Genomic DNA, 57,671 nt, shown 5'->3' with positions numbered 1-57,671 from the left:
TTCACCAATTACAATACGGTGAGGTATACCCGTAATTTCAAGGTCAGAGAATTTTACCCCTGGACGCTCGTCACGGTCATCCAAAATTACGTCATAACCTGCCGCTTGCAGTTCTGCATACAGTGCTTCTGCGGCTTCCAGAGTGCGTGGTGATTTATGAGCATTCATAGGCACAATTGCCACTTCAAACGGTGCAATTGCAGAAGGCCAGATAATCCCTTTGTCATCGAAGTTTTGTTCAATGGCAGAAGCCACCACACGCGTTACACCAATACCGTAACAACCCATAGTTACGACCATCGGTTTGCCGTCTTTACCCAAAACTTTGCAGCCTAAAGCTTCAGAGTATTTTTTGCCCAGCTGGAAGATGTGACCGACTTCAATACCCCGCTTGATTTGCAGCGTACCTTTACCATCTGGAGATGGATCACCTTCAACTACATTACGCAAGTCATAAACTTCCGTAAAGGTTGCATCACGTTCCCAGTTCACACCTGTTGCATGTTTGTCAGCTTCATTGGCACCCGCAACAAAATCAGAAAGCACAGATGCTGCACGGTCAACAATCACGGTGATGCCTTTTTCAACCAGACCCTGCGGACCGATGAAGCCAGTGATTAAACCAAGTGCCTGAATTTGAGCTTCAGATGCAAATGTTAAAGGTGCCGCGATTAATGGATGCTTTTCAGCTTTAATTTCATTCAGTTCATGATCGCCACGAAGGAATAAAGCAACAACTGGGGCTTCTTTGCCTTCTTCAGTTGCCACACCTTGCACCAATAGTGCTTTTACAGATTGTGCAGCATCAGTACCCAGGAAGTTTGATACATCCGCAATGGTTTTTTGAGCTGGTGTATCCACCAGTTTTAATTCTTGAGTTGCAGCTGCGCGTTCACCCACCAGTACAGCTTCTGCCATTTCTACATTGGCAGCATAATCAGATTTTGTAGAGAAGGCGATATCATCTTCACCACTTGATGCCAGAACGTGGAATTCATGCGAACCTGAACCGCCAATTGAGCCAGTGTCTGCCTGTACTGGACGGAAGTCTAAGCCCAAACGGCTAAAGATACGGCAGTACGTGTCATACATCACGTCATAAGTTTCTTGCAGTGAGGCTTGATCGATATGGAAAGAGTAAGCATCTTTCATGATGAATTCACGTGAACGCATTACGCCAAAACGTGGACGTACTTCATCACGGAATTTGGTTTGAATCTGGTAGAAATTGATTGGAAGCTGCTTGTAACTTTTCAGTTCGTTGCGCGCAAGATCAGTGATGACTTCTTCATGGGTTGGGCCAAGTACAAAATCGTTGTTATGACGGTCTTTAAAACGTAAAAGCTCTGGACCATATTGCACAAAGCGGCCTGATTCTTCCCAAAGGCTCGAAGGCTGGGTTACTGGCATGAAGACTTCAAGCGATCCGGCACGGTTCATTTCTTCACGTACAATCGCTTCAACTTTATTTAGCACACGTACGCCCATCGGCAACCAAGTGTATAAACCCGAAGCCAATTTACGAATCATCCCCGCACGTAACATGAGCTGATGTGAAATCACTTCAGCATCATTTGGGGTTTCTCTTAACGTAGCAAATAAAAAGCGACTCGCGCGCATGGAAACTGTCCTGATAATTAAGCGTTAAAGCATAAGATTATATGATAAAAAATGAGGTGAACATTTCAGAATGTCACCTCAAAGTCATGGCTTTTATTATGCCATGATTTTTCGGATTTGGCGCGTCATAAAATTCTTCAAGTCATCCAGATAGGTAAAGATAACGGGGACAACCACTAGTGTTAACAATGTGGAGGTAATGACGCCGCCAATCACGGCATGCGCCATAGGGGCACTTTGTTCGCCACCTTCACCCAGACCCAGTGCCAGAGGAATCATCCCCATCACCATGGCGCTGGTGGTCATTAAAATAGGGCGTAGACGGGTTTTACCCGCTTCAATAATGGCGTCATAACGATCAACCCCACGATCCATGGCTTTTTTAATAAAGTCAATCAACAGGATGGCATTCTTGGTCACTAACCCCATCAGCATAATAATGCCAATAATGGAAAACAGGTTCATGGTGGAATTAAACAGGAATAACGCCAGAAACACCCCAATCAGCGAGAGGGGAAGGGAAGCCATAATCGCAGCAGGGTGAATGAAGCTGTTAAATTGTGAACCCAATACAATATAGATAAACACAATGGAAAGGGTAATGGCAGTTAAGGCATAACCTGCCGATTCTGCCATGTCTTTATTAGCCCCTTGTGTCGCAAAGCTATAGCCGGGTGGTAAATCAAAGTTATCTTGAATTTTTTTGATATCCGCGCCGATATCGCCTGCCGGGCGGCCAGCGGTATTGGCTTCTACCAGTACTTCACGGGCCAGGTCACGCCGGGTAATCTGCGAAGCGCCCAAGGTTTCGTTAAACGAAGCCACACTTGCCAGCGGTATTAATATCGGCTGACCAGAGGCATCGGTTTTTTGTGAGTTCAGATAAAGGTTTTGTATATCGCTCGGCAAGGTACGTCTGTTTTCAGTCAGGCGAAGATTGACTTCATAGATTTCGCCTTTTTCATCTTGCCAGGTGGTGACATCATCACCTGCAATTAAAGGACGGATAACATTGGCAATCTGATTGACAGAAAGACCCAAATCACTCGCCAGGACACGATTGATATGAACCGCCAAGGTGGGTTTAGGTTCTTTAAGCGAGCTTTCAAGATCGACGATCCCTTCAATTTTGGAAATTTCTGCCAGAAAGCGATCGGAGATTTTTTGCAGTTCGTTCAGGTCGGTGCCTTTAATGGAAATCAGGATCGGCTTTTGACCGCCAGAAACAGTTTCATCTGCCGAAGCCACCGAGGTAATGGTAATGCCCGCTACGCTTTGCAAGCGCTGGCGAAACTCGTTATTTAGTTGGGTCAGGGTTTTCTCACGTTCCAGGCGAGGGGTAACCTTGATCCGTATACTGACATGGTTTTTACCTCGATCCGTTACCCCGTTGATAATGCTGTAAGTATTACGTACATCTGGATGCTGGCGTAGAATATTCTCCACTTGCAACAACTTGGCTTGTGAATATTCGAGTGAGGCATCTACAGGCGTTTCAAATTTAATTCGAATTTCATTTTTATCTGGAACAGGAACAAATTCCGTGCCAATCAATTTGGATAAACCCAATGCACCAAAAAGTGAAGCGACCGCAACCATCAAGGTTAAAATACGGAAGCGGAGTGCCAGCTTTAACAGCTTTTCATAATAATGGCTTAAATGATCAAGCTTGTTGGAGATCCAGTTGAAGAAGCGCTTGATTCTGCCGGGTCGTTTATTGGGATCATGTTTTTCAGCCCAGTGCGCAGAAAGCATAGGATCGAGTGTAAAACTGACAAACATCGAAATCAGCACGGCAGCGCTGACCGTAACCCCAAACTGATAGAAGAATTTACCGATAATCCCGCCCATAAATGCAACCGGTAAAAATACCGCGACAATGGTCAGGGTAGTAGCTAAAACCGCCAGCCCGATTTCTTTGGTGCCATCTAGTGCTGCTGTAACCGCATCTTTGCCCATATCGGCATGACGGACAATATTTTCCCGCACCACAATGGCATCATCAATCAGCAGGCCAATACTGAGGGATAAGGCCAGTAAGGTCATCATGTTGATGGTGAAGCCAAAAGCCCAAATAAAGGTCAAGGTACCGAGCAGGGAAATCGGTAAGGTCAGTCCGGTAATGGCGGTGGAACGAAAGGAACCCAGGAACAGCAAAACGATCAGAACAGCAAGCACTGCACCTTCAATAATGGTGCGTGCCACATCCTGAATACTGCCACGAATACCCCGGGAGCTATCGACGGCAACTTTCGCCACAGTACCCTCGGGTAGCTGTTTCTCGATTTTCGCCATGGCTTTATAGGTGGCATTGACCACATCAATCACATTGGAGTCGGAACTGCGCAAAATATCAATCGCGACCGCAGCTTTACCATTTAAGTAAGCACTGGATTCGAAGTCGGCTTGACCGTCTTCAATATTCGCCACCTGTTTCAGGTAAATGGGTGCACCATTTTTATTGGCAATAATCAGGTCACCAAACGATTGCGGGTGAATCACTTTGGACTTGATCTCAACCACCAGTTCAGAGGTAGGCTGTTTTAAGGTTCCTCCGGGAACTTCAATATTTTCACCTTTCAGGGTGTTAATAACCTTGTCTACACCAATGCCAAAGCTTTGTAGTTTTTGCGGATCGACCTCAATACGAATCTGGCGTTGGGCATCTCCCAGCAAGTTCACTGTACCCACGCCCGGCACGGTGCGAAGTTGCGGAACAATGCGCTGACTTAAATAGGAACTCAAGTCTCGTAAAGGCATGGTCTCCGATTCAAACACGATCGACATCACCGCATTGGCGGATGGGTCATAACGTTCAACGATAGGGTCTTGAATTTCATCGCGGAACTGGGCTGTTACAGGGGAAATTTTATCGCGAATATCCTGTGCGGCTACCGCAGAAGACACGTCCAGATTGAATTCGACAATAATGGTCGAGAGTCCTTCACTGGACTGGGAAATAATCTGTTTTAAACCCGAAATGGTATTGATCTGGTCTTCCATTTTTTTGGTAATTTCAGATTCAATGGTTTCAGGGGAGGCACCCGGATAGGAGGTATAGACCACAACAAAAGGGAAGTCGACATCGGGAAATTCTTCTACGCCCATCCGTTGCCAAGATGCCAGCCCCAGTACCAGTAAACACAACATCATCATGATGGTGAAAACAGGATATTTAACACTAATTCGGGTAAACCACATAAGAACAATCCTGTACTTATTTTTTATTATTTATTGATGATGACTGCTTGATGAATGTCCTGGTCATTAAATTTGATACGGCTAATCTGGTCAGCGTCTTGTAGTCCTTGTACGACAGCCAAATTGTCCCGATAGCGCTGTTCCAAGATCACCACAGGGACTTTTTCAATTTTGTTCTGGCGGATCACCCATACATAAGGCTTATCTTTGATATTCTGGATCACATCGAGCGGAATGAGCTGACCTGAAACCTGGGCTGAAGCCAGAATGTTGCCTTCCACAAATGCACCGATACTGAGTGAGTTAATGGTTTCATTCGGTCTGGCAAAAAATTCAATCTGGCGGCTGACAGGATCAGCAATAGGAGAGACTCGAGATAAAATCGCCGTTAGTTGAGCTGGATTACCTTGAATGGTGTATTCAATACGTTGTCCAACTTTTAATGCGGACTGCATGTCACTTGGTAATTTGGCCTGAATTTCCAGTTGACTTGGATCCACGATTTCAAACAGGGTCTGACCGGCAGCAACCGTTTGGCCTGCATCGACCTGGCGCTGTGTAATCACTCCGGAAATAGGGCTATAAATGGTGCCTTCACGCTCGGCCTTCTGGGCAATATTCACATTTGCCTGCTGTGCGTGCACATTTTCCAGTTGCGCCTGATAGTCAACATGAGCCTGTTCATATTCAACTTTGGAGATGAAGCCTTGATCCAATAAGCGCTTTTTGCGCTGCATCATATTTTTAGCCAGACTGGCCTGAGCTTGTGTCGCTGCCAAATTGGCCTGAGCTTGCGCTAAGCGTGCCGCATTGTCCTGATTATTCAGGCGAACCAGTACTTGACCTTTAGAAACCGACTGTCCGACCTGTACATAGACTTGGGTTACGGTAGCAGTGACCTGAGCCTGTATGCTGCTTTGATTAACTGCACGAAGTGTACCGGTAAAAGCACTTTTAGCGATAGAAGTGCCATTCTTCACAGAAACTAAATCTTTTTCAATTAACTCGATTTTTTTTGTGGTTTCTACAGGTTTTTCTATTTCATTTTTTTGGCAAGCGGTCAGAAGTAGACTCAAACAGAGGAAACTGGTACTTAAATATTGCGTATGGTCCCTTAATTTAGATTTATTTGTATGCTGTCCAGGTAGCATGTAGGTTCATCCTTTTTTTATTTATTGTGGCTTAAATTAAGCACTTCACATAATAAATGCAATTATTCCAGCGCTTTTAAGCGAGCGATAATATTGTCGTATTCTGCTTGTGTTTTTCGATAGTTTATTTGTAATGATTGAATCATTGTTCTTTTTGCTTCAATATTCTTTTGATTATTGTCGATGGTAGTTTTCAAGCTGACAGGAATGTTTTCAGCCTTACGTAAATGTTCAATCTGCTGACGCTTAAAGTAGATACGGTCAGTCTGTAATTGTTTTAACTGGTCTTGCTGGAAGGCAATCTGCTTTTTAATGTTGCCCAATGCGTCATTACGTTTTGCCAGTGCAACCTGGCAATTACCATAAGCTTTTTTTAGTTTTAAGTCAGTTGCCTGCTGCTTGGCGTGGGCTGCACGCTGGGGGGCCTGTTTGATGTCGGCTTCAGTATTATAGGCACGATTACGCCGGATGACCTGCATATTCTGATCTAGGGCTTCGTAGCCATGGCGAATATGGTTGGGGGTGACATTGGTACTAATATTGGCTACCCCTTTACTGTCGTAGTAGCGATACCAGGTGGCTTTGGGTAGTGGATTTTCAGCATATGCCACTGCTGCCTGCAAAACGAGAAAAGAAAGAAAAATGAATCTAAAGTTCATTTTTTTTTGTGCAATGAAAGCAAGTTTGTATTTAAACTGACTTTGCATTGTTACCCCCGAATAAAAGTTGACTAAATTACTTATTTTAAAAGCAATAAATAGGCTATATTAGACTTAAAATAAGCAATAAAAAACCTCTGTCTGTCAAAAAAAAATCATTGGTCGATAGAAAGTGTGAAGCTGTTATTGAAAATAAAAAAAAGTGAGTCTTTCTGCGGAAAATGTTCATTGAAAAGGCAAGTAAAGATATGTTAAAAATGTTCGTAACTTGTAATAAAATTTTTGACTAAAATTGTTTGTACATTCTAAAAATGGGAAGGATCATTAAATGGACGAAAAATTCCAAAATCTAAAAGTGATGGTGATTGATGATTCAAAAACCATTCGTCGTACAGCAGAAACATTATTACAACGTGAAGGTTGTGAAGTTGTGACCGCAGTAGATGGTTTTGAGGCTTTGGCAAAAATTGCTGAAGCAAATCCGGATATCGTTTTTGTAGATATCATGATGCCACGTTTAGACGGTTATCAAACTTGTGCATTGATTAAAAATTCGCAGAATTATCAGAATATTCCAGTCATTATGCTGTCAAGTAAAGATGGTTTATTTGACCAGGCAAAAGGTCGTGTTGTAGGTTCGGATGAGTATTTAACTAAACCTTTTAGTAAAGATGAATTGTTAAACGCAATCCGTAATCACGTAACAGCATAAGTTTATTTTTATTGGGGAAAAGCATGTCACGTATTCTTATCGTTGATGATTCACCTACAGAAACATTTCGTTTTAGAGAGATTTTAACCAAGCATGGCTTTGAGGTGATTGAAGCGGCAAATGGGGCGGATGGTGTCACAATGGCACAAGCAGAATTGCCAGATCTGGTGCTTATGGATGTGGTCATGCCTGGAGTAAACGGCTTTCAGGCGACACGTCAGATTGCCCGTGGTGCTACGACCAAACACATTCCGATTGTGATTGTCAGTACTAAGGATCAGGCAACTGACCGCGTTTGGGGAAAACGTCAGGGGGCAAGTGATTATTTAACCAAGCCTGTAGACGAAAACCAATTAATTGATGTGATTAAACACCACCTCAATGCAGGATAAGCTCTATGGCAGCAAATGGATTTATCGAATTACTTCGGCTGGCTAAACGTGGCAATAAAAACTACGTTACCACTGAAAATGAAGTAAACCGATGGTCAGGCATTGCTTTTGAGATGATGGGACAATATTTTGTTGCCCCTTTGGGTGAAGTATCTGAAGTGATCTATCCACCAAAATATACACCAGTTCCCAATACCCAATCATGGGTGATGGGGCTGGCCAATATTCGGGGACGTTTACTTTCAGTCGCTGATTTGGCGCATTATATTTCCGGACATCGAAGTCAGTTTTCACCGACTCAAAAAGTATTGTGTATTAGTCATAATGACCATTATGTCGGTTTGGTGGTAGATCAGGTTTTGGGGATTCAACACTTTAATAAGAAAAGCTTCTTTTCTAAAAACAGTGAATTAGATAGCAATTTACAAGAATATTGTCAGGGATATTTTTATCAACATAATCAGCACTGGCATGTTTTCTTATTTAGTCGTTTATTGCAAAACCCAAAATACATGAATGCCTCTGTAAAATTTATAAATTAATAGTCGCAAGCTAAAGAATGATAGCGCAACTCGGGGAGAAGCTGGATGGGCTTTAAACTTAAAAAGAAGAATACAGGTGAAGGCACCGGCCGTAAGGACGGGAATGCTTTATTAGCAAAGATTCAATCACAAACAGAGCAATTATCACGTGTATTTGGTGACAGTGAAAAGTCCAAACCATTGATTTTGGGCGCAGCATTTTCTCTGACCGTAGCACTATTCTTATTATTATACCTATTCTATAGTGTGCCACGTAATAACGAATTGACACGTAGTGTGGGTGATTTGCGTCTATTGTCACAAACCATTTCACGTCAGGCGACTGATGCAACGGCTTCGGGAACCAAAGAGTCGATTGATAAATTAATTCAATCGCAAAAAGAATTTGCTGAAAATCTGGAAACGGTTAAAGACATTCATCCACATACGGGTGCATTGGTGGACGTGGAAAAGCAGTGGAAATCATTATCTGAAGGGATTGATTTAATTTCGTCTCAACAAAAAATGATTAACAAGCTGTACGATACCAACATTGCAATTGGCGAATCAATTCCAGGAATTCAGGCAGAATATAACCTGATGGTCGACCAGATGGCACGTCAAAACATGCCGTCTAACCAGGTTGTTATTGCGAAAAACCAGGTATTCATTGCAGAACGTATTTTACGTTCGATCAGTTCGGTGCTTACGGGTAATGATAACTCGCGTGAATCTGCGGATGACTTCAGTGCTGATACTGAAACCTTCGGTTCTTACCTGAATGCACAGCTCAATGGTAGTACAGAACTGGGTGTAGAACGTATTAGCGATCCGGCATTACGTGAATCACTGGAAGGGATTAAAAGCGAATATGATGATGTACTAAAATCAGCTTCTGCAACGATTCTTTCAAACTCGGCTCAAATTGTAAAAGTACGTCAAGCTTCTGCTTCAATTTTTGCCCAGTCAGATGAATTGTTAACTAACCTGAATAAACTATCTAGCGGTTCAAGCCTAGCTATTGCGCTTCCTGCCTTGCTTTTAATCTTGTGTTTGGTCGCTTTCCTGTTTGCCGTATTCAAATTACTTGCATTACGTGGCCAGTCAGATAAACAGCGTGTGGCAAGCCTGCAAGAAGAATATGACCGTAACCAGAACGCGATTTTACGTTTACTGGATGAAATTGCCGACTTGGCGGATGGTGACTTGCGTTCATATGCAACGGTATCGGAAGATTTTACCGGTGCAATTGCCGACTCCATTAACTTCGCGATTGACCAGTTACGTGACCTGGTATCACGTATTACTGAAACGTCTCAAGAGGTTGCGCAGTATACGGCGAATACCCAGGGCATTACCCACCAGCTTGCTGAAGCATCTGAACACCAGGCACAAGAGATTGCCGGTGCATCTGCCGCGATTAACGAAATGGCGATGTCTATTGACCAGGTATCGGCAAACGCGGAAGAATCTGCAGTGGTTGCGGAGCGTTCGGTACAAATTGCTGCCAATGGTGCAGAGGTTGTAAACCGTTCGATTGAAGGTATGGACACCATTCGTGAGCAGATCCAGGAAACGTCTAAACGTATTAAACGTCTGGGTGAATCTTCTCAGGAAATTGGTAACATCGTTGCCTTGATTAACGATATTGCTGACCAGACCAACATTCTGGCCTTGAACGCTGCAATTCAGGCGTCGATGGCAGGGGAAGCTGGTCGTGGTTTCGCCGTGGTAGCCGATGAGGTACAGCGTCTTGCGGAACGTTCAGCCTCTGCAACCAAACAGATTGAAGGCCTGGTAAAAACCATTCAGACAGATACCAACGAAGCCGTAATTTCGATGGAACAAACCACATCAGAGGTTGTTCGTGGTGCAAGCTTGACTAAAGATGCCGGCGTGGCACTGGATGAAATTCAAACGGTATCCAGCAACCTGGCGAAATTGATTGCCAGCATTTCGGATGCTGCAAAACTTCAGTCCGCTTCAGCTGGTCACATTGCGACAACGATGAATGTTGTACAAGAAATTACTTCGCAAACAACAACAGCAACATTCGATACAGCACGTTCGGTATCGGAATTGGCAAATATGGCCGAATCATTACGTGAATCTGTAACTGACTTTAAATTACCTGACTAAGTTAATTCAACAGCGTTGCAGTGATATACCCTGCTTTCGGGCAGGGGGTATCCACAAGATACAGATAAAGCATCGACAAGATGAACTTAACTTCAAAGTTAGGTCTCGCGTGATGGTGACAATTAAGTTTGAGCAACCTTCTTGGTGGCAGATAAACGTAAGAAGCCTAAGCTATGAAAGAAATATTAAAAAATTTAGTTGAAACGACTACGCTTCCTGAAGATAGTTATCTTGATCAAGATGCAGAAATTTTAGAAATTTTTGTTGAAGAAATAGAAGAAATCTTCGTTGAATTGGGTACTTTATTTCCAGCTTGGTTGGAAAATCCTCATGACCAAGAAACTTTAACGACCATTCGCCGTCATTTCCATACGCTCAAAGGGTCGGGTCGTATGGTGGGGGCAAAATCTGCGGGTGAGTTGGCCTGGTCGGTGGAAGATACTTTAAATCGTGTTATTTCCGGTACAGTACCTTTAGACAGCACAGTTCAACGATTTGCTCAGTCTGTGTTTAATATTTATCAATATAAGTTATACCCAATTTTTAAAACGGTACAAAATGCTGATATCGACTTAAGACCTTTAGTCCTATTGGGGCAGCAAATACAGCAGCAGGTCAGTTTGGAACCTGCACTGGAAGAATTGCTTGAGCTGTCTACCACAATGACCAGTGTCGACAGTCTCACTGGCCTGGAATTGCAGGATCAGGCATCAAGTGAAGCAGAATCTGAAACGGCAATCGAAACAACTGCTACAGCAGCGCCAGTTGCATCAGACAACAACAATGATATTGAAGAAACGGTCGCGATCTTTATTGAAGAAGCGGAAGAACATCTGCTCACGATTGACCAGTTCCTGAAAACTGAACAGGAACAACATCAAGATTATAATGGCCTGATCCGTGCCTTGCATACTTTGCGTGGCAGCTCTTCCATGGCGCATATTGAGCAGATTTTTGCAGCCAGTACCAAGGTTGAAAATTTATTTAAAACGCTTTTACAAGAAGAAATCGTTTCTACTTCCAGTCAGACTGCCTTACTGATTCAGTATGCTGAGTTTGTCCGTGATTATTTGCATATCTTAAGACAGGGTCAAACCCAGAAACTAGATGCAATCTATGCCACCTTCAATGCAGCATGGGACGATTATGGTTTCAATTCGGTAGAAGTCGATGAGGATGTCAATCCGCAAGGTCTGGTGTCCAAGCTGGTCGAATTAAATATTGATTTGCTTCTGGATGCGGAATTTGAATTTGAAAAACGTGCCAAAGTAGAATATCCCGAATACATTCAGACTTTAAGCCAGCAGGCACAGCAATTATTGGACCATACCGATAATCGTGCTGCGATGGGCATTCATCAATTTACCAATGAATTGAAGTCTGGCTATGAAGCCCTGATATTAAAACCGGAATTGCTCAATATCGATTATGCCTATGATCTGTTTGGACAGGCACATCAAGAATTCATTCATCTGTTCGATACCTTGGCAGCAGGTCAGCGCGTTATTTTAACCGATGATGTCCAGAAAGTTTTGAATGATCTTACCGCCTTTGTACAGCAAGATCTTGAACAGTTTGCAGCACATAAACCGAGTGCTGCAATGCCAGCTGAAGTCTTGGCAACTCCTGCTTCAGGCAGTCTAGACCTGGCCCAGATTTCACAAAAAATTCGTTCAGACCGCGAACAAATGCATGCTGCTGATGCAAATCGTGATTTTGATGAAGATTTGTTGGGTATCTTCCTGGAAGAAGCGGAAGAATTGTTGGGCGGGATAGATCAGGATTTGAATACCTGGTCGAAAGATCCATCCGATACTGCAGCACTGAATAATTTAATGCGTTATTTGCATACCCTCAAAGGGGGAGCAAATATGATTCAGGCGACGCATATTGGTTTGATTTCGCATGAATTGGAAAGCATTTATGAACGCGTGATCCGTCAGCAAATTGAAGTCAATCCACAGCTCATCAGCATTATTCGTCTAGTACAAGATGACGTCTCTGACCGCATTCAAATCATCCGTGACGATCAGATTGACTACGCTGCTGCTGAATCAATTGAAATTTTACGCAATATTCAAGCAATCGCTCAAGGTAGTGTGGCTGTAAGCATTGCCGTTGCAGAAGCCATGCCTGAAGTTCAAATTGAAGCTGCAACTGAAATTGAGGAGCTTGCACCTGCAGTCGAAACTCAAATTGAGGCGGAAAGCGAAGCTGAAATAGCTGCTGAGGAATCAGCGGAACCTGTTGCAATTTCAGCAGCAGAAGTTGATATAGCTACTGACATTGCTTTGGCAAGTCCAGCCCATGTTGAAGAGCCAGACGACAGTATCCGTTTAATTGCAGAAGAAACCTTCCTGGAAGAAGCAGAAGAAATTCTGGAGTCTACAGATAGCCTGCTGCAACAATGGTTTGAGCAGCGCAGTGACCGTAGTTTGCTGCTTCAATTACAACGTGCAGCCCACAGTTTGAAAGGTGGTGCGCGCATGGTGGAAAATGAACCGGTAGGGGCGATTGCTTACCAGCTGGAAACTACCTTCGAACGCTTCGCTGTGCATCAGTTCAATTCCAATGTTTATGACCTGTTATTGCAAACCACTTTGGCATGGTTAAAGCAGGCCATTTTTGAGCATGATTACAGTAATTTTGATAGCGTTAAATTAAGTTTAGAGTCAATTGAATTTGTTGATGTCATTGCGCAGTTGCCTAATCGCGTGACTCAGTCCGATATGCTGTCTACAGCTAAAGTCTTTGAATTTGTTCAGGGCGATGGTACTGAACCTCCAGCGATGATGGGTGAGTGGGATACAAGCAATCAACAGGACAACAGCAATGAAATGATCCGTATTTCTGCCGATCTGGTGGAAAAAATGATCGATTTGTCTGGTGAAAATGCGATTAACCGTTCGCGTATTGAAATGGACTTGGGTCAGTTTGGTAATACCCTCAACGAGATGGAATTGGCGATCAAGCGTCTGGCGGACCAGTTACGTCGAATGGAAGGCGAGCTAGAGTCGCAAATTATTGCCAAACATGGTGATAACTCACGTTATGCCGATTTTGACCCGCTGGAAATGGACCAATATTCATCATTGAACCAGTTGTCAAAATCACTGGCGGAATCTGCATCCGACTTGGTCGACTTCAAAACCACTTTGTCTGAAAAGATTCGTGATACGGAAGGCTTACTGTTACAACAATCACGCATTCAAGCCGAGATTCAGGAAAGCCTGATGCGTACCCGTCTGGTACCGTTTGACCGACTATTGCCACGTTTACAGCGGATTGTGCGTCAGACATCATCAACCTTGAACCGTCCGGCAGAACTGGTGGTGCAAAACACCGAAGGTGAATTGGACCGTAACATTCTAGAGCGTCTGGTCACGCCTTTTGAGCACATGCTGCGTAATGCGATTGACCACGGTCTGGAAGACACTCACGTACGTCATGAACTTCAGAAGCCTGAAGTCGGAAAAATTGTCCTCAATATCAGCCGTCAAGGTACCGACGTCCTGGTGTCGTTCAGTGATGATGGTAAAGGGATTGATGAAGCAAAAATTAAAGAAAAAGCGCTCAGCCTGGGTTTAATTAAAGCCGATCAATCCATTGACAAGCAGGAAATCCTACAATTAATTTTCCATCCTGGATTTAGTACCGCCAAAGAAGTGACCCAAATTTCCGGGCGTGGTGTAGGTCTGGACGTGGTGCAGAGCGAAATTAAGGCACTGGGCGGTCATATTTCCATCGAGTCTGAACTGGGTAAAGGCACAACCTTTACTATCCGGGTACCGACCACAGTAGCGGTGAGCGATGCCCTGATGGTGAAATCAGGTGATCAGCAGTTTGCGATTTCCTTGGCACAAATTGACCGTATTGTACGAATTGCACCATCTGCGCTGGAGCAATATTTCAACAGTAAAGAAGACTTCTTTAAAATTGATAACACCAGTTACAAACTGCGTTATTTATCAGAATTCGTTTCCAATCAGCCTTTACCTCGCTTAAGTAATGTGGCGCATTCTTTGCCTGTGCTGCTCATTAAGGGCAATAATGGGCAAACCATTGCATTGCTTGTCGATCAGTTGATTGGTTCGCGTGCACAAATTGTGGTAAAACCGATTGGTCAGCAATTCTCAAGTGTCGGTGTCATTGCCGGAGCAACCATTTTAGGTGATGGTCAAGTCTGTCTGATTTTGGATGGTCAGAATATTGCCCGACAAATTCAGAACACCCAGCGTCTTAAACATGTGTCTGATCAGCGTGAGCATTCCCGTTACAGCAATGCACGCCGCCTGATCATGATTGTGGATGACTCGGTAACTGTACGTAAGGTGACTTCACGTTTACTTGAGCGTCAAGGCTTTGATGTGGTGACGGCCAAAGATGGTATTGATGCCATGGAGCAGCTGGAAAATGTTAAACCGGACTTGATGTTGCTGGATATTGAAATGCCACGTATGGACGGTTTTGAAGTTACCAACCTGGTTCGTCACCATGATGTGCATCAAAACTTGCCTATTATCATGATTACGTCGAGAACAGGCGAGAAGCACCGTGAACGTGCATTCAGCCTGGGCGTAACGCACTATATGGGCAAACCGTTCCAGGAAGCGGAATTGCTGGAAAATGTGGAAAGTTTGTTAGAAATCAGTCAGGGATAATTCAATGAGCCAAAATAGTGTTTCAAACTCTGCTGTTGATCGAATTTCACAACAAGAGTTACACCACCTTATTACGGTATCTACCGGATTTATCGATACCTATATTATCGATTGCCATGGTAAGGAAGCGATGATTCTTCCGCAAAATATTGTCCTGTCTGCACTGGATAGCGCTACACAGGTGCCTTTTGTGGAATGGCATGAGTTGAAATTGCCGGTGTATGCGGTGAATGATCCGGAACGTAAAATGGGTGTAGCATTGGTCATTGAAGGCGATGATGTCAGTCAGCGTTTTGCCCTGATGTGTAATGAGATGCCAAAAACGATTCGTCTGCGTATTTCCGAAGTGGTAGATGAAGAGCGCACGGCAACAGATTCTGATGTATTCCAGTATGTACGCATGGGAGATCAGGTGTTTTATGTGCCTAATCTTGAACAGATTCAGTCTTCTTTAGGATTGTAATGTTGTCGCGTGTATAAAGCCGGGTAATAAAAAAGGAACTGTTAGGTCACTGCTGTCCCACAAATATCACAAGAAGAACCTCAATTGAGGTTCTTCTTGTTTTCGCCATTTTTTATCAGGCACAAAGAGTGACCTTAAAAGTTTCCTTTCAAATAAATTGACCTGAATAATTCGCAATAAACGCTGAATACTCCATTCTTCTTGTGCCATGTGTTTAGCGAAGTTCACCAGCAAATAGGCGATTAATGCAATCCATATTTGCGTTTGTATCGCATTGCGGCTTCGACCTAGAAATGACTTCAGTTTTAAATTCTGCTTGATGGCTTTAAAGAATAACTCAATCTTCCAGCGGTCTTTATAAATTGCAGCAATGGTGGATGCTGCCAGATGAAAGTTGTTGCTCAGAAATTCGAATGTTCTTTTCTTATCTGTATCATAAAACTCTATACGCCTTAATAATTTAGGGGAACCTCTTTTCTTGGCATGCGCACTGCTCAATTCAATACATTCATCCGCAATAATGCCTTTAGTCGCTAATACGTTGCGGCTTGATTTAACTTGATAAACTGTCTTTGGGCGTAGCCGAGTTACGAAGCTGACTTTCTGATGTGTCAACTGAGCAAACCATTGATAATCAACATATCCTTTATCAAAGACGATAATGCTGCCAGCAGGAAATTTAAATGCTCTGCCTTGCACCATATCATTTTCAATACCATCCCCAAGCGCTACAAATTCAGGAATGGTATTGCTGTGATTTAAGCCAACACTTAGTTTAATACTGGCTTTGGATTCATGCACTTTTGCCCATTCGCACAATGACAGTGAAAGATCAATATGACTGGCATCTAGTGAATACAGCGGATTCTTGAATCTAAATTTATGTGCAGTTTTAGAGTTTTCACAGCGCTGAAGCAGCTGTGTGAACAATTGCTGATACAGGCTGGCGGGCTGTTCTTCATTGAGTCTTGCTAAGGTGCTTCGCGCAATTCTTTTCGCGCCCAGATGATAGAGCTTTTCCTGCTGGGATTCGAGATTGGATTGAATGTCTCTTAAGCTTTGCCGACAAGAAAGTTGGGACATTAATATGGCAACAAACTGATCCCAGCGGGTGGCTGATCTTAATTTTTGCCCAGAGTGGTGCAGTTTAGCCAGACGTTCAAAATCTTGTCTTAAAATGGGTTTGAGTAATTGATGAAATACGGTATTCTGATGTGACAAAACCTGAGTCCTTTATAGTTAAAGTGTTTGTTTGCACTNAGCTTTGCCGACAAGAAAGTTGGGACATTAATATGGCAACAAACTGATCCCAGCGGGTGGCTGATCTTAATTTTTGCCCAGAGTGGTGCAGTTTAGCCAGACGTTCAAAATCTTGTCTTAAAATGGGTTTGAGTAATTGATGAAATACGGTATTCTGATGTGACAAAACCTGAGTCCTTTATAGTTAAAGTGTTTGTTTGCACTTATATTTTAACTATTTAGACTCAGGTTTTTTTATTTAAAGCAAACTATGGGACAGTAGTGACTGTTAAGTTCCTTTTTTATTTTATGTGGTTACTGTTTTAGCGAGCCAATAAGCCTTCCAGAATTTGTTCATAAATTTCTGCAAGGGGTTCCAGGTCGGCAACATTTACATGTTCGTTAATTTGGTGAATGCTGGCATTCAATACACCGAGTTCCAGTACCTGTGCACCTGTAGGCGCAATGAAACGGCCATCTGATGTACCGCCACTGGTAGAAAGTTCAGTTTCAATACCGGTGACATTACGAATGGCATTTTTAGCCGCATTGACCAGTTCACCGACTGGAGTCAGGAAGGGCAGGCCGGATAATGTCCATTCAATATCGTAATCCACATGATGACGGTCAAGGATCTCTAAAGTACGGGCTTTTAACTGTTCAGCAGTAACTTCGGTTGAATAGCGGAAGTTAAATAAAAGATTCATGCTGCCTGGAACCACGTTGGTTGCACCGGTACCGGCATTGATATTGGAAATTTGGAAAGACGTTGCAGGGAAATATTCATTGCCATTGTCCCACACCGTGTCGCACAGTTCAGCCAGGGCTTTAGACGCAGTATGAATCGGGTTGATGGCAAGGTGAGGATAAGCCACATGTCCCTGTTTGCCTTTTACGGTCAATTTGGCATTCAATGAACCACGACGACCATTTTTAACTACATCACCCAACTGATTGGTACTGGATGGCTCACCCACCAGACACCAGGTCATTTTTTCATTGCGTGCTTCCAAAGCTTCAACAACTTTCACGGTGCCGTTAATGGATGGACCTTCTTCATCGGAAGTAATGAGAAATGCAATAGAACCTTTATGGTCTGGATGTTTTGCCACGAAACGCTCAGAAGCCACCACCATGGCTGCCAGTGCTGTTTTCATGTCGGCACTGCCACGGCCATACAGTTTGCCATCACGAATTTCCGGTACGAAAGGATTCGAGTTCCAGGCGTCTAAATTGCCCGTAGGGACCACATCGGTATGACCTGCAAAACAAAGTACCGGTTCTTCAGTCCCTTTACGTGCCCACAAATTATCCACATCTTCAAAACGCATCGGTTCAATAGTGAAGCCAATTTTTTCCAGACGTTCCGCCATGATATTTTGGCAGCTATGATCGATTGGGGTCACGGAAGGCTGACGTAACAGTTGCAGGCTTAAATCAAGGGTAGCGGAAGATGTCATGCGATTTTCATCAGTCGATAAATTTGTCCGCCATATAATAGGCGAATATGCCCTTGAATGTGAATGTTTGCCATAAAATTGGCATAAAAAAACCCTATCCTGGATAGGGTTCTGTGTGAACTGAAGATAAACTAGTTTTTGCGGATTTCCTCAGACGTTTTTTCTGCTGTATCGGTTACGGCCTCTCCAGCTTTAGATACATCTTTACCCACACCTTTAAACGTATTACAGCCAGTTAAAGCAAAAGCAATAATGAGGGAAGCTGCAAGAATTTTTTTCATCATCATCTCCAAGTCATTCATTATTTTGATGTGAATTCAGGTTAATTAATGCCCAGCGTAAACAATAGGGTTTTTTGATGGTAGAAAAGTAAGCATTTGTTATAAAAATAGACAATTCTCATAAAATTGGCGGTGTATTCCCTGAGAAAGTAAGGGGGCATTTCGGTACATATAGAAATTGTTTTGATCTTTTTGTCGATATAAACCATTACTCCACCACTGTGCCGTATCGCTACTGACATGCTGCTTCGGGCAAATCCATTCCAGTCGCTCTAAACGGTAAAAGTGAGCATTTTGTGGAGGAATATGACTTCCCCAATAGCCCAAACGACGTTGTCGATTGACCCAATGGGGAAGGGCGCTGAATGTGCTTTCAACAGGGAGATAGAGTTGTCCTTTAAGTACTGCAAAACGCTGTTCAATTTTGTGTTCCAAGGCATCCTCAAACTGAAATTGCTTTTGGCTAAAGTGATTCAATTTGCGCAATAAAGTATCACTGCGGTTCAAGCCGTACCAGAAGGGCAGAGAACAATCCCGTTCTGCCAGATAGTATTTTAAAGCCACTTCCCAGTGTTCAACCGCTCTGGTTTCGGTATTCAATAACAGAAAATCCAGTTCACCCAGGGTTCGGGGTCCCGCTATTTTTTGAATACTGTGCCCGAGCAATTGATAGGGATGATAATTCTGGTCCAGCAGCCAAAACCAGATAAACATTTCAAAACGCAGACCCAGGCGCGTGCTTTTAAGCTTGTGTAAAAAGCTTTCTAATTCCTGCGGATGCTGGTCTAAATAAAGCAGTCTGGAATAATAATTTTGAAAATGGCCATGCCATACAGCATCAGGATGAAACTGAAAAGCATGTTTCAACACCAGCTCGGCTGGAGTATCCGATAAAATATTTGGACTGCATATGCAAAAGGCCAATTGCCGAACCAGTAGATTTTTAAATTGCAGCCAGGGTTCATCAAGATGAGAGACCTGATTTAAAGCAAACATAGCAACCCCGGGCGTTAAATTAAAAAGTGCAGAATGACAACGGATAATATGCAAAAACACTTTATACTACCGCAATTAGTTGTATAGGGCAGTGCTATGAAAATGTTGTTTTGGCGAAGTTTGGTGATGATTTTTGTCATCCTGGGCTTTATCGGGGCACTTTTACCGGGTATGCCAACAACAGTATTTCTGATTTTAGCTGCCTGGGCAGCCTCTAAAGGCTGGCCGCAAGTGGATGCCTGGTTACTGAATCATCCTAAATATGGGGCGACTTTAAGGGCCTGGCGTGAGAATGGCACTGTACCGCGCAAGGCAAAATGGTTCGCCAGTATCATGATGCTGATCAGTGGAATGATCATGTTATTTACCAATGCGCCGCTATTGGTGAAAATCTTCACTGACCTGACCATGCTCAGCGTTGCCATCTGGCTATGGCTACGCCCTGAACCCGCAGCTGAACCGATTAAAGACATCGAGTAATTTTCTTATGACATATTCTTTAGAACAGGCAGATGTCTGGATTGATTTGGCCGAACAAAGCTTGATCTTGCCGAAACATGACAAGTCTTATGTCATCTCTACAGGAAAAAACGGGATCGGTGAGCAGGAAAATTCCGGCAAGACGCCTCGGGGCTGGCATAAAGTAGCACTCAAATTCGGACATGCTGCTCCCCTAAATGCAGTGTTTAAAGCACGGCAGCAAACCGGTGAGGTCTACGATGCTGCATTGGCTGCACAATATCCTGAACGCGACTGGATTTTATCGCGTATTCTCTGGTTAAGCGGCCTGGAAGAAAATTTTAATCAGGGTGAGGGCTGTGACACCTTTCAGCGTTATATCTATATTCATGGCACACCCGATACAGAACCTATGGGCATTCCGATGTCACATGGCTGCATCCGGATGCGTAATGAAGATGTGGTTGAATTATTCGAACTGATCGCCGAAGATGCGTTAGTCTTTATTTCAGAACAGCGTTTGAATTTGAGAGAGTGTAAAAGAGGCATTCGCTTGTAAATACATTTATAAATAAAATGACAAAGCAGTGCAAAGCTTAAAATCCGGATGTATTGAGGGTTTTAAAAAGAACAGAATTCGCTATCAGTTCCAAAACTATGGAAAATCTTGTCTAAAAATGATGCTGTGATTTTTCAGTTTTCTACAAAAAATAGTAAATAAGTTGTCGAAATTGTTTGTTTTTATAGCGAATAACCTATTTTTTAATCACTCAAACGTAAAAAACCAAAAACAGTCAGAAAAGCGTTTGACAGTCTGTCAGGATTCTCTATAATGCACCTCATCAAACGATGAAGACGTTTTAAAGGGCGCTTAGCTCAGTTGGTAGAGCGTCTGCCTTACAAGCAGAATGTCGGCGGTTCGATCCCGTCAGCGCCCACCAAGCTCTTTAACGTTAAGACACTTTCGTGCAGCGGTAGTTCAGTTGGTTAGAATACCGGCCTGTCACGCCGGGAGTCGCGGGTTCGAGTCCCGTCCGCTGCGCCATAAACATGATCACATTTTGAGGGCGCTTAGCTCAGTTGGTCGAGCGTCTGCCTTACAAGCAGAATGTCGGCGGTTCGATCCCGTCAGCGCCCACCAAGCTCTTTAACGTTATGACACTTTCGTGCAGCGGTAGTTCAGTGGGTTAGAATACCGGCCTGTCACGCCGGGGGTCGCGGGTTCGAGCCCCGTCCGCTGCGCCACTTAAGTTCTTAATATTCGTTTGCCACAATAGCGACATTGTGTAAGTGCAGCGGTAGTTCAGTTGGTTAGAATACCGGCCTGTCACGCCGGGGGTCGCGAGTTCGAGTCCCGTCCGCTGCGCCATTTACATGATGACCTTTTGAGGGCGCTTAGCTCAGTTGGTCGAGCGTCTGCCTTACTAGCAGAATGTCGGCGGTTCGATCCCGTCAGCGCCCACCAAGCTCTTTAACGTTAAGACACTTTCGTGCAGCGGTAGTTCAGTTGGTTAGAATACCGGCCTGTCACGCCGGGGGTCGCGGGTTCGAGTCCCGTCCGCTGCGCCATTTACATGATGACCTTTTGAGGGCGCTTAGCTCAGTTGGTAGAGCGTCTGCCTTACAAGCAGAATGTCGGCGGTTCGATCCCGTCAGCGCCCACCAGATTTTTTGCGAAGCAGCGGTAGTTCAGTTGGTTAGAATACCGGCCTGTCACGCCGGGGGTCGCGGGTTCGAGTCCCGTCCGCTGCGCCATTTTTAGAATCAAAATTGTAAGACCCTTTAAGGGCGCTTAGCTCAGTTGGTAGAGCGTCTGCCTTACAAGCAGAATGTCGGCGGTTCGATCCCGTCAGCGCCCACCATATCTTTTGCGAAGCAGCGGTAGTTCAGTTGGTTAGAATACCGGCCTGTCACGCCGGGGGTCGCGGGTTCGAGTCCCGTCCGCTGCGCCATTTTCTAGATTCCTTGACTGGGAAATGTAATTCAAGCAAGATTTCTTCTTGCGTCATAAAAATAGCAGTGCTATTTTTATTCCTCAAGGGCGCTTAGCTCAGTTGGTAGAGCGTCTGCCTTACAAGCAGAATGTCGGCGGTTCGATCCCGTCAGCGCCCACCATATATTCTCCTTGATCAAATTCTATTTTTCTCCTAAAATCTTTAGTTAATAATAATTTTAACTATTGAAAAATCATGAGAAATCCATATCAACGCAAGGCTGCGTCCAAAAACCAAAATAATAGCTATAACGCGCAAGAGATTTACAAACAATTTGTTGAAACGATTGTAGGCCAAGGTTATGTTCATGCCCTGTATGAAGATGGCTGGGCATTATGTGCAACGCCTACCGGTCAGCGTGCATTTGCCATCTGGCAAAGCAAAGGCTTGGCAAAATTGCTGGTGAAAGACAATTGGGCAAATTATCACGTTGAGGATATTTCACTTAAAGATTTTGTTGAAAAAGTCATTCCTTTTTTACGTCAGGAAAGTACCTGTGTATCGATGGATTTAACGCCAGAAGGGCAAAATGTGCTGGTGGCGCCAGAAAAATTATTATTGGATATTAAAAATTATTTGTATCAGATTTACCTGCAAAAACCTGAATTGTTTAAAGATGAAAAACTGCCTTTACCCCGTAGCATTCGTTTGAACTGATTTTAGTATTCCTGTAAAAACCAGCCACTGATAAAGGCAAAATATTCGCGTAACCAGGAGTTATAGCGAATATAGAGCGGTGTTGGGGCATTGAGGGTAATAATCTGTTGGTAATCTTGATGTTTTGCAATGGCTTTGGCACGTAAAATATGAAAGTCACTGGTGACAATGACAACAGGCTGCTTTAGAGAAATATGCTGCTGTGCCAGCAAAGGCTGCACATTACGCAGATTTTCTGCAGTACTGGTACTTTTAGCTTCTAATAGAATACGTGATGGGTCAATATGATGCTGTTGCTGCAGATATTCAGACATCACGGTTGCTTCAGAAATCTGTTCTTTAAATCCCAGACCTCCGGTCACGACCAGCAGGGCTTCCGGGTAACGTTTGGCATAAGCAGCTCCAACGTCCAAACGCTGCTTTAAGGTGGGAGAGGGTCGGCCATTTTCAATGCCGCTGCCCAGTATAATCACGGCAGAAGCGGGCTGAACAGCATTGGACTGCTGAATGCTATATTGCAGGTAACTGAAAAATATCACTAATGTGCTGATCCAGAGAAAAAATCCCGCCCATGCGTAGCGCCATAAGGTCTGTCTTAACGGGGTGAGCTGAATAAAGTTGTGGATCCGGTTAAAAAACAGGGCATAGAGCATCAGTCCTGTACCGATGATCAATGGAAGAATAATGCCGAGATGAATTTTATCCAAAGCGAGTAACCATAAGCTATCGAGAGTCAATAGACTGCCAATGATAAAACTCAGGCGACGTTTGATACTGCTGGACATAGAATGACTCTGGGCGAATGTTGTTGCTAGTTTAAACAAATTGGATACTTTACGTATAAAAAAACCGGGTTCTGAGATCCGGTTTTTTTTATTGACTTCAAGAATTAGTAGACATCACGGCGATAACGTCCATCCTGGCGTAGCTGATCAACTACAGCTTCACCCAGAATGTCGCTTAATGCCTGATCGACATCGCTGGCCATACCGTTGATGCTACCGCAAACGTAAATCACTGCACCCTTGTCAAGCCATGCTTTTAGCTCTTGTGCCTGTTCACGCAATTTATGATGCACATAGACTTTTTCCGCCTGATCACGCGAGAAGGCCAAATCCAGGCGTTGCAGCATGCCGGTCGTTTGCCAGGCTTCAATCGTGCTTTGATAGAAGAAGTCATGTTCACGCTGGCGTTCACCAAAGATCAGCCAGTTTTGCGTATAGTCCTGACGGGTACGTGCATGTAGCAGACTCATCAATCCGGCAAGACCGGTACCGTTACCAATACAAATGATAGGGCGGTTGTCATCAATCAGGTGGAAAGCTTCATTGTTACGGATACGCAGCGCAATCTCGCTATTTAATGGGGCATGCAGAGTCAGCCAGCCTGAACCCAGACCCAATTGACCCTGAGCATTGGACTGTTGGCGCACCACTAAACGCAAAACTTGCTGTGAAGGAATGCTGGCAATGGAATATTCACGTGAAGGCAGCGTTGGAAGTTGCTCCAGTAAATGATCCATATTGGCAAAAGGTTCAACTTCAACGCTTAAATCTTTATTCCATAAGGCCTGTTCAATATTGATCTTTAACGAATCTACACGGGTATTCGGCTGAATTTGATGCTGCTGCATAAACAGGGCAATACGTTCAGCACTGTTACCGGGTTGAATCTCGGCGATATCACCGGCTTGCCAGCTTACTTCATGATCCGGTTTTAACTCGATATTAAAGGCCGGTGCACCGAGGCTGTTCGGGTTGAGCAGATCACGTTGGGTTAAGGTCCAGCGATCAAAGGTTTTTTCGATATTCATGGCTTGTAACTCAAGTTGAGTCACATTGGCTAAAGCGCTATTCCATGCCTGAATCTGCTCTTGATTGGCATTATCCACTTCAATGATATTAAACAGCTGCTGGGCACCATTCTGTTTTAACCAGTCATCAATTGCATGACCGAAATGACAGAAAGTGTCGGCATATTCACGGGAACCCAAGGCCAATACTGCATAGTGCAGATGGCTTAAATCCGTTTGCTTGCTCAGTATTTTTTTGACAAAGCCCGAGGCTAAGTCAGGTGCTTCACCGGTACCGTAAGTACTGGCTACAAATAAAACCTGTTCGGTATTTTTTAAATCATCCAGACTTAAATGTTGTACAGATTTCACGCTGGCAGGCTGATGCGCCTGTTGCAGGCTGGTGGCTGTACGCCATGCCAGCTGTTCTGCCATGCCGGTTTGTGAGGCATAGACAATCAGCCAGGGTTTTGCATTGGCATCAATATTAACTGCAGTTAAGCCCTGACGTGCAGCTTGAGTCTGTTTCTTTTGTTTGCGACGTTTCAGATAAAGCATCCAGCCAGTGACAAAGAACAATGGCATGCTAAGAGCAGCCAGCATGGCCAGAAACTGGTAAACCGGACCAAAGAAGCTACCCCGGTGCACCGGCAGCATGCTGCTCATGATTTTTTCGTTGAGTTTTTTATCTTCGTAAAGTTCCATTTCTTTGATGGTGGATGCTTGATAGTCAAATGTGGCTTTGTTGCGTGCGCGTTCATGCTGGGGAATGGCATCGACAAAGCTAATTTCAAGTTCACCATTGGCTTTTTTCGGGATATTCAGGGTAATGCTTGAATACTCACGGCCTACTTGAGCATTAAAGCCGTTCCAGCTTTGACTCAGAGCCAGATTGATCTGTTCCGGGCTTAAACCTTTTTTCTCGCGGTTTTCACCGCGCTGAGGTTCACCGGCTTTTTCAGGGTTGCCTGTAGCTGCATTACGCATTGCTTCATTTGGACCCTCACGGTTGCCGCGCGCTTCACCACCTTTTGGCGCTTCAGCTTCACCCTTGGCTTGCGGCTGTTCAACACCCATCACGGTATACAAGCCGCTACGCCACCAGCCATAAGACCAGGTTAGGCCGGTACATGCGATAATCAGGAAGAAAATCACCACCCAGGTACCCACTACAGCATGTAAGTCCCAAAGGAAATTACGACCTTTCAGTTGTGGCTTGAGCATGAACCACTGTTTAAAAGAATGTTTTTTCGGCCAACGTAGATATAAACCACTGAGTACAAAAAAGATCAGCATCAGGGTACAGGCCCCGGTGATCTGCTTGCCGACCGGCCCGATGGTTAAATTACGATGCAACTGCTCGATAAACTTGAAAAATTCTCGTCCTTTAATCTCCGGTAACACTTCGGCTGTATAAGGATTAATCATCATGGTATAGCCCTTGCGTGCACCTTCCTTGACAATATTAATGCTTGAAGATGCGGTCGGGTCTTTGGCCACGGTGATGCTGTTAATTTTCATGTCCGGATCAGTTTTTTGAAAATGCTGATACAGTTCGGCAGGGGTTAATTTATCTTGTTTTTCAACCTGGACGGTATAGCTAGCCGGATTGAGCCATTTCTGGATGGGCTGTTCATATGAATAAATGGCACCGGTCACCCCCATAAGAGAGAGGATTAACCCGGCAGTAATACCAAGAAACCAGTGAATCTGGAAAAAGATTTTTTTTAACATAGCCGAAAAAAGAGGGTGAGAAACTGAATTAAACTGAATTATAACTGAACTTTTCCAAAATGATATCGATTTTGTAGGTAATATTTATTCTCATTATCATTTAATTTTGTCGGAATTAAAAACCCCCAGTCTGGAGGTTTTTATTTAAGGGTCTAGCTAGAGTTCGCGTTAAATCTGTTTTGCTTCGCCCACAGTTTCAGTCAAGTGCTTGCGAATGGTATTGAAAGAAAAATTCTTGGAATCCATACGCTTTGGCAAGATATAGGCACCTTGCTGACCTTTGACCTTGAAGTTAATCAACATGAAGTCAGGGGTATTGTACCACTCATAAATATCTTTCCAGCCAATTGCACCGACACCTTCCTGTGCACCCATTTGCTGGCGCATCACGATACCGTGAGGCTGTACGCCCAAACGGATGCCTTTAATTTCCTGCACCGGAAATTCATTCATCTTGCGTTTTACATACCATTCCAGACCGAATTTACGGATGAGGAAATATGCAAGCACACAGACCAAAGCCACCCAGCAGAAAATAGTGGAATAGTTTTTCAGCAAGATGATCCCGACAATGGAAAGTAGGGTCACAGCTGCCATGATGATCCAGGCTTTGGTGCCGATTTTATTGGTGCTACGCCAGATGGCAAGTTGAGCTTGACGTTGTTCAGCCTCGGAAATTTCATAGTTCACAGGCTGCAGGGTATAAGCGTATAAATTTTTCGCGGTCATAATAAAAATAACAAATTTAGAACTGTAAAAAGTTTAGCATTATTTATACCAATTCAGTGAGTATATTGTTCCAAAATCATCCTATTTATAATGAGGCGAGTTCGGTGGCTTTTTCATCACGGTCATGGCTCAAGCTTTGCTTTAAACGACTGAGTTGATTCAGAATACTGAGCATCAACGATAATTGCTGCAAAACAATCAGCGATTTTTGATCATCTTCATTATTTTGGCTTAAGCGTTGGCGTATGGTATTCAGCATATTCTGTGCCGTCAGGTCAGGTACTTCATCATTTAACAGTGCCCCACGAATATCCTCTAAAGCCTTGTTCAATAACTGTAGAACTTCCTGATCTGCAATTTTTTCACGATGTGCGCCCAGTGCAGCAATATAGCTGAGCAGGGTGTGATTCAAGCACAAGAATTCAAAGGCCTGGCTTTTTTGCGTCGGATCAAAATCAGGTTCTGTGGCCAGGGTGGAAATCAGTGAGGCCACATCTGCATCGTTATTATGTGCAGCACGACGCACCACACGATATTTCAAACCGTTATTACGCCCATTTTTGTACTGTTCAATGACTTCGGCCAAATATTCACATTGAGCGGTGAGTGAGCGTCGGATTGTGCGGGGTAAACGACGGAATTTCCAGTCCGGAAAGATAAAACTCACCCCAAACCAGGCCAAGGCACAGCCAATCAAGGTATCAATCATGCGCGGAAGGGCTGCGGCAAAACCCATTCCATCGAGGTTAAAATTGATTAACGCCAAAATGGTGATAAAAGCGGTGGCCTGGGCATATTGCTTACTGCGTAATTCAAAGAACAGTACCCCGCTTAAAATCAGTAGCAATAATTGACCTTCGATCGAAGGGATAAAATACAGAATGGCATAACCGAGAATAATGCCGACCAAGGTTCCGACAATCCGTAGGCGTAGGCGGCGTTTGGTGGCGTTAAAGTTGGGCTGGCTGACAAAAAGAGCGGTCAGTAAAATCCAGTAGCCATATTCAATATTGGTCACTTGAACAAAAATATAGCCAATAAGCAAGACGATGGACACACGAATTGCATGTCTAAACAGCACCGACTCTGGGGTTAAATGCTGCTTGATCCGAATCACAATATCATCCCAGCCTTTTAAGTCATCATCTTTCAGCTGGTTTTCAATATGCTTGCTTTTATCGAACTTGATATGCCGTTCTGTTTCTACGTTGCGAAGTTGCGCATCAATCGACTTTAAGTTTTGATACAGGGAAAATAAGGCATTGACCCACACCTGATCGTATTGCTGTTCGGCGCGCAATTTCTCTAGAGACAGCTTTAAATTGGCAAAGGCATGTTTAAAGCGTTTGTTATGCTGATAGGTTTCACGATTTAAAATACTGGAACTCAAGTCTTTACAGGCTTTGCCCTGAATCGAGAGAATGCGTTGAAAGCGAAATAAAATGTCACTATGTTCAAAAATCTTGACCAGTTTTTGATAATCAATATGCGCTGAATCTGCACGTTCATGAATATCCTGAGCCACAAAATAGTATTGCAGGCTGCGACGGGTATCTTTCTGTCCACGGTCGCCTTTTAAACGGGTTAACAGGGCCGTTTTCATCTCGTTGAAAATACCGACCAGCTTGCCATTTTCCAAAGACAGCTCAATCATGCTTTGCTGATAACTGTCTGGCGTCATGTCGACATCAAACAGGTTCGATTTGGCAAACAGGAAGTCACCCAGTGATGAATAGCATTGGGACAGTTTGTCCTGAACCTGGCGAACCGGAAATAACAGAAAACTGATGGTGGAAAGCAGGCCATACCACATCGCACCGGCAACCAGCAGTCCAGCCTGCATATACCATTGATCAAACAGCCCAACCCCCAGCATTGAATAGACCGAAATGACCAGACAGCCATAGGAAATGGTCGCATAACGACGTCCTAATGAGCCGAGCAGAATCCAGCCAATGCAGGACACAATCAGCCCTATGGCAAACAAAACAGGATAAGGAAATAAAAAATAAATCGAGGCGGCAGTAATAAAGAAGCCGATGTAAGTATAAATCAGGTTCATGATCCGCACTGAAAAGCGGTCATCAATATCGCTTAAACCGGCAGCAACTACGCCTAAGGTCAGCGGAATGGTGGCTAACTGCTGTCCCATAACATAAGGCACAAAGGCGGTACCTGCAAATGCAATAATCATGCGCAGGTTATACATAAATGTCGTGTTGTAAGTCGCTTGTTTAAGACGCGTAAGCCAAGATTTCAAGTTATGTCCTAATCACTAAAGGAGGTATGCCTCAGGAAGTGAAATTATGTGAAATTTCACTCTCAATCCTTAAAATAATACTATGTACAGTGTAAGCTTGTCTTTAAAGCGCCCATTTAAAAATTGAATATAGATATGTCTGTACAGCAATCTACACGGCAGTATTCCACAACATGGATTATGCTGCTGGCATTATTGACCTCACTAGGTCCACTTTCTATTGATATGTACCTGCCAGCCTTGCCGCAAATGGCACAGGATTTTGGCGTCAGTACGCAAATGGTGGCCAATACTTTACCAGCTTATTTTTTGGGACTGGCTTTAGGACAGCTGATCTATGGTCCTTTAAGCGACCGGATTGGGCGCAAAACGCCACTGTATTTTGGTTTAACCCTGTATGTGGTTGCAAGCCTGCTGTGTATTTTTGCGGTCAACGAATGGAGCTTAATTGCTGCACGGATTTTACAGGCGGTCGGAGGCTGTGTAGGGGTCGTCATTGCCCGGGCTGCCATTCGTGACCGTCTGGATATGCAGGCATCTGCGCAGGCTTTTGCCAGCATGATGATTGTGATGGGGATTGCACCGGTTATCGCACCCAGTTTAGGGGCAGTGGTATTGAAGTTCTTTGCCTGGCAGGTAGTCTTTGGGTTTCTGATGCTGATCGGGTTGATCTGTTTAGTCTGTGTACACTTTTTCTTTAAAGAAAGTCTGCCGGCTGAACGCCGTTTAAAGCTGAACGTCGCCCAGATTATCCAGCTGTACGGCAGTATTTTTAAAGACCCGAGTTTTAAATGGCCAATGCTGGCCGGCTGTTTTTCTGGCGGCATTTTATTCTGTTATATCAGTTCATCTGCTGCTGTATTGATGGATGATTATGGATTAACGCAACAGCAATTTGCTTATGCCTTTGGCCTGAATGCTTTTGGTATCATGTTGCTATCCACCCTAAATAAAAAGCTTGGCCATCAATTTTCAGTTCTGAACCGACTGAAAATAGGGAGCGTCATTCAGTTGCTTGGAGCCTCGATTTTATTCAGCGCAGGCTTAATTGGGCATAGCCCATTATGGGTGGTATTGATTGGCATGTTCTGGGCAGTGGCAGGAATTGGTTTTACCGGACCGAATGCGATGGCTTTAGCCATGGCGGAACAGGGTGCGCAAGCGGGAACAGCCAGTGCCATTATGGGGAGTATGCAGTTTGCCTGTGGTTTGCTCGGCGGCGTGATTTTGAATTTCCTGGTTTGGAATTCTCTGCTCAATATGGGAGTGCTGATGCTGATCTTCGTGGGCGTTACTTTGCTTTGTATTCTGCAACTCAGCAGACAATTGCAGAATAGACGTTTAAATACCTAAAACCAATATATAAAAAGAGACCTTTAAGCTTATTCGTGCTAAAGGTCTGTTTGAATTAAAACTGTTTATTTGTTCATAAACGCGGCGATATCCATTTTTCTGGGCATCTTCAGGAAAAGGTTTTCCTGAAGGTGCCCGGCTTGCTACGGTTAAAATATCTTTAATGATTTGCGGATCAACCGTCCGGCTCAAAAAAGCCCGTACTGAATGGCGAGAAGTAATGGCATCATTCACATGCTGAGCAAGTTGCAAATTCATAAAAAATTCTTTTGAAATGAGTTTTTTAGTGCGGTTTTAGTTTATACATTAGTCGAATGTCTGCTTGTTCAGCTTGAGGTGGAATTTTTCTAAGTCTAAGAATATTCACATTATTTTTTATTGCATCTAAAAATAAGATTATTTTTCAGTCAATGTTCGGGAAAACTGATTTTAATAAAATTTGAAAATTGTTAGATTTGCCATGACAGGTAAGTTTTTACATGTTGCAATTTTATAATATTTTTAAGTTTTTTTACTGTACTCATAAGCTGAAAATGCGAGGGTTTTTTAAGCTTTTTAATTTTTTGAAGGAAAATTTTTCATAGATTTATTGGGTTTTTAAAAATCACAAAATGCATGGATGCGAATATTTAACAAATCGGAGATTTTAAGAATGAGTCAATTACGTAACGGTAAATTTATGGCTAAAGGTTTGGCATTGGCAGTTACAGCGGTAATGGCAAGCACTACCTATGCAGGCACAGCTGAACAGAAACAGATTCAGGACTTACGTAAAGAAGTAGAAGCATTAAAATCTTTAATTCAACAACAACAGCAAGTACAACAACAGCAACAAACTCAAATTGAGCAAGTCAAAGCCCAGCCTGTACAACTTGCTGCTGCACCTGCAGCAAAACCTGAATCCGCATTAACCGGCTTCAAATCCAAAGCTGGTGCCAGTGTAAACCTGTACGGTTTTGTCCGTGGTGATGCCAACTACATTATTGAAGGTGCAGATAACGATTTCAATAATACGCATACTAGTAAGGGTGAAGCACAAGACAAATTACGTGCGACAGCAAAAACGACTCGTTTAGGCTTGGATTTTAATACACCTGTGGGTGATGCAAAAGTCGGCGGTAAGGTAGAAGTTGACTTTGCCAGTGCAACTGAAAACTTGCGTATCCGTCATGCTTATTTAACCTATAATGACTGGTTATTCGGTCAAACGACTTCGAACTTCCTGTCAAGTCATGCGCCAGAAATGATTGACTTTAATACAAATATTGGTGGTGGTACAGCGCGTGTTCCACAAGTACGTTATGGTCTTAAACTTGCACCCCAAACTCAGTTGCTGGTTTCTGCTGAAGAAGGGGACAGCGCAGGTCCAACGGCAGACATCAAATATCGCTTACCGAATTTAACTGCTAAGTTAACTCAAGGTTTCGCAGATGGTAAAGGTTCAGTATCTGCACGTGCTTTGGTTGAAAATTATAAATCAACAGCAGCTGATGATGACGAAACCGGCTGGGGTATCGCTGCAGGGGTTAACTATCAAGTTGCCGCTCCATTAAAAGTGTCTGCCGATGTTTCGCATGTGGTGGGTAATAGCAACTATTTATATGGCAGCAATTCAGCTTATGTTGTAGATGCGGTGAATAACAGCGTTGAGCAGAATGAGTTTAATGCGGTTCAAGTCGGTGCAACCTATAAGATTTTACCTAACTTGCGTTCAACTTTGGCCTATGGCGCATTGTTTGCTGATGACGGTAGTGATTATGCACGACTCAATACGACAGCGAATGAAAAAGTACAACAAGCGTGGATTAACTTTATCTATTCTCCAGCAGCTCCAATTGATTTAGGTGTGGAATATATCAATGGTAAGCGTGAAACTTTTGCTGGCGAGTCATATAAAGATAACCGTGTCGGTTTGATGGCTAGATATAATTTCTAATTCAAAACTTAGCATAGAAAAAGAGGCGACTGGTTCGCCTCTTTTTTATTTGAAAAATTATTTTTAATCTCCAGTTTATATTCAGGTAATCTAATTTATATGATCGTCGTCCGTCCTGACCCTACAGGTAAAATCTGGCTATGAAAAAAAAGCTCAAAAGGTGAGATAATATAAAGATGAGATGGCAAATGTATGAATAAGGTTTTTAAAAAGCTGAAATAGCGTGATCATCACATTACGAATTACTACAGTTTTTCAAAGATCCAGTTCTTAAACTATCTGCTTTTTGCGAACAGCTTTATTTATCTTTAGGTGGTTCATGAGCAATATCAAATTTAGTTTTATTGTTTTGGCAGTAGTGGGATTGGGCGGATGTCAAACGGTTGCCCAACCTAAGCTTACTGTTGGTTCGACAGGACTATCTGAGCCACCTGCTGCAGATGCTCAAGTCCGGACAGAGCGTATTAATTTTAAAAAACTCAAACAGCAGGAAAACCGTCCTATTGTTGCTTTGGTACTGGGCAGTGGTGGTGCCCGTGGCTATGCTCATATCGGGGTCATTCAGGTCCTGGAAAAGCAGGGTATACACCCCGATCTGATTGTAGGCACCAGTGCGGGCAGTATAGTGGGTTCCATTTATGCCAGTGGCAAAACGGCAGAAGAACTGCGTGATATTGCTTTAAGCATGAAAGCCAACGATGTGCGTGATATCAAGCTGGATATGAAAGGCTTTTTTGACGGTCAGAAGGTTGAAAATTACGTCAATCAGCAAGTCAACAATACGCCTCTGGAGTCGCTAAGAATCCCGATGTACGTGGTCGCAACGGAATTGAAAGAAGGCAAAAAAGTCGTCTTTAACTATGGCAATACCGGGCAGGCGGTACGTGCTTCCGTGTCTATTCCAAGCATGTTTATTCCCACCCGGATTGGGACGGATGAATATGTGGATGGCGGTCTGGTGAGTCCGGTGCCTGTAGGCGTGGCACGTGATTTGGGTGCGGATATTATTATTGCCGTGGATATTCTTGCACAACCCATGCATACCGAAACCACGAATGTGTGGGGAATGTTCAATCAGAATATCAATATCATGCAGAGCCGTTTAGCTGAAGAAGAGTTAAAGCATGCAGATATTGTGATTCAGCCGGATTTAAGGGAAAAAGGGCATATATTTGATGTGAAAGGCCGAGCAATGACCATGCAAGCCGGTGTGGATGCAGCACAAAATCAATTAAATACCATTACCACCTTGTTGAAACAGAAGCATTATCCATTCGGCCATAGCATTCAACAATTAAGTGCACAAGATTAGGCACTTCAATCAATGGCAATGATGAAATTGAATTTCTAAAAGTCTCAGATTCATCATTGCACTGCTGTTATGTTTTAGTCTGTTTTCACATGGGTTTTGATGAGTTCTTTCTTAAAACTCATGTAATTCTATTATAAAGACAAACTAATTAATTGAAATTATTCAATAAAATAAACTAAGTGACTAAAGCTTTCATACGATATGAGTTTTATATTAATGTTTTTTGTTCAATGATTTAAGTTTACCGGTAAATAAAAACGCTCTACACTCGATGTTGTCGAAATAGTCATAAAAACATATTTTTGTAAGGATGATTAAATGCAGAGCAACAGTATGAAAATAGAAAAGTTTATCCTAGGCCAAAAAGTCAAAATGGCAAGTATGGGAAATCTGGTATTTACCGTCATTGCAGAAAATACCGATGGTACCTATTGTGTTGAGACCCAAATTGACCAGCAAAATGTGTTGAGCTACGGCAATATCTCTAAAGAAATGCTGCGTGATGTCACTGCCTGATCTTATCTGAATGCATTTATTGAATCTGTCTGAGATGACAGGTTAACAATGGCAGCTATGCTCAAATGGATTAAACTTTTGTTTTATCCTTGCCTATTCAGACCATGACCACAATATATGTATTTAAAATACCTGGCCATATTTTTGTAATCTAATTTTTAGAACAAATATTCTATTAAAATCAGTCTATAAGAAAAATGCTTATATGTCAGTGAGTTGATCATTTTGATATATATTTTTTTGAATGATGGCAAAATTACTATAAATAATAATGATGGGTTTATTGGCAATTTCGACATTTTATTGCCCAGAAAAACGATATAATCTTTCCTTATACTATTGTCTGTAAAAGAATCTAGAGAACGCGATGTCCCCATTAGATCAAATTGCTCCAGCATTAGATGATCAGTCTGAACTAACCATGACAGTTTTAATGACTCCTGATATGGCAAATTTTTCAGGAAATGTGCATGGTGGAACAATTTTAAAATTACTGGATCAGGTTGCATACGCATGTGCTAGCCGTTATTCAGGCAGTTATGTGGTGACTTTATCGGTGGATAAAGTAAATTTTAAAGAACCGATTCATGTTGGTGAACTCGTGACTTTTCTTGCCAGTGTCAACCATGTCGGTCGTACCTCAATGGAAATCGGGATTCGTGTTGAAGCGCAGAACATTCAAAAACGTACCGTACGTCATACCAATAGTTGTTATTTCACTATGGTCGCCGTGGATGAAAATGGTAAACCGAAACAGATTCCGCCATTAAATCTGGACAATGACTGGAAACGTTGCCGTTTTGAGGCGGCTGAACATCGTAAAGTGGCGCGCTTGCAAGAAAGCCATCATCCTTCATGCAGTATTTATAAAAAAACCTCGCAATGCTAATAGCTATTGAATGAAAAGGGCCGCTTTGAAGCGGTCCTTTTTTTGATTTTAAAGAAAAGATCAGCCCTATACAGGAAGCCAAAATTAGCCTAATATAAAACGATACGTATCGTTTCGTTTTGGTGGCGAATGACTGAGCTAGAAAAAACTTCGCGTCGTAAGCAATGTATTTTGAATGCGGTGACTGCTGCATTGGAACAAGATGATTACAGTCGTTTAACCGTAGAAGACATTGCCGCACGAGCCGGGGTAGGCAAGTCGACCATTTATCGCTGGTGGAAGCATAAATCTGATCTGGTCTTTGATGCCTTTAAGGAGCATACCGCTTCGGTGTTTGATCTGGACTTCGAGCAGAGTCTGGAATTCAATCTGAACCAGCAGCTTTTAAAATTGTCCCTCGCGCTAAATCATCCTTTGGGACGGGCCTTGCTGGTGGTCATGGCCGAGCATCGTGAAGCAGCCGGTGAGTTTTTTAGGCTGTATTTATTACCGCGTCGTGAGCAGACACGCAAGCTGATTCAACTCGCCATAGAGCGTAATGAAATTATTGCAAATTACCCGTTTGAACTGATGCTGGATACGCTGTATGGGCCGATTCATTATCAGATTATTTTCTTTAACTGCATGCCGGATGAAACTTACATACATAATCTTGTAAGTCTGGTGATGCAGCCTGTTCTGGTTCGAAAGTAGCAATAAGCTACCGCTAAGTTGGTCATTATGTCTGCGACAAACCCTGGGCGTTTATGGAATCGCTCGTTTATCCTGTGTCTATGCAATAACCTGTTTTTATTTACCTATTATTATGCCTTATTGACCATTCTGCCAATTTACATCATGAAGGATTTAGGCGGGACGGTGAAGGAAGCAGGCTTGGCACTGACCTTGTTTCTGGTATCTTCGATTGCAGTTCGGCCATTTTCCGGACTGATTGTGGAAAAATTAGGTAAAAAAATCGCCTTTCGCGGTTCAGAATTGCTGTTTGTTGTTTTTGCCTTGAGTTATCTGTTTGCCGACAGCATGTGGGCCTTATTGCTGATTCGTTTTATTCACGGCATCTGGTTTAGTGTATTGACCACGGTAACCGTGCCCATAGCGAATGATTTTATTCCAGATCACCGTAAGGGTGAGGGCATGGGGTATTTCGTCATGTCGACCAATCTTGCTGTGGTATTTGGGCCTTTAATTGCGTTAACTGTACTGCAATTTACTGATTTTAAAATGCTATTTTCGCTGTTAACTGCGGTGATCGGTTTGGGTTTTATCTTTTGTTTAATGATTCCGGTACAACAGCAAGACAAGGTTGCTTTCACGGCTGAGACTAAAGAAAAAACGCGTCTGGGCTGGCATGACATTATTGAAACACGTGCCATACCCATTGGCTTTGTTGCCTTGCTGACCGCATTTGCTTATTCCAGCATTATGAGTTTCATTACCGCATATAGTGAATCTAAAGATCTGCTGGCATATACCAGCCTGTTTTTTATTGTCTTTGCCATTTCCATGATTGTGGTGCGGCCGTGGGTGGGCAAAATTTATGACCGTAAAGGTGCCAGTGCAGTCATTTATCCTTCATTTATTTTCTTTGCCATCGGCCTGGTCGTGGTCAGCTTTATCTCCAATCAATGGCTGCTCTGGTTATCTGCTATATTTATTGGCATTGGTTATGGCTCACTCTTTCCATGTTTTCAAACTATTGCCATCCAGTCTGTCGCCAAACAGCGTATGGGGCATGCCATTTCCACTTTCTTCACCCTGTTCGATTTGGGCATGGCCATCGGTTCAGTCATTTTAGGATTGATGATTGCCTATTATGGTTATCAACTGAGTTATTTATTTTGTGCTGTAATTACTGTGCTGACTTTATTTGTTTATAAATACACAGTTTCGGCATCACTGAAGCAACCTAAATAAAGAGGTCCGGCACGTGGAATTACGTCATTTACGTTATTTTGTTGCAGTTGCACAAGAACTGAATTTTACCAAGGCCGCACAGCGCATGTGTACGGTGCAGCCTTCTTTAAGCCAGCAAATTAAAGACCTGGAACAAGAAGTCGGGGTGCAATTACTGGTTCGATCGAACCGTAAAGTTGAACTGACAGAAGAAGGCAAAGCATTTTTAAAAGAGGCCGTGTTAAGCCTGGAACATGCTGAAAAAGCGATTCAGGATGCGCGGAAAATTGCCAATCTGAGCAAAGATCAGCTGAATATTGGCTTTGTGCCGGTAGCGGAAATGAAAATTTTTCCCTACATCATGCCGAACATCCGGGCGCATTTCCCCGACATTAAAATTAACTTTCATAGCCTGACCGATGCCGATCAGTTTAAAGCCTTAAAAAAAGGTGACATTGATATTGCCTTTACCCGTTATATCGATGCATCGGATGAACTGGAGCACGTACAGATTTTTAGTGAACCGCTGGCTTTAATCGTGCCGAAAGATTCACCGATTGCCGAACAGCGTCATGTTAGTATCAAGAGTTTTAATCATCAGGACTTTGTGATTAGCGATGAAGGTGCCTCACCGCAGTTGCATAAAATTATTACCGATTTCTTTAAACAATCTAAACTGGATGTTAACGTCGTCCAGCATTCGACCAACATTCTGTTAAATGTCAATCTGGTCGGCATGGGCGTGGGCTGGAGTCTGGTACCGGCTTATGTGATCCCGCTCTTGGGTGATAAAATTATTGTCAAAAATACCATTGAACCTTTACCGATGATTGACCTGTATGCCAGTTATCCTAAAGGACAAAAAAATGAGCTGATTGAACTGATTTTAAAAATCTTGAAAGAGCAGTTTTATATGGGTTTCTTTTAAAAATAAATGTTTGATGTCACACGGTGCTTTTAAAGCGATGAAAAGCATCGTTACCGGATGAATGTGTCACATAATCAACATCACGAGGTGATGAAACCGTTTTATACTCAAAAACTAAAATAACAATAGGGAACGAATTAAAATGATGAAGCTGTATAACAATGCCCAGTCGCGTGGCATGACGCTGCTACCTTTATTGAAAGAGCTGGGCATAGAAGACCAGATTGAACAGATCGAGGTGCCCTATGAAAACATGCATCAGGCTGAATATACGAGTATTAACCCCATGGGGAAAGTACCCTGTCTGGTTGATCAGGGCGTGGTGATTTCCGAAGTCGCAGCCATATTTACTTATCTGGCGGACAAATATATGGAAAAGGGATTGGCTCCGGCACTGGATGATCCCAAGCGTGGTGCCTATCTAAAATGGATGTTCTTTGCTCATGGACCTTTGACTGAATATATGGATTTAAAAGGGCTTAATGTGCCCGATGAGCAAATTGAGCAAAGAAAACGGAGCCTGACTTTTGGTCATGAAGAGAGCGTATTTGCATTTCTCAAAAATGGCATGAAACAGGCAAATCCGTATTTGCTGGGCGAGAAAATTTCAGCAGCAGATTTATTCCTGGGTTACTGGATGGTCTTTGCCATCTCCTTCAAAATATTGCCCTATCTGGATGAGTTTAAACCCTTTATTCAGCTTCTGGCCCAACGTGATTCCATGAAAGATGTGCCGTGGTTTCAGAAAATAAATACTTAATATTATTTTGTTCTTTCATTTATGCAAAATAAAAAAACTATTTGAACACCTCTTCTCATCTCACCAGATCTGGGAGAAAAGGAGATTGTGATCCTGTAAATAATGTTCGAGTTATCGTAAATTCCAAAACAGGTTGAGTCGTAATAACTATGATAGGAAATTTGTAATGGAAGAAAATATAAAGCTTATTGAGTCCTTATACAAAAGGATTTCAGTAATTCTTTTAAATGAATGGGATCCTATTGGTGTGCAAGATTTTCCAGAAGCATTTGATGAATATGATAGCTATGTTATGCCATTATATAAAATTCTGATAGACAAAAAACCATTACAAGATATATTCGAGCATTTAGTTTGGGCTGAGTCAGAGCATATGGGTTTAAGCACTGTTGATAGGCAGCATACTCATCTTGTTGCCCAAAAATTGAAAGACCTTAGCGGTTAAATTGAGTCTGTGACTAATTTTGTCTAGTTCCGCCGTTCTAGTCTGAAAAACCAAACTGGTTAATTTTAGTTATTAGAAACCTAACCAATTATTCATTCGTGGGTAATTGGTTTTTTATTCTTTCAAGAAAAGGATGAATGGGTGTCCAGTTATATACGCTCTGAGTGTCCATTTGGATAAGAAGATGCAATTTATATCGGTAAAGAATTTAGATAAAAAAGACCACGCTTTCGCGTGGTCAGACCTCTGAATATGATTCAGTGAATGTATTGTTATATAGGCATTATTTTACATGCAGCTTTTTAAAGAACTGCTGGCTTACGTGATCCAGGGTTTGTGGAATCGCAAGCGCTGCCACAAAACGGTCAGGGCGTAGAATCACCACCGATTCCGAGGTTTTGCCAAACCAGCTGCGAATATCGGTTCCGATATCGCCAATGGTAATCACGCCGTCAAACTGCTTGCGCTTTTCATTGCCAAACTGAACTTCGGGAATCACCTGAATAAATTTGACGCCTAATTTCTTCCAGACTTGCATGGTGGCATCCGAGATGCCCCATTGAGGATCGACGCCCCAGGCAATAATGGCGAAATCGTTGCCAATCACGTCATCCAGTAAAATGGTTTCACCCGACTCAAGTTTCACTTGCGGCTGAATAAACATCTTGCCGACTGGTGATTCCTTTTTGCCGTCTGCAAGCAATGCACCATCATGATATTTCGGCATCGGTTTAAAACGCATTTCAAGCAAATACTGTTTAATCGGCTTGATATAATTCAATGCGTAGGCAATACCGTCACGCACGAAACCTTGCCATTTTTTCGGTGGCGCAAGCACGTGACCTGCCATCACAGAAAGGTCAATCATGGCTTTGGCATGGTCTTTACGTTCAATCTGGTAAGAATCCAGCAGGTCTGGAGTCGCTTTGCCCTGAATCACCAATGCCATTTTCCAGGCCAGGTTAAAGGCATCACGCATACCGCTGTTATAACCCTGACCTTGCCATACCGGCATAATGTGCGCAGCATCACCGGCAAGCAAAATGCGGTCAACACGGAACTTATCGGCAATACGAGCATTGTGGGTATAGACACGCTGGCGGATCACTTCGATATTTTCGGCATTCGGCAATACTTTAGACAGCAATTTGGCGATGTTTTCCGGTTTGCTCAGTTCTTCCTGAGTTTCACCCGGCATCACCATAAATTCGAAACGACGGATACCGTGAGGCAGGGCAGCTGAAACGTACGGACGAACCGGGTCACAGCACAGGTAAATATGTGGTGTTGCCAACGGATCATTTTCAATATCAATCACAATCCATTGGTTGGGTGCGGTTTTACCGTCAAAGCCAATATTCAATGTACGGCGTACAATCGAGTTACCACCATCACAGGCAATTAAATACTGTGCCTGAACAGTTTCTTGTTCACCGGCTTTGTTCTGGATGTTCAGGGTAACACCTTTGGCATCCTGCTTGAATTCCACCAGGTGACGAGAGAACAGTATCTGGGTCTTATCGTACTGGCTTAAGCCTTGTAGTAAAACATTGTCGACTTGCGGCTGAATAAACGCATTACGGCGTGAGAAACCAAATTCGCGGGTCAGCGGTTGAATGTCTGCAAAGCAGCGACCTTTAGGCGTCAAGAAACGCATGGCATGATTAGGTGTAGTATGAGGTAATACCTGATTCACTAGGCCAAGTGACTGAATGGTACGTAATGCTTCATCATCAATACCAATCGCACGCGGGTAATCGATCAAGCTGTCCAGTTGCTCGATGATAGTGACCTTTACGCCTTGCTTGCTTAAATAGTTAGCAATTGTTAAGCCTACAGGGCCGGCACCTAAAATCGCCACTTCGGTCGAATAATTTAATTTATCGCTCATGTGCAAACATCCAATACTTCGCATATGGGACTATTAACGGTGAAGTAGAGCTGTCAAACAAGCTATGCCATAGTAGATATATTGAATGATAACAAAACAACTGAAAATATATTAATTATTTAAATTATTGAAAATAAATGATTATATTGATTATTTACTATATGTTTTTAGCGGTTGATGATCATTTTTTTCTATCATTGATGGATATTGGCTAAAAGAGATAAAAGCTGAATTATTAACATCATACCGCTTTTTGATTTCATCCTGCTTTGCATGCAACAGCATGGAGTGAATGATTTGCAGGGCATTTTTAAAAACGTCAAAAAATAAAAGTTGAATGATGAGGGATTCAAAATAAACTGGATGCTTTACTATGCAATACGGAAAAACGAAAGTGAGCATCATCATGATCATAATGGATGAGTTGTGCTCACTGATCAACTGATGATATCTATCTGAAAGCGAGTTAATTTTGAAACTGATTTCTCCTACTCAAGCGGTACCTACGCATATTATTTCCGGTTTTTTAGGGGCAGGAAAAACCACTTTGCTTCAACATTTGCTCAGCCAGAAGCCGGAAAATGAGGTCTGGGCGGTGTTGATGAACGAGTTTGGGCAAATTGGGGTTGATCAGCAGATGTTGCCGCAAACCCAAGGTTATGAAGTGAAAGAGCTGTTGGGTGGGTGTCTGTGCTGTAGTAGCCAGTTGCCGATGCAGATTGCCTTGTCACGATTATTGTCAGAAAGCAAACCGGACCGGTTGTTTATTGAACCTACCGGGCTGGGACATCCTGCGCAATTGCTGGAACAGCTGACTGAACCTCACTGGCAGCCCAGTATTGCCATGCGGGCGCTGGTGACCGTGGTGGATGGCTCACGCTTGCATGATTTAGACTGGACCAAGCAGAATTTATATGCCGACCAGTTAAAAGCTGCACGAATCATTGTGGTGTCCCATGCGGATACTATGGACTTTGCCGATGATCAGGCTTTAGAGGCACTCCAAAGTGAATATCAGGCCTATCAGCAAACCTGGCTGATGAGTGGGCAGGAACACATTTCACTTCAGCAAATTGACCTGCCTTATGTGGGAAGCCAACGTAAAATTCAGCCTTTACTGAAAATCCAAAAAACATTTTCAGCTGGACAGTCTCTATCAGAAATTAAACAGTTGCCTTATCACTATGTTGAAACGGCACAAGGCTATAGTGTCGCGGGGTGGAAATTGCCCAAGCGCTGGCAATTCGATTTTTATGCCTTGCTGGATCTGCTCTGTGAACAGCAAGGGTGGCTGCGGATTAAAGGGATTTTCAATACCGACCAGGGCTGGAAAAGCTTCAATTTTAACCCCGAGCAGTTTAACTATCAGTCTGTCGAAGAAAGCATTGATAACCGTATTGAAATTATTGTGCAGCAGCCGCGTGACTGGCAGGTATTTGAACAGCAACTCTTTCAATGCCAGATCAATCCGGATCAGGATTAAAAACATTTCAGCAAAATACGTCCAAATCTTATATGCTAAGCGCCAAATTTGAGGACTCTTTTATGGCGCTGAAAGCAACAATTTATAAGGCAGATTTGAATATTGCCAATATGGATGATCATCAATACGGTGATTATCAGCTCACCATGGCTTTACATCCCTCTGAAACCATTGAACGTTTGATGGTACGTATTTTGGCTTATGCCCGTTTTGCCGACGAAAGCCTGGAATTTACCAAAGATCTGTTTGAAACCGATGAACCGGCATTGTGGCAAAAAGACCTGACCGGTCAGCTGATTAAATGGATTGAAGTGGGCAGTCCGGATGAAGACAAGGTGAAAAAGGCCAGTGCGCGTTGCAAGCAGGTGGCTGTGGTCAGTTATGGATCAGCTGTGGATGAATGGTACAAGCGCAACAGTAAATTAAAAACCTTAAGCAATGTAGAAGTGTGGAAACTTTCTACCGCAACCACCGAGGCATTGCCACAATTGTGCGAGCGCACCATGCAATTGCAGTTAAACGTGATGGATGGTGAATGGACCCTGATTGGCGAACATGCCCAGGTTGTCGTGGAATGGGAACAGTTACAATAAGGACAACTAAGGATGCAAGTCTAGGCTTGTATCCTCACTAAAAAATTGCGTATACCTGAAAACAATAAAAATGAATAAAGGGAAAATATATGCATCCGGATCTGTATCGTTTGCTGATTGCCCTGGGCATTGGAGCAATTATTGGCGCAGAGCGTGAATATCGCAGCAAATCGGCCGGCCTTCGAACCATGATTATGGTCAGTCTGAGTTCCTGCCTGTTTACCATTATGTCTTTAAAGATTGGGGTAGATAGCCATGACCGGATTGCAGCCAATATTCTGACCGGGCTGGGCTTTGTCGGAGCGGGGGTGATTTTTAAAGATGAAAACCGTATTTCCGGAATCACCACCGCCACGACCATCTGGATGACGGCTGCCTTGGGCATGGCAGCAGGCGCAGGCTATGAAATGTTAAGCCTGTTTGCGACTTTCATTGTTTTAATCGTGCTGATTTTTTTGATCTATGTCCAGGAGAAGATAGAAGCCCTGAGCCAGGCTCGCACCTACCGGATTATATGTCCTTACCAGCGCAAGATTTTAGATCAATATGAAGCACTATTTAAGACCTATAACATGAAGGTGGTACGCAGTGTGCAACATAAAACCGAACACCGTATGAGTGGACGCTGGATTTTAATTGGCTCGGCTGAAAATCATAAAAAATTGACTGCTTATTTACTGAATGATTCAAATATCCAGGAGCTCGGCTTTTAAATACAGATCAAGACAGAGACCCTTAAATTCTAAAGCATGCAGCTAAATCCGGTTATACTAGGCATTGAAAAATTGCTGTTCAGTTTAGGTAGATGATCATGATAAATGAATTAGAAATTATTGATTTAAAAGTAGGCGAAGGTAAAGAGGCGGTGAAAGGTGCGCTGATTACCACCCATTACACAGGTTGGCTGGAAGATGGCACCAAGTTTGATTCTTCAATTGACCGTGGCAACTACTTTGAAACCGTGATTGGTACTGGTCGCGTGATTAAAGGCTGGGATCAGGGCATCATGGGCATGAAAGTCGGCGGTAAACGTAAATTACTGGTGCCTGCACATCTGGCGTATGGTGAACGCAAAATGGGCAAGATCATTCCGGCCAACTCAAACCTTATTTTTGAAATTGAACTATTTGACGTAAAAACACGTGATTAAGTACGCCTTGATTATCGGTTAAAAAATATTCTGCGAGAGACAAGGATGAATCTTGCAGATAGGTGAAAAATAGTTTGAATTTTATTTTTTTACCGCTACATTAAGAAATAGCTAAGCGTATTTAAGGATGATTCGCTTTTTGTATAAAATTCAGAAATTAATTCATTTTTTAAAACTTTTTCTAGCAATATGTCTATGCATAGGTCTGGGGCAGAAGCAGGTCTGGGCACTTTATGAAGCCGCGCCTGAATCTTATTATTTACATCAAAAATTCTTGAATGATGTTCAGTTTACTGAAGATAGCTCTACGCCTTTTAAGGGGACATGGCAGTATTATCCTGAGCAATTCATCACGCAACCCAGTTCAGTTTTAAAATCGACTAGCGTAACTTTGCCAGCCTCTTTTAAAGACATCACGGGAACCAATCAAACCTACGGTACATTTGTTGGTCATTTTAAAATACCCAAGCAATTTGTTGGGCGCCGTATTGCGATTTTTATTCCGAATCAATATGGTGCTTACCGACTGTATTTAAATGGTGATTTTCTCCTTCGAATGGGTAAAGTGGGAAAAGATGAACGCAGTCATCAAACAGAAAATTCCCCTAAAATTGCTTTTTTTGTGGTAGAAAAAGAATATTTTACAATTGCTATCCAGGCGTCCAATTTTAATCATCTGCATGGCGGGCTGGAGAATCCAATGCGGATCGGCTTAGGCAGCACCATTAGCCGCCAGTTCCAGCAGTTGATGATGAGTATTGGTTTGGTCTGCGGTGCCGTACTGGGTGTGGGTATATTTACCCTCATGTTTTCCGTATTTCAAAAGGCGATTGGTCGCAGTACTATCCGCGTATTTGTGTTCGGTATTTTTATCTTATTCTTGGCCTTGCATAATTTATTTTCAGCACCTTATGCCTATACCACCTTTACCAATATTAGCTGGTTATGGGGAGTGCGCCTAGAATATCTCTTTACATATTTGGCAGTTGCCTTTTTTATCAGTTATATGTTTTTACTCAACCGGCGCTATTTACACCCGGTTGTTTATGGTCTATCAATGCTCATATTGAGCATTGATATGCTCGTGACCTTGTTTACCATACCTGAATTTTTTCAGCGCTTTGCTTTTTATAGTTCCATCATTAGTCCGATTGTGATTCTAAATTTTGCTCACGGTTTTTATCTCACCCTGAAATCGAAAGAGCAATATTCCAGCATCAATGTATGGGCCGTGATTTTATTATGCGTGACATTTTTACATGATTTTTTATTATCACTGAACCTGATCGAGTCCTTTAACTTAACTTTTATTTCAACCAGTTTTTACGCCTTGCTGATTATGTTCCAGCAGGCAAAAAATTATGCGAGGCATAATCATTATATCGAGCAACTGAATAATAATTTAATTGAACTGAATAATTCTCTAGATGAGAAAGTACAACAACGGACCTTGCAATTGCATGAGTTAAATAAACAGTTAGAACGGCAAATTCAAATTGATGCATTAACCGGCGCATTTAACCGCCGTGCATTAAATGCCGAGATACAGCGCTTATTTAGCCTGACCAAGAATCAAACCAATGCCAGCCTGGCATTTGCCATGTTAGATGTGGATTATTTTAAAAATTATAATGATTACTATGGACACTTGAAGGGTGACGTTATTTTGCAGAATTTGGTCAAAGTCATTCAGCATGCGTTGCCACCTTCCGCTTATGTGGCTCGTTATGGTGGGGAAGAGTTTGCCATTGTACTGCATAATGTGCCAAGTGAAGTGGTTTTAAACGTGTTGCAGCAGGTTTTGAATGCCGTTAGACAATGTCGGTTTGAACATTTGAACCGGCCGGATCAGAAGCAGTATGTGACTTTAAGTATGGGGGTTGCCTGGATGGATCGAAATCATCCCTATGCCGACATTCATGAACTGATGAAAGCTGCCGATGTCCAGCTTTATGCGGCCAAGGGTGCCGGACGCGATCAATGTCAGCCCTCTACGACTTAACTTAATTTTTGTGGATATTTAGCCTTTTTTTAGCTCTTTTGAACAACATAGAAAGCAGGCATGTCACTTAAAGCATGACTATCTTGTTGCCCGATTCTATATTTCTAAATACTTAATTTTCAAAAAACTAATATTTTTTAAGCTTCATTTCAGCTTGATTGGATAAAAAGACAGATTCAAAGTTCTGAATGCCGTAAATCATGAAAAGGGTCGTTTTCTATTGATCAGTGATGCTACGTATTCAGAGCATAAAATGATTTTTGAGCACCATTCAATGAAGACTCGCTTGCTGTCCACCTTGCTTTCTGCTTCTCTTTCCGCCGTTTTATGTCAGATGCCTCATTTAGCCTGGAGTAAAACACTGCCTGCGAACAATCCCACCCTCACGGTGATTGGCTACCATGAAATTACCGATAGACAATCGGCACTGATTCCTGACTATTCGGTAACGACCCAGCAGTTTCAGCAACATATCAGCTGGCTTAAAAATAATGGCTTTCATTTTATTAATGTCGATCAGCTGATTAAAGCGCACGAAGGCAAATACCGCTTGCCGAGCAAACCGGTTTTATTAACCGTGGATGATGGTTATGCGTCGTTTTATAAAAATGCCTATCCGGTGACCAAGGCCAATAAAATTCCAGTGGTGCTGGCGGTCGTGGGTTCATGGCTAGAGCCTAAAGCAGGGCAAAGCGTTGACTTTTCAGGCGAGAAAATTCAGCGCAGTCAAATGTTGTCCTGGGCCGAGCTGAAAGAAATGCAGGACAGCGGTCTGGTCGAAATTGCCAGTCATAGCTATAACCTGCATCGCGGCATCTTGGGCAATCCGCAGGGCAATATGGAACCGGCGGCAGTCACCCGCCTGTATGATCCAAAAACTGCAAGCTATGAAACGGATCGTCATTATCAGCAACGGATCAGGGATGATTTAAAGCAGAATAACCAGTTATTGAGCGCACATGGTTTGAAATCACCTCGGGTGATGGTTTGGCCCTATGGTCACTATAATATGCAAACCGTGAAAATTGCCAAACAGTTAGGTATGCCAGTGGCCATTAGTCTGGATGACGGTGCAGATTCGGCTAAAGATTCATTGGGGCAGCTCAACCGTATTCTGATTGAAGGCAATATGACTACGGCCGATTTGGCTCAGGAAATCCAGAATCGCCAGCAACATTTAGGCGACAATAACCGTCCGCAAAAAATCATGCATATCGATCTGGATTACATTTACGACAAAGATCCGATTCAGCAGGAACGCAATCTGGATCATCTGCTTGACCGGATCGTGGCAATGAAAGTCAATACCGTGTATCTGCAAGCCTTTTCCGATCCGGATGCCAATGGTTCTGCGGATATGGTGTATTTCCCGAACCGTTATTTGCCGATGCGTGCCGACCTGTTTAACCGTGCTGCCTGGCAAATTCAAACCCGGACTCAAGTGGGGCGGGTGTATGCCTGGATGCCGTTACTGGCCTGGGAACTCCCTAAAAATAATCCAGTATCCAAAGATGTGGTGCTGACCCAGCAAGCCAATGATTCAGAACATCTGAATATGGGCTATCACCGTCTCAGTCCTTTTTCTGCCGATGCGCGTAAAACCATTGCCGGTATTTATCAGGACCTGGCCAAGTCAGTGCCATTTAACGGCATTTTATTCCATGACGACACCACCTTGTCTGACTATGAAGATGCCAGCCCTGAGGCTTTAAAAGCTTATGCTTCTATCGGTCTGCCTACAGATCTGGCGAAAATTCGCAATAATGATGCCGACCTGGAAAAGTGGACGGCTTTTAAAACCAGATACATCGATGACTTTGCCATGCAACTGGCACAGGAAGTCCGTCAGTATCATCCCTTCTTGCTGACTGCACGCAACTTGTATGCACAGGTTGCCCTGAAACCCTATGCAGAAAACTGGTATTCACAGTCCCTGGAACAGTCGATTAACCGTTATGACTTCACTGCGATCATGGCGATGCCGTATATGGAGCAAGCCACAGATCAGGATGCTTTTTACCGGGACATTGTCAATCGCGTGAAGCAATATCCGAATGGCATGAAGAAAACCGTGTTTGAATTGCAGTCGGTGAACTGGCGAACCAATCAACGCGTCCCTTCCGATGAAATGGCCAGAACCATTGAGTCTTTATATACCCAGGGGGTGATGCATGAAGCGTATTATCCAGATGATCCGATTCAGGACTATCCAGATACAGGCGTGTTACGCAAAGCCTTTGATATGAAATCCAGCAAACTTATTCCTTAAAGGAATTCCATATGTCAACGCTGCAGCATTTTTGGCATTCTGCATTGCACTTTGTTTTTTATTATCCATTGTTTATGTCGTATTTATGGATGATCGGTGCACTGATTTTCTATTGGAAAGAGCGACAGGATCCGCCGTATCAACAGCCTGAAGCTTTACCTGAATATCCCAAGGTGGCAGTGCTGGTGCCTTGTTTTAACGAGGGGGATAATGCGGAAGAAACACTCAGCCATGCGCTGGCACTGGATTATCCAAACTTTGAAGTCATTGCGATCAATGATGGCAGTTCCGATAACACCGCAGCCGTGTTAAACCGTCTGGCAGACCGGTATGAAAAATTGCGTGTAGTGCATTTGGCACAGAATCAGGGCAAAGCCATGGCACTGCAGGCGGGCAGCTTGCTCACCGATGCTGAATATCTTCTGGGCATTGATGGTGATGCCTTGCTTGATCCGCATGCAGCGACCTGGATGTTACGGCATTTTCTGCAGGATGAAACCGTGGCTGCGGTCACCGGTAATCCGCGAATTCGTACCCGTTCGACTTTGATTGGACGTATTCAGGTGGGAGAATTTTCCTCCATTGTTGGCATGATTAAACGGGCACAACGCAGCTTTGGTCGGCTGTTTACCGTCTCTGGCGTGATTACCGCCTTTCGTAAAACTGCCGTGCATGAAGTCGGCTACTGGTCACCTGACATGTTGACTGAAGATATCGACATTACCTGGAAGCTGCAACGAGCGGGCTGGAATATTCACTTTGAACCGAATGCCCTGGTCTGGATTTTAATGCCGGAAACCTTTAAGGGCTTGTGGAAACAGCGCTTGCGCTGGGCCATGGGCGGGGCACAGGTGCTGCTTAAAAATATAGATGTGCTGTTTCAACCGAAACTGAATTTTTTATGGCCGCTGCTGTGTGAACTGGTTCTAACCTTGGTGTGGTCTTATTTAATGCTGTTTATGGCCATGCTCTGGTTAGTGCATTTTGTTATTCCGCTGGGTATATCGGGTATCAGTTCACCATTTTTACCTTATGGCACCGGCATGCTGTTGGGGGTGACTTGCCTGCTGCAGTTTGCAATCAGCAAATGGATGGACAGCCGTTATGAACCCTCGCTGGGCAAAAATTACTTCTGGATGATCTGGTATCCCTTTGTGTTCTGGCTGATCACCCTGACGGCCAGTATTGTGGCCTTCCCTAAAGTATTGTTGCGCGGCGACGGCCAGCGCGCACGCTGGGTCAGTCCAGACCGGGGTATACGCCATGCAACCTCCAATAATGAGCAAGTGATCCATGAAAAATAATCCTTTAATTATTGATTTACGTCATTGCTTGCCGTGGCATAAGCGTTATGCATCGCATACCTCTACCGCCATGATGTGGGCGGTGTGGCTGTTGCTATGGCGACCGTTATTGATTGTGCTGGGAATTGTCAGCCTGCAAAAGCAGCACCTGTTTCATCAGCTTTTTTCGGCTTTTGGCTTGGGTATTGAACATGGGGTGAGTGCATTATTGGCCTGTGCTGTGGCCTTGTGGTTATGGTCGAATTTTGTACCTTCAAAAACAGTGCAGACAAGCTCTGCCAAAAATATTTCCGATTATGGGCAGCATTTTGGTTTGGCTGTTGAAGCAATCGAACAGGGACGTCAGCAAAAGGTCAGTGTGGTGCATCATGACGAGCACGGCAAAATTATTCATATCGAATAAAAGATTTTTTTATCTGTATCCAGAATCAAGCAAATCCCGGGTCGGCATCTGGCCCGGGATTTTCTGTTTTATTTTTATCGGCTATTTGCCCGGCACGCGCAAAGCATAGCAGGCTAAACCCGTACACAGTAACAGCAGCCCCCAGATAAAATGCGAACTGAGCATTTCATGATTGAGCCATCTGCCCCACAGCGTGGCCAGTACTGGAGTCATGATGGTAATCAGCATCAGGGTAGTGGGATTGACCTTATTCAGCAGCTGATAATAAAAAACCATCGCCAGCACAGATGAAAAAACCGCACTATAAATCAGGGCTATATGGGCTTGTAATGAAGGCAGCTGGTCAGGCATTTCTGACCAGAAAAAGGGCAGCAAGCTACAATAACCCAGCCATGACATGATGGTGGCACCGGTCATCTGACTGATCGGATGGATAGGTGCAGCAACCGCGCGCACAGCAAATGCAGAAAGTACATACAAAAGCATGGCTACAATTTCCAACCCCATGCCAAATCTATCCAATAACAGGTTTGGCGCGTTTAAGCCCAGTGCGAAATATAGTCCCAGCATGCCCAATAGCAAGCCCAGCCATTGATAGGCACTCAGCTTTTCACTGCGAAAAATATAAATCGCCACCAAACCAGAAACGAAGGGAGCGCTGCCATAGATGATTGAAATTACCGTGGAAGGCACCCTGGACGCGCCCATATAGCAGAAGGCCATGGAGGCAAACAGGCCGAGTGCACCCGCGGCATAACTGAGCAAGGTTTGCGGGTGCAAGGGGACTTTGACCTTGAAGTAGGCCTGACAGGCCAAGGCAATAGGAATGGCCAGGCTAAACCGGATAAATAAACCCCACGCCCAATGAATTTCATGTACGGTCCAGGCGGCTGCAAGCGGTGTCAGTGACCAGATCAGCACAACAGTAGCAAATTGACCGGCTGTAGCGAAGCGTGAGGTTCGGCTAAAAGGAGCTACAACCGGCTCGGACAGTGGCGAGGGGAATCCATTTTTATTGATCGGATGATTCATTGGCTTTTTCCTTGTTTTTAGGCAATAAAAAAGGCCGCTGTTGAGGCGACCTTGGGGTATTTGGGGATTAGTGATTTATTCTAAATCATCATCAGGGTACAGATTCCAAGGCACCTCATGTAAAAATACTGCACGTCGTGAACTGGCCTTGTTGACCTGAAGGTCCAAAGCGAGGCAAGTGACAAGCGTATGTGGAGCAGATGAGAGAGGGAACATGAGCAAAATTCCTTGGCATTCTTTTTTATACCATAAAATTTTAAAAATCGTATAATTTTTATTCAAATTGTTTATATAATATAAAAATAATAATTATTTATTCATGAGAGTGACGCTATGGTGAAAATACTCTTGGGGTTATGTCTTTTCATTGGACTGATTGTCCTTTGGAAAATATTTTTTAAAATTCAGATTAATCAACAAGCTCAGCAATTCAGAATTAAGCAACTCGCTGATTTAATCAAATTTGAAGCGACCTCCGCACAGCCCCTGTCCAAAACCGAAGCCAGGGTCGATGAAGTAGAAGAATATGAACAACAGCTGTTTGATGATGTCTGCCAGATGTTTTTTGAACGTCATCTGACCGAACGTAATTTAAGTCAGGCCATTGTGCTGCAAGAAGGTATCTTAAGAAAATTGCCTGCCAAAGCCCAAACCCGGATTCATAAGCTGGACTTGGGTGAATGGTCGATTTACTGGACCTTTTATGACCAGTCCTTAGAATATTATGTTGGACGTTATGGGGTGTTTTATACCCATATTGACCGTTTCGGTTGTGAGCATAAATGTGAATTCAAGGAACAGCATAGTCGTGCCTGATTGAAGCGGCTGTCCTTGAATTGAGTATGCCCGAGTGAAAACTCAAGTACGTTATATGCTTTTTATACTGCTGCTGATATCGCTGAAAAGGCAGCTGAACTGAGACTAAAATCGCTGCTTTATAACTTCATAACTTCTGCTTGTGGTGTAGCAGTAGCATGGCAAACTCGTGTTGTTATTGCATTTAGACTGTTAGCGGTTGAATTATCGACTTGAATTATCGACCTTTAAATTCAGGCGCGCGACGTTGCAGCATCGCCATGACACCTTCTTGTACATCCTGGGTTTTAAGCAATGCAGCCAGATGCTGAGGTAAATGGGCAAATGCAGTTTCTGCTCCCTGTTCAGCAGCTTCTTTGGCAGAAGCCAGGGTTGCCTGAACTGCCAGCGGAGCAGCCCGGGCAATATGTTCCGCCAGTTCAATGGCACGTTGCAGTGGCGGTTCAGGGGTAATTTCAGTAATCAAGTTTAAATCCAGTGCTGTTACTGCATCAAAACTATCGCCGGTCAGTAAATAGCGCATGGCTTTGGACCAGCCTGCGGCCTGTACAAAACGAACAGTTGCACCGCCAAAGGGTAAAATGCCACGCTGCACTTCCATTTGCGCGAACTGGCAATTGTCCTGCGCAATAGTCATATCGGCATTCAGCATCAGCTCTATGCCTGCGGTATAACAAATCCCTTGTACGGCAACAATCACCGGTTTTTTTCGTGCTCTTGAACTGGTGCCCCAGGGGTTAATTTGCGCATGATCAAAATCAAATATGCCTGTTTGCAGTTTGGGTTGTAATTCAACCAAATCCAGCCCGGCAGTAAAATGGTCACCGTGGGCAAAAATGACCGCACAACGCAACTCCGGGTTATCTTCATATTCAGTCAAGGCCAGTGACAGGTCATGAATCATATGGCTATCAAAGGCATTTCTTTTGGCAGCCCGGTCCAGGCCAATCAGGAACAGAGCCCCGCGGATTTCCCGGCTGACTTTTCCTTGTTGTTGTGACATGCTTATTTTTCCAGATAGACTGTTTTCTAAGTTTTAAGTGTTTGTTAGACAACAGTCAAACCTGTGCAGCCTAATTTTAAATTCTGTTGCAATTGCACAATACAAAGCTAAAAGTACCGTGGGGATGGGCAAGCCTGTAGAAAAATAGGGATAATTTATCTTGCGTTCAAGGCCATTTTTTTCATAATAGCAACACCTTTTAGCTGGTTGATGATTGCCATGTCACCTTTAGAAATTGTTGCAGTTATTATTAGCCTGATTGGAGTGACACTCACCATCAAACGCAATATGTGGTGCTGGTGGTTTAACTTTGCTGCTTTTGTCTTGTATGCCTATCTTTTTTATCAATTTAAGCTCTATGGTGAAACTGTATTGCAGTTCTTTTTCATCGTGGTGAACTTTTACGGTTTCTATCACTGGCTGAAAGGCAAGCAGCAAGATCATGAAATTCGGATTGAGCCGATCGCCACAAAAACAGTGATTTTCCAGATGCTGCTGGCCGCAACTGGCGGTTTAATTTTCGGTTTAACGCTGAAGCATTTTACCGATGCTGCTGTGCCCATGCTGGATTCACAATTGGCTGCATTCAGTCTGTTGGCCACCTATTGGACCAGTCGTAAACATATTGCGACCTGGGTGCTGTGGATTTTTGTCGATATTGTTTATGTCGGCATGTTCATTTATAAAGACCTGTTCTTAACTGCCGGTTTGTATGCTGCTTTTGTGGGACTCGCTGCATTTGGCTGGTGGCAGTGGGAACAGGTGAAAAAGAAACAGGCCTTGACTCAGTTCAAAGGGGTTTAAGCACCAAGGAGAGAGGAATGCTGATCAACTTTGCTGAATACCAGCTGCACAAGTTTGATGAACTGGCGGGCCGAATTCAAGCCGAACCGGAAAAATATATCAATTTTGATTCTGTTTCTGACTTTTATAAGGTGGCCTGGTTGCAGGATTTTCCGCAAGGCACGAGCTGGACCGTGACAGGGTTGGATGATGGGGCCGAACAGTTTGATGTCATCATTGAATATCGGGGGCATTTTCTCCGTATTTCCTGTGGCGAGAAAACGATGGTTCACTCTGGCATCTATGCGGAATAGTGTGGTATAGATGGTCAATGACAGCCTATTAAAAATTAAATTAAATAAACAGCTATACAAAATAGGCTAGATCAGTGATGATCGAATGGTTTAAAATTATTCAAAATAACCACTAGAAAAATAAGGGATTATAAAAGATGGCACATCATTTTACTGTGAATTCTACAATTCAGGGTGTTTCACTTGATCAGTTCAAGCGACTTGTAGCAAATACGGCCTTGCATGAGGCAGTATGCAGACGTATACCCGGTGAAAAACTAGAAATTATTGAATCTAAAATGAGTGGGGATATTTACACTTTACGCCGTGCTTATAATCTGGATATCAATATTCCCGATATAGCAAAAAAATTCTTTAAAGATGCATTTCGAGTCAAGCGTACCGATATCACAGATTTGGCCGCTTTAACTTCAAGCATAAAATTGGGTGCAAATGTACCTCTAGAAGCAAACTGTGAACGTTTGGTCACGGGAGATGAGCAGCAAATTCACATTAGTCTGAATTGGCAGGTCAAGATAAAAATTCCTTTAATTTCAGGTATGCTGGAAAAACATGCTGAAACTGAAATTCGTAAATTCAGTCAGCTGGAAATCCAGATTGTTGAAGATGAATTAAAGAAAAATTTAGTAGCTTAATCCATAAAAAGCCCTTCAAATAAAGGGCTTTTTTGTACTTCATCTATAGTCAAATAACGCTATAAAATCATATTGCCTGTTCTCATACAGTCTGCCAGTTAACTTGTAACCATACGAATCAGACCTTTGTATGATGATAGCTGTCTTTATAAATTAAATGCATCGGGACGTTCAAAACCCAAGGCATTTTCATTTTATACATAAACCTGATCTGTCACTCAATTAAAGCCGAATAAAGTAAGGTGCAATAGAGAGCAAGATACCGATAGTGGTCAATAGGCCGGTACTTTCTATAAAATAAGGGAAAATCATCAGAACCAAGCCACAAATCCAGGGCACAAGGGCTTTTTGCTTTTTTCCATATAAAAAATAGCCTAAGCCTATAGAACTAAAAAGCACACCGAGCAGAAGTTGGGCAGTTGTCATATTTTTTATTGGTCAAGAAATTTAGTGAATGATATGCAAGTCAAATTAAAATGGTCTTAAAAGATATAGGGAACGAGTCTCGTGAAGCATATTCTAAAATGTGCAATGCAAGTCTAAAAAACTAAATATAGAGGATGCTTGCTTAGCGTTAAGATTTATACACATGGTTTAATAAAAAAAATTATGCCGAGTGTGATTGCCCAATGAGGAATGAATAGATGAGCAGTATTTTACCTGTAGCACAGCGTGGTGAACGCATTTTGACCGTAACAGCTGCAGAAGTGGCACAAGCTGAGCTGAATAGCCCATGGTTAAAGGAACTAGCGGCCGCCATGCATGCCACCATGCTGGAACGTAACGGGGTGGGAATTGCGGCACCTCAGGTTTATGTGTCAAAGCGGGTGATTATTGTGGCCTCCCGTCCAAACCTGCGTTATCCCGATGCACCTGAAATGGATGCATTGGTGATGGTCAATCCTGAAATTCTAGAAAAATCTGAACTGACGGTTTTGGGGGAAGAGGGCTGTTTAAGTGTGCCGGATGAACGGGGACAAGTCGCTCGTGCTCAAACCATTCAGCTGCGTTATTTTACTTTGGACGGGGTAGCGGTAGAAATGAGCTTGAGCGGTTTTCCTGCCCGAATTGTACAGCATGAAGTGGACCACCTAGATGGGATACTGTTTATCGAGAGGATATAAGAACGCATTGTTTAATTTTTATACTATGGATATAATATTAAAGTAATAATAAAACTTGTAAATTATAAAGATATTCATAAAAAACATGAACTTTTATAGAAAAATATCCAGGCTGATTTTTCATTATTGGGGCAGATTCAAATTTCATCTATTTGAATCCGATAATTTAATTATTAACTGGGCCAATTTTGACAAGGGAGTATTGCTCTGCTTTTTTGGAGCATTCTGCCAGGTCAGTGCGATTAAATGGTATCTGTTGAGTTACTATTCAGAAGACAATCGGGTCTGGATTAATCACGACTTTTTTTTCGTCCGATTTACTACGGTCGTTGTCACCTTAATCATTTTTATCGGCATGATTGTGCTCAGCCACAGATATAAACACAATGCAAAATTCCGTCAATTTATTGCTTATTTTTCACCGATTTTTTTTGGGACGGTGATGATTTATGCAGGCTATACCGTGGGAATGTATAGCCCTGCAACCATTGCCGGTTTCGTCAATATTGTGCTGATTGGCCTGGTATTTTATTCACGTAAAATAATCTATGGCATTGCCATGTTTGCTTCTATTTTTACCGTGATTATCAGCTATTTAACTTTTAATGGATTTATCCGTTATGCGCCTGTGTTCAGTGATAACCTGACGCATAGCGAGTTTTACCTTAATCCGTTCTGGATCAAAAGTATGGCTGAGGTCTATCTTCCCATCTTGCTCACTTCGATTTTGTTTTTTGAAATTTTGCTGTCGCAGTGGCGCCGGCGTGAAATGAAAATTAAAAAAATGAGCCAGACCGATGCGCTGACCAATGTCTTTAATCGTCGTTATATTGGTGAACAGCTGAGTACTTTGGAAAATAAGAAAAAAGTGACTTATGCCGTGGTGTTGCTGGATTTGGACTATTTTAAAAAAATTAATGATGATTATGGTCATGAAACCGGAGATGCGGTTTTGCAGCGTGTGGCGACAATATTATGTACCACAACAAGAATACAGGATGTGGTGGGGCGTTTTGGTGGTGAAGAGTTTATCTTGATTTTAAAAGATCAAAACTTGCAGCAAGCCATCGAGATTGCAGAACGCTGCCGAAAAATTATTGAACAGGAAGAATTTGAGCTGGAAACCGGGGAAATTCTAAAAACCAGTGCAAGTTTTGGGGTTGCACTTTCTGAAGCAAATACCAAAAAAGAACAGACCATTCGTATGGCTGACCGGGCCTTGTATTTGGCCAAACAGCAGGGACGTAATCAGGTACGGCATTATCTGGAGCTCAACTTAAAGCCCGCTGTTTAAGGTTTTTATTCTTTAATGGTGTCTGGATAATAGTCTGATGCACATTTCAATCACGATGTTTTCCGCACCGTTCATGGGTTTCTTCATTGGAACACCTATAGTTATTGATTTGGGAGATAAATTTATTGCTCTGTTATGAGTGGAAGTTTTGATGAATTCTGCAGGCTTAAAAGTGTAAAAAATGGACGATTTTGGATTGATGGGTTAGAAAAAAGGCGGTTTTGTATTTCACCTCTCCCTAGCCCTCTCCTAAAAGGCATAGGTATCTACACATCTTTAGGCACCTAATGCAATGGTTGCAATTTCATTCAGTTCATCTATTGAATATTCTGAGAGCAGTTGAAGGGTATTCAGTAAAATCGAAAGTCCTGCCAATATGGCAGGCGCACTTTCTATCTTGCCTCTTTTCTGCTGTCTGCCTGA

General features: G+C 43.1%; 51 protein-coding genes, 12 tRNA genes and 3 pseudogenes (1 of these 66 running past the window's edge). 45 read left to right on the top strand and 21 right to left on the bottom strand.

Annotated elements, in window-relative coordinates; all coding sequences use genetic code 11:
• The 4 genes from H4I94_RS08930 to H4I94_RS08915 form a co-directional block, all read right to left on the bottom strand.
• Window positions 1-1,620, bottom strand: the 5' portion of a protein-coding gene (locus H4I94_RS08930) for a proline--tRNA ligase (RefSeq protein ID WP_261182843.1). Its footprint begins 99 nt before the window's first position; 1,620 of the gene's 1,719 nt are visible here — the first part of the coding sequence; the start codon lies at window positions 1,618-1,620; the stop codon falls past the left edge of the window.
• Window positions 1,621-1,716: 96 nt separating this feature from the next.
• Complete coding sequence (locus H4I94_RS08925) at window positions 1,717-4,821, bottom strand: efflux RND transporter permease subunit (protein WP_261182842.1); 3,105 nt, start codon at window positions 4,819-4,821, stop codon at window positions 1,717-1,719.
• Between the two features lie 26 nt (window positions 4,822-4,847).
• Window positions 4,848-5,972 (bottom strand): efflux RND transporter periplasmic adaptor subunit, encoded by a 1,125-nt coding sequence (locus H4I94_RS08920; RefSeq protein WP_261182841.1) that lies wholly within the window; start codon window positions 5,970-5,972, stop codon window positions 4,848-4,850.
• A gap of 62 nt (window positions 5,973-6,034) precedes the next feature.
• Entirely contained in the window at window positions 6,035-6,679 is a 645-nt protein-coding gene (locus H4I94_RS08915) for a hypothetical protein (protein ID WP_261182840.1), read from the bottom strand.
• A gap of 280 nt (window positions 6,680-6,959) precedes the next feature.
• On the opposite strand from H4I94_RS08915, the gene pilG reads away from it, so the two are divergent.
• From pilG to H4I94_RS08885, 6 genes are all read left to right on the top strand, one after another.
• Entirely contained in the window at window positions 6,960-7,343 is a 384-nt protein-coding gene (gene pilG / locus H4I94_RS08910) for a twitching motility response regulator PilG (protein WP_086195987.1), read from the top strand.
• 23 nt (window positions 7,344-7,366) lie between these two features.
• Window positions 7,367-7,735, top strand: coding sequence for a response regulator (locus tag H4I94_RS08905; RefSeq protein ID WP_092818788.1), 369 nt, complete (start codon window positions 7,367-7,369; stop codon window positions 7,733-7,735).
• A gap of 5 nt (window positions 7,736-7,740) precedes the next feature.
• Complete coding sequence (locus H4I94_RS08900) at window positions 7,741-8,277, top strand: chemotaxis protein CheW (RefSeq protein WP_092818787.1); 537 nt, start codon at window positions 7,741-7,743, stop codon at window positions 8,275-8,277.
• A gap of 45 nt (window positions 8,278-8,322) precedes the next feature.
• A complete protein-coding gene (locus H4I94_RS08895) occupies window positions 8,323-10,395 on the top strand; it encodes a methyl-accepting chemotaxis protein (RefSeq protein ID WP_261182838.1) in 2,073 nt (690 codons plus the stop codon).
• 173 nt (window positions 10,396-10,568) lie between these two features.
• Entirely contained in the window at window positions 10,569-15,056 is a 4,488-nt protein-coding gene (locus H4I94_RS08890; protein ID WP_261182837.1) for an Hpt domain-containing protein, read from the top strand.
• A gap of 4 nt (window positions 15,057-15,060) precedes the next feature.
• On the top strand, window positions 15,061-15,519 hold the full coding sequence (locus H4I94_RS08885) for a hypothetical protein (protein ID WP_131273600.1): 459 nt from the start codon (window positions 15,061-15,063) through the stop codon (window positions 15,517-15,519).
• Between the two features lie 66 nt (window positions 15,520-15,585).
• Here H4I94_RS08885 and H4I94_RS08880 read toward each other — a convergent pair whose 3' ends face one another.
• The 5 genes and pseudogenes from H4I94_RS08880 to H4I94_RS08860 form a co-directional block, all read right to left on the bottom strand.
• Window positions 15,586-16,740 carry an IS4 family transposase gene (locus H4I94_RS08880; protein WP_261182836.1) on the bottom strand — a complete coding sequence of 385 codons (1,155 nt, stop codon included), beginning with the start codon at window positions 16,738-16,740 and terminating at the stop codon, window positions 15,586-15,588.
• Window positions 16,741-16,765: 25 nt separating this feature from the next.
• A pseudogene (locus H4I94_RS08875) lies at window positions 16,766-16,945 on the bottom strand (DUF4372 domain-containing protein); the annotation flags it as partial.
• Between the two features lie 136 nt (window positions 16,946-17,081).
• Entirely contained in the window at window positions 17,082-18,218 is a 1,137-nt protein-coding gene (dapE, locus tag H4I94_RS08870; protein WP_092818783.1) for a succinyl-diaminopimelate desuccinylase, read from the bottom strand.
• Window positions 18,219-18,349: 131 nt separating this feature from the next.
• Window positions 18,350-18,499 (bottom strand): entericidin A/B family lipoprotein, encoded by a 150-nt coding sequence (locus H4I94_RS08865; RefSeq protein WP_092818782.1) that lies wholly within the window; start codon window positions 18,497-18,499, stop codon window positions 18,350-18,352.
• Window positions 18,500-18,598: 99 nt separating this feature from the next.
• Window positions 18,599-19,495 carry a DUF1853 family protein gene (locus H4I94_RS08860; RefSeq protein WP_261182835.1) on the bottom strand — a complete coding sequence of 299 codons (897 nt, stop codon included), beginning with the start codon at window positions 19,493-19,495 and terminating at the stop codon, window positions 18,599-18,601.
• A 96-nt stretch (window positions 19,496-19,591) separates the two neighbouring features.
• Here H4I94_RS08860 and H4I94_RS08855 point away from each other — a divergent pair, with 96 nt between their 5' ends.
• The 15 genes from H4I94_RS08855 (at window position 19,592) to H4I94_RS08785 (ending at window position 22,605) form a co-directional block, all read left to right on the top strand.
• The gene (locus H4I94_RS08855; RefSeq protein ID WP_092818780.1) at window positions 19,592-19,975 is read left to right on the top strand and encodes a YbaN family protein; all 384 of its coding nucleotides are present in this window, start codon (window positions 19,592-19,594) and stop codon (window positions 19,973-19,975) included.
• Between the two features lie 7 nt (window positions 19,976-19,982).
• Entirely contained in the window at window positions 19,983-20,513 is a 531-nt protein-coding gene (gene elsL, locus H4I94_RS08850) for a cell wall-recycling L,D-carboxypeptidase ElsL (protein WP_261182833.1), read from the top strand.
• A gap of 306 nt (window positions 20,514-20,819) precedes the next feature.
• Window positions 20,820-20,895: transfer RNA gene (locus H4I94_RS08845), tRNA-Val, on the top strand.
• Window positions 20,896-20,922: 27 nt separating this feature from the next.
• Window positions 20,923-20,999: transfer RNA gene (locus tag H4I94_RS08840), tRNA-Asp, on the top strand.
• Window positions 21,000-21,019: 20 nt separating this feature from the next.
• A tRNA-Val gene (locus H4I94_RS08835) sits at window positions 21,020-21,095 on the top strand.
• A 27-nt stretch (window positions 21,096-21,122) separates the two neighbouring features.
• Window positions 21,123-21,199: transfer RNA gene (locus H4I94_RS08830), tRNA-Asp, on the top strand.
• Window positions 21,200-21,246: 47 nt separating this feature from the next.
• A tRNA-Asp gene (locus tag H4I94_RS08825) sits at window positions 21,247-21,323 on the top strand.
• Window positions 21,324-21,343: 20 nt separating this feature from the next.
• Window positions 21,344-21,419 (top strand) — tRNA-Val (locus H4I94_RS08820).
• A gap of 27 nt (window positions 21,420-21,446) precedes the next feature.
• Window positions 21,447-21,523: transfer RNA gene (locus tag H4I94_RS08815), tRNA-Asp, on the top strand.
• Window positions 21,524-21,543: 20 nt separating this feature from the next.
• Window positions 21,544-21,619, top strand: a tRNA-Val gene (locus tag H4I94_RS08810).
• 13 nt (window positions 21,620-21,632) lie between these two features.
• Window positions 21,633-21,709, top strand: a tRNA-Asp gene (locus tag H4I94_RS08805).
• Between the two features lie 31 nt (window positions 21,710-21,740).
• Window positions 21,741-21,816: transfer RNA gene (locus H4I94_RS08800), tRNA-Val, on the top strand.
• Window positions 21,817-21,829: 13 nt separating this feature from the next.
• Window positions 21,830-21,906, top strand: a tRNA-Asp gene (locus H4I94_RS08795).
• Between the two features lie 87 nt (window positions 21,907-21,993).
• A tRNA-Val gene (locus tag H4I94_RS08790) sits at window positions 21,994-22,069 on the top strand.
• 74 nt (window positions 22,070-22,143) lie between these two features.
• Window positions 22,144-22,605: a DUF2750 domain-containing protein gene (locus H4I94_RS08785; protein WP_092818778.1), complete on the top strand. Its 462-nt coding sequence runs from the start codon at window positions 22,144-22,146 to the stop codon at window positions 22,603-22,605.
• Window positions 22,606-22,607: 2 nt separating this feature from the next.
• Here H4I94_RS08785 and H4I94_RS08780 read toward each other — a convergent pair whose 3' ends face one another.
• The 4 genes from H4I94_RS08780 to yccS all read right to left on the bottom strand — a co-directional run bounded on the left by H4I94_RS08780 (window position 22,608) and on the right by yccS (window position 29,120).
• Window positions 22,608-23,390 (bottom strand): YdcF family protein, encoded by a 783-nt coding sequence (locus tag H4I94_RS08780; RefSeq protein ID WP_261182832.1) that lies wholly within the window; start codon window positions 23,388-23,390, stop codon window positions 22,608-22,610.
• A 104-nt stretch (window positions 23,391-23,494) separates the two neighbouring features.
• The gene (locus H4I94_RS08775; RefSeq protein ID WP_261182831.1) at window positions 23,495-26,131 is read right to left on the bottom strand and encodes a sulfite reductase flavoprotein subunit alpha; all 2,637 of its coding nucleotides are present in this window, start codon (window positions 26,129-26,131) and stop codon (window positions 23,495-23,497) included.
• A 168-nt stretch (window positions 26,132-26,299) separates the two neighbouring features.
• The gene (locus tag H4I94_RS08770; RefSeq protein ID WP_092818775.1) at window positions 26,300-26,860 is read right to left on the bottom strand and encodes a YcxB family protein; all 561 of its coding nucleotides are present in this window, start codon (window positions 26,858-26,860) and stop codon (window positions 26,300-26,302) included.
• 85 nt (window positions 26,861-26,945) lie between these two features.
• On the bottom strand, window positions 26,946-29,120 hold the full coding sequence (gene yccS / locus H4I94_RS08765) for a YccS family putative transporter (RefSeq protein WP_092818774.1): 2,175 nt from the start codon (window positions 29,118-29,120) through the stop codon (window positions 26,946-26,948).
• 135 nt (window positions 29,121-29,255) lie between these two features.
• On the opposite strand from yccS, the gene H4I94_RS08760 reads away from it, so the two are divergent.
• The gene (locus H4I94_RS08760) at window positions 29,256-30,473 is read left to right on the top strand and encodes a multidrug effflux MFS transporter (RefSeq protein ID WP_261182830.1); all 1,218 of its coding nucleotides are present in this window, start codon (window positions 29,256-29,258) and stop codon (window positions 30,471-30,473) included.
• A 123-nt stretch (window positions 30,474-30,596) separates the two neighbouring features.
• Here H4I94_RS08760 and H4I94_RS08755 read toward each other — a convergent pair.
• A pseudogene (locus H4I94_RS08755) lies at window positions 30,597-30,731 on the bottom strand (nitroreductase family protein); the annotation flags it as partial.
• Between the two features lie 394 nt (window positions 30,732-31,125).
• On the opposite strand from H4I94_RS08755, the gene H4I94_RS08750 reads away from it, so the two are divergent.
• The 9 genes from H4I94_RS08750 (at window position 31,126) to H4I94_RS08710 (ending at window position 39,152) form a co-directional block, all read left to right on the top strand.
• Window positions 31,126-32,409, top strand: coding sequence for a DcaP family trimeric outer membrane transporter (locus H4I94_RS08750; RefSeq protein ID WP_261182829.1), 1,284 nt, complete (start codon window positions 31,126-31,128; stop codon window positions 32,407-32,409).
• A 319-nt stretch (window positions 32,410-32,728) separates the two neighbouring features.
• Window positions 32,729-33,721, top strand: a complete 993-nt coding sequence (locus H4I94_RS08745) for a patatin-like phospholipase family protein (RefSeq protein ID WP_092818771.1) — start codon at window positions 32,729-32,731, stop codon at window positions 33,719-33,721.
• 318 nt (window positions 33,722-34,039) lie between these two features.
• Window positions 34,040-34,237, top strand: coding sequence for a hypothetical protein (locus H4I94_RS08740; protein WP_261182828.1), 198 nt, complete (start codon window positions 34,040-34,042; stop codon window positions 34,235-34,237).
• A 367-nt stretch (window positions 34,238-34,604) separates the two neighbouring features.
• On the top strand, window positions 34,605-35,126 hold the full coding sequence (locus H4I94_RS08735; protein ID WP_092818769.1) for an acyl-CoA thioesterase: 522 nt from the start codon (window positions 34,605-34,607) through the stop codon (window positions 35,124-35,126).
• A gap of 129 nt (window positions 35,127-35,255) precedes the next feature.
• Window positions 35,256-35,819 (top strand): TetR/AcrR family transcriptional regulator, encoded by a 564-nt coding sequence (locus H4I94_RS08730; RefSeq protein WP_131274845.1) that lies wholly within the window; start codon window positions 35,256-35,258, stop codon window positions 35,817-35,819.
• 27 nt (window positions 35,820-35,846) lie between these two features.
• Window positions 35,847-37,040 (top strand): MFS transporter, encoded by a 1,194-nt coding sequence (locus H4I94_RS08725; RefSeq protein ID WP_261182827.1) that lies wholly within the window; start codon window positions 35,847-35,849, stop codon window positions 37,038-37,040.
• A gap of 13 nt (window positions 37,041-37,053) precedes the next feature.
• Window positions 37,054-37,947, top strand: coding sequence for a LysR substrate-binding domain-containing protein (locus H4I94_RS08720; RefSeq protein WP_261182826.1), 894 nt, complete (start codon window positions 37,054-37,056; stop codon window positions 37,945-37,947).
• A gap of 145 nt (window positions 37,948-38,092) precedes the next feature.
• Window positions 38,093-38,707: a glutathione S-transferase family protein gene (locus H4I94_RS08715; RefSeq protein WP_261182886.1), complete on the top strand. Its 615-nt coding sequence runs from the start codon at window positions 38,093-38,095 to the stop codon at window positions 38,705-38,707.
• 166 nt (window positions 38,708-38,873) lie between these two features.
• Window positions 38,874-39,152 carry a hypothetical protein gene (locus H4I94_RS08710; RefSeq protein WP_261182825.1) on the top strand — a complete coding sequence of 93 codons (279 nt, stop codon included), beginning with the start codon at window positions 38,874-38,876 and terminating at the stop codon, window positions 39,150-39,152.
• A gap of 283 nt (window positions 39,153-39,435) precedes the next feature.
• Here the strand turns inward: H4I94_RS08710 and H4I94_RS08705 are convergent, their stop codons facing one another.
• Together H4I94_RS08705 and H4I94_RS08700 are read right to left on the bottom strand one after the other, a co-directional pair.
• On the bottom strand, window positions 39,436-41,043 hold the full coding sequence (locus H4I94_RS08705) for a bifunctional 3-(3-hydroxy-phenyl)propionate/3-hydroxycinnamic acid hydroxylase (RefSeq protein ID WP_261182824.1): 1,608 nt from the start codon (window positions 41,041-41,043) through the stop codon (window positions 39,436-39,438).
• A 150-nt stretch (window positions 41,044-41,193) separates the two neighbouring features.
• A complete protein-coding gene (locus H4I94_RS08700) occupies window positions 41,194-41,445 on the bottom strand; it encodes a hypothetical protein (protein WP_261182823.1) in 252 nt (83 codons plus the stop codon).
• Between the two features lie 70 nt (window positions 41,446-41,515).
• Here H4I94_RS08700 and H4I94_RS08695 point away from each other — a divergent pair, with 70 nt between their 5' ends.
• The 8 genes from H4I94_RS08695 (at window position 41,516) to pgaD (ending at window position 50,247) form a co-directional block, all read left to right on the top strand.
• The gene (locus tag H4I94_RS08695; protein WP_261182822.1) at window positions 41,516-42,526 is read left to right on the top strand and encodes a CobW family GTP-binding protein; all 1,011 of its coding nucleotides are present in this window, start codon (window positions 41,516-41,518) and stop codon (window positions 42,524-42,526) included.
• A gap of 62 nt (window positions 42,527-42,588) precedes the next feature.
• Complete coding sequence (locus H4I94_RS08690) at window positions 42,589-43,119, top strand: YaeQ family protein (RefSeq protein ID WP_261182821.1); 531 nt, start codon at window positions 42,589-42,591, stop codon at window positions 43,117-43,119.
• Between the two features lie 89 nt (window positions 43,120-43,208).
• Window positions 43,209-43,832, top strand: a complete 624-nt coding sequence (locus H4I94_RS08685; protein WP_261182820.1) for an MgtC/SapB family protein — start codon at window positions 43,209-43,211, stop codon at window positions 43,830-43,832.
• A 98-nt stretch (window positions 43,833-43,930) separates the two neighbouring features.
• The gene (locus tag H4I94_RS08680; protein WP_092818761.1) at window positions 43,931-44,269 is read left to right on the top strand and encodes an FKBP-type peptidyl-prolyl cis-trans isomerase; all 339 of its coding nucleotides are present in this window, start codon (window positions 43,931-43,933) and stop codon (window positions 44,267-44,269) included.
• A gap of 127 nt (window positions 44,270-44,396) precedes the next feature.
• Window positions 44,397-46,271, top strand: a complete 1,875-nt coding sequence (locus H4I94_RS08675) for a diguanylate cyclase domain-containing protein (RefSeq protein ID WP_409976766.1) — start codon at window positions 44,397-44,399, stop codon at window positions 46,269-46,271.
• A 274-nt stretch (window positions 46,272-46,545) separates the two neighbouring features.
• Window positions 46,546-48,540, top strand: coding sequence for a poly-beta-1,6-N-acetyl-D-glucosamine N-deacetylase PgaB (gene pgaB, locus H4I94_RS08670; protein WP_261182819.1), 1,995 nt, complete (start codon window positions 46,546-46,548; stop codon window positions 48,538-48,540).
• An 11-nt stretch (window positions 48,541-48,551) separates the two neighbouring features.
• Window positions 48,552-49,844 carry a poly-beta-1,6-N-acetyl-D-glucosamine synthase gene (gene pgaC, locus H4I94_RS08665; protein ID WP_261182818.1) on the top strand — a complete coding sequence of 431 codons (1,293 nt, stop codon included), beginning with the start codon at window positions 48,552-48,554 and terminating at the stop codon, window positions 49,842-49,844.
• A complete protein-coding gene (gene pgaD, locus H4I94_RS08660; RefSeq protein ID WP_261182817.1) occupies window positions 49,834-50,247 on the top strand; it encodes a poly-beta-1,6-N-acetyl-D-glucosamine biosynthesis protein PgaD in 414 nt (137 codons plus the stop codon). The genes pgaC and pgaD overlap by 11 nt, the downstream gene beginning before the upstream one ends.
• A gap of 81 nt (window positions 50,248-50,328) precedes the next feature.
• On the opposite strand, the gene H4I94_RS08655 is transcribed toward pgaD, so the two are convergent.
• Together H4I94_RS08655 and H4I94_RS08650 are read right to left on the bottom strand one after the other, a co-directional pair.
• Window positions 50,329-51,279, bottom strand: coding sequence for a DMT family transporter (locus tag H4I94_RS08655; protein WP_261182815.1), 951 nt, complete (start codon window positions 51,277-51,279; stop codon window positions 50,329-50,331).
• A gap of 75 nt (window positions 51,280-51,354) precedes the next feature.
• Window positions 51,355-51,495 (bottom strand): hypothetical protein, encoded by a 141-nt coding sequence (locus H4I94_RS08650; RefSeq protein WP_171259626.1) that lies wholly within the window; start codon window positions 51,493-51,495, stop codon window positions 51,355-51,357.
• A 117-nt stretch (window positions 51,496-51,612) separates the two neighbouring features.
• Here H4I94_RS08650 and H4I94_RS08645 point away from each other — a divergent pair, with 117 nt between their 5' ends.
• Complete coding sequence (locus H4I94_RS08645; protein ID WP_261182814.1) at window positions 51,613-52,095, top strand: hypothetical protein; 483 nt, start codon at window positions 51,613-51,615, stop codon at window positions 52,093-52,095.
• A gap of 217 nt (window positions 52,096-52,312) precedes the next feature.
• Here the strand turns inward: H4I94_RS08645 and H4I94_RS08640 are convergent, their stop codons facing one another.
• Entirely contained in the window at window positions 52,313-53,098 is a 786-nt protein-coding gene (locus H4I94_RS08640) for a crotonase/enoyl-CoA hydratase family protein (protein ID WP_261182813.1), read from the bottom strand.
• Between the two features lie 219 nt (window positions 53,099-53,317).
• Between H4I94_RS08640 and pnuC the strand changes: the two genes are divergently transcribed.
• The 3 genes from pnuC to H4I94_RS08625 all read left to right on the top strand — a co-directional run bounded on the left by pnuC (window position 53,318) and on the right by H4I94_RS08625 (window position 54,830).
• Entirely contained in the window at window positions 53,318-53,902 is a 585-nt protein-coding gene (pnuC, locus tag H4I94_RS08635; protein ID WP_261182812.1) for a nicotinamide riboside transporter PnuC, read from the top strand.
• A gap of 17 nt (window positions 53,903-53,919) precedes the next feature.
• On the top strand, window positions 53,920-54,195 hold the full coding sequence (locus tag H4I94_RS08630) for a hypothetical protein (protein WP_261182811.1): 276 nt from the start codon (window positions 53,920-53,922) through the stop codon (window positions 54,193-54,195).
• A 137-nt stretch (window positions 54,196-54,332) separates the two neighbouring features.
• On the top strand, window positions 54,333-54,830 hold the full coding sequence (locus tag H4I94_RS08625; protein ID WP_261182810.1) for a DUF2505 domain-containing protein: 498 nt from the start codon (window positions 54,333-54,335) through the stop codon (window positions 54,828-54,830).
• 222 nt (window positions 54,831-55,052) lie between these two features.
• Here H4I94_RS08625 and H4I94_RS08620 read toward each other — a convergent pair whose 3' ends face one another.
• Window positions 55,053-55,256: an amino acid transport protein gene (locus H4I94_RS08620; protein ID WP_092818751.1), complete on the bottom strand. Its 204-nt coding sequence runs from the start codon at window positions 55,254-55,256 to the stop codon at window positions 55,053-55,055.
• Window positions 55,257-55,474: 218 nt separating this feature from the next.
• On the opposite strand from H4I94_RS08620, the gene def reads away from it, so the two are divergent.
• The gene (def, locus tag H4I94_RS08615; RefSeq protein ID WP_261182809.1) at window positions 55,475-55,954 is read left to right on the top strand and encodes a peptide deformylase; all 480 of its coding nucleotides are present in this window, start codon (window positions 55,475-55,477) and stop codon (window positions 55,952-55,954) included.
• Window positions 55,955-56,210: 256 nt separating this feature from the next.
• On the top strand, window positions 56,211-57,248 hold the full coding sequence (locus H4I94_RS08610) for a GGDEF domain-containing protein (protein WP_261182808.1): 1,038 nt from the start codon (window positions 56,211-56,213) through the stop codon (window positions 57,246-57,248).
• A gap of 276 nt (window positions 57,249-57,524) precedes the next feature.
• Here H4I94_RS08610 and H4I94_RS08605 read toward each other — a convergent pair.
• Window positions 57,525-57,671, bottom strand: a pseudogene (locus H4I94_RS08605) (transposase); the annotation flags it as partial.

The organism is Acinetobacter sp. T_3_1 (assembly GCF_025377055.1).
Taxonomy (GTDB): domain Bacteria; phylum Pseudomonadota; class Gammaproteobacteria; order Pseudomonadales; family Moraxellaceae; genus Acinetobacter; species Acinetobacter kookii.
Note: the sequence above shows the minus strand (reverse complement) of the source record. Positions and strands in the feature narration are given on the sequence as shown.

What these genes read in the sequence shown, in the direction of transcription:
- H4I94_RS08710 (WP_261182825.1), top strand. Translation starts at nt 38,874, where the DNA reads ATGGAAGAAAATATAAAGCTTATTGAGTCCTTATACAAAAGGATTTCA.
- pnuC (WP_261182812.1), top strand. Translation starts at nt 53,318, where the DNA reads ATGTCACCTTTAGAAATTGTTGCAGTTATTATTAGCCTGATTGGAGTG.
- H4I94_RS08900 (WP_092818787.1), top strand. Translation starts at nt 7,741, where the DNA reads ATGGCAGCAAATGGATTTATCGAATTACTTCGGCTGGCTAAACGTGGC.
- H4I94_RS08725 (WP_261182827.1), top strand. Translation starts at nt 35,847, where the DNA reads ATGTCTGCGACAAACCCTGGGCGTTTATGGAATCGCTCGTTTATCCTG.
- H4I94_RS08705 (WP_261182824.1), bottom strand. Translation starts at nt 41,043, where the DNA reads ATGAGCGATAAATTAAATTATTCGACCGAAGTGGCGATTTTAGGTGCC.
- pgaB (WP_261182819.1), top strand. Translation starts at nt 46,546, where the DNA reads ATGAAGACTCGCTTGCTGTCCACCTTGCTTTCTGCTTCTCTTTCCGCC.
- H4I94_RS08760 (WP_261182830.1), top strand. Translation starts at nt 29,256, where the DNA reads ATGTCTGTACAGCAATCTACACGGCAGTATTCCACAACATGGATTATG.
- pgaC (WP_261182818.1), top strand. Translation starts at nt 48,552, where the DNA reads ATGTCAACGCTGCAGCATTTTTGGCATTCTGCATTGCACTTTGTTTTT.
- H4I94_RS08775 (WP_261182831.1), bottom strand. Translation starts at nt 26,131, where the DNA reads ATGTTAAAAAAAATCTTTTTCCAGATTCACTGGTTTCTTGGTATTACT.
- H4I94_RS08890 (WP_261182837.1), top strand. Translation starts at nt 10,569, where the DNA reads ATGAAAGAAATATTAAAAAATTTAGTTGAAACGACTACGCTTCCTGAA.
- H4I94_RS08915 (WP_261182840.1), bottom strand. Translation starts at nt 6,679, where the DNA reads ATGCAAAGTCAGTTTAAATACAAACTTGCTTTCATTGCACAAAAAAAA.
- H4I94_RS08650 (WP_171259626.1), bottom strand. Translation starts at nt 51,495, where the DNA reads ATGTTCCCTCTCTCATCTGCTCCACATACGCTTGTCACTTGCCTCGCT.
- H4I94_RS08905 (WP_092818788.1), top strand. Translation starts at nt 7,367, where the DNA reads ATGTCACGTATTCTTATCGTTGATGATTCACCTACAGAAACATTTCGT.
- H4I94_RS08690 (WP_261182821.1), top strand. Translation starts at nt 42,589, where the DNA reads ATGGCGCTGAAAGCAACAATTTATAAGGCAGATTTGAATATTGCCAAT.
- H4I94_RS08920 (WP_261182841.1), bottom strand. Translation starts at nt 5,972, where the DNA reads ATGCTACCTGGACAGCATACAAATAAATCTAAATTAAGGGACCATACG.
- H4I94_RS08785 (WP_092818778.1), top strand. Translation starts at nt 22,144, where the DNA reads ATGAGAAATCCATATCAACGCAAGGCTGCGTCCAAAAACCAAAATAAT.
- H4I94_RS08715 (WP_261182886.1), top strand. Translation starts at nt 38,093, where the DNA reads ATGAAGCTGTATAACAATGCCCAGTCGCGTGGCATGACGCTGCTACCT.
- H4I94_RS08740 (WP_261182828.1), top strand. Translation starts at nt 34,040, where the DNA reads ATGCAGAGCAACAGTATGAAAATAGAAAAGTTTATCCTAGGCCAAAAA.
- H4I94_RS08625 (WP_261182810.1), top strand. Translation starts at nt 54,333, where the DNA reads ATGGCACATCATTTTACTGTGAATTCTACAATTCAGGGTGTTTCACTT.
- H4I94_RS08655 (WP_261182815.1), bottom strand. Translation starts at nt 51,279, where the DNA reads ATGAATCATCCGATCAATAAAAATGGATTCCCCTCGCCACTGTCCGAG.
- H4I94_RS08895 (WP_261182838.1), top strand. Translation starts at nt 8,323, where the DNA reads ATGGGCTTTAAACTTAAAAAGAAGAATACAGGTGAAGGCACCGGCCGT.
- H4I94_RS08855 (WP_092818780.1), top strand. Translation starts at nt 19,592, where the DNA reads ATGAAAATGTTGTTTTGGCGAAGTTTGGTGATGATTTTTGTCATCCTG.
- H4I94_RS08680 (WP_092818761.1), top strand. Translation starts at nt 43,931, where the DNA reads ATGATAAATGAATTAGAAATTATTGATTTAAAAGTAGGCGAAGGTAAA.
- H4I94_RS08745 (WP_092818771.1), top strand. Translation starts at nt 32,729, where the DNA reads ATGAGCAATATCAAATTTAGTTTTATTGTTTTGGCAGTAGTGGGATTG.
- H4I94_RS08885 (WP_131273600.1), top strand. Translation starts at nt 15,061, where the DNA reads ATGAGCCAAAATAGTGTTTCAAACTCTGCTGTTGATCGAATTTCACAA.
- H4I94_RS08925 (WP_261182842.1), bottom strand. Translation starts at nt 4,821, where the DNA reads ATGTGGTTTACCCGAATTAGTGTTAAATATCCTGTTTTCACCATCATG.
- H4I94_RS08620 (WP_092818751.1), bottom strand. Translation starts at nt 55,256, where the DNA reads ATGACAACTGCCCAACTTCTGCTCGGTGTGCTTTTTAGTTCTATAGGC.
- H4I94_RS08700 (WP_261182823.1), bottom strand. Translation starts at nt 41,445, where the DNA reads ATGCTCACTTTCGTTTTTCCGTATTGCATAGTAAAGCATCCAGTTTAT.
- H4I94_RS08630 (WP_261182811.1), top strand. Translation starts at nt 53,920, where the DNA reads ATGCTGATCAACTTTGCTGAATACCAGCTGCACAAGTTTGATGAACTG.
- dapE (WP_092818783.1), bottom strand. Translation starts at nt 18,218, where the DNA reads ATGACATCTTCCGCTACCCTTGATTTAAGCCTGCAACTGTTACGTCAG.
- H4I94_RS08730 (WP_131274845.1), top strand. Translation starts at nt 35,256, where the DNA reads ATGACTGAGCTAGAAAAAACTTCGCGTCGTAAGCAATGTATTTTGAAT.
- def (WP_261182809.1), top strand. Translation starts at nt 55,475, where the DNA reads ATGAGCAGTATTTTACCTGTAGCACAGCGTGGTGAACGCATTTTGACC.
- pgaD (WP_261182817.1), top strand. Translation starts at nt 49,834, where the DNA reads ATGAAAAATAATCCTTTAATTATTGATTTACGTCATTGCTTGCCGTGG.
- pilG (WP_086195987.1), top strand. Translation starts at nt 6,960, where the DNA reads ATGGACGAAAAATTCCAAAATCTAAAAGTGATGGTGATTGATGATTCA.
- H4I94_RS08645 (WP_261182814.1), top strand. Translation starts at nt 51,613, where the DNA reads ATGGTGAAAATACTCTTGGGGTTATGTCTTTTCATTGGACTGATTGTC.
- H4I94_RS08675 (WP_409976766.1), top strand. Translation starts at nt 44,397, where the DNA reads ATGATTCGCTTTTTGTATAAAATTCAGAAATTAATTCATTTTTTAAAA.
- elsL (WP_261182833.1), top strand. Translation starts at nt 19,983, where the DNA reads ATGACATATTCTTTAGAACAGGCAGATGTCTGGATTGATTTGGCCGAA.
- H4I94_RS08860 (WP_261182835.1), bottom strand. Translation starts at nt 19,495, where the DNA reads ATGTTTGCTTTAAATCAGGTCTCTCATCTTGATGAACCCTGGCTGCAA.
- H4I94_RS08865 (WP_092818782.1), bottom strand. Translation starts at nt 18,499, where the DNA reads ATGAAAAAAATTCTTGCAGCTTCCCTCATTATTGCTTTTGCTTTAACT.
- H4I94_RS08750 (WP_261182829.1), top strand. Translation starts at nt 31,126, where the DNA reads ATGAGTCAATTACGTAACGGTAAATTTATGGCTAAAGGTTTGGCATTG.
- H4I94_RS08685 (WP_261182820.1), top strand. Translation starts at nt 43,209, where the DNA reads ATGCATCCGGATCTGTATCGTTTGCTGATTGCCCTGGGCATTGGAGCA.
- H4I94_RS08770 (WP_092818775.1), bottom strand. Translation starts at nt 26,860, where the DNA reads ATGACCGCGAAAAATTTATACGCTTATACCCTGCAGCCTGTGAACTAT.
- H4I94_RS08780 (WP_261182832.1), bottom strand. Translation starts at nt 23,390, where the DNA reads ATGTCCAGCAGTATCAAACGTCGCCTGAGTTTTATCATTGGCAGTCTA.
- H4I94_RS08735 (WP_092818769.1), top strand. Translation starts at nt 34,605, where the DNA reads ATGTCCCCATTAGATCAAATTGCTCCAGCATTAGATGATCAGTCTGAA.
- H4I94_RS08640 (WP_261182813.1), bottom strand. Translation starts at nt 53,098, where the DNA reads ATGTCACAACAACAAGGAAAAGTCAGCCGGGAAATCCGCGGGGCTCTG.